Source organism: Roseovarius dicentrarchi, assembly GCF_003316635.1.
Lineage (GTDB): Bacteria > Pseudomonadota > Alphaproteobacteria > Rhodobacterales > Rhodobacteraceae > Roseovarius > Roseovarius dicentrarchi.
Map to the genome: position 1 here is coordinate 1 of NZ_QNQP01000016.1, position 56,087 is coordinate 56,087.

Consider the following 56,087-nt stretch of genomic DNA (forward strand, 5'->3'; position numbering starts at 1 on the left):
CTCAGCTGGTCGGGCAACGTCCACGCCCGTGATTATGTCACCATCGTCCCGATGGGCGCAGACGAGGGCACGCATGGCGATTATATCCGTGTCGGGGACAAGACCGAGGGCCGCCTGACCGCCCCCGCCGAGGTCGGCCTTTACGAGCTGCGCTATGTGCTGAACGAGGGCAAGCGCACGCTGGCGACCGCGCAGGTCGAGGTGGTCGCAGCCGAGGTCGGCATTTCCGGCCCCGCCACCGTGACCACCGGCGCAGCGTTTGAGCTCAGCTGGTCGGGCAACGTCCATGCCCGTGATTATGTCACCATCGTCCCGATGGGCGCAGACGAGGGCACGCATGGCGATTATATCCGCGTCGGCGACAAGACCGAGGGCCGCCTGACCGCCCCCGCCGAGGTCGGCCTTTACGAGCTGCGCTATGTGCTGAACGAGGGCAAGCGCACGCTGGCCAGCGCCCCCGTTGAGGTGGTTGAGGCGCAAATCACCGTCACCGGCCCGTCCGTGATCCGCGCAGGGGAGCCTGTGCAAATCAGCTGGTCTGACGTCGTCAATCCGAACGATTACATCACCATCGTTCCCGCAGGCGCGCCCGAGGGCAGCCATGACGGCTATATCCGCACGCATACGACGACCGAAGGTAAACTGACCGCTCCAGCCGAACAGGGCCTGTTCGAGATCCGCTATGTTCTGAACGTGGGCGGCAAAACGCTTGCCACGGCGGGTCTGGAGGTGGTCGCACCTGATGCGCCGCTTGACGATGGTGCCGGTCTGTCCGTTCCCGAGACCGCCAGCCCCGGCGCAACCATCACCGTCACATGGACCGGCGGAACCGACAGCACGGATCAGCGGATTTCCGTCGCCCGCAAGGATCAGCCGGATTTTGGCTGGGTCAGCGCCCAGAAGGTGGGGGACGGCAAAACCATGGATCTGGTCATGCCGGATGCGCCCGGCCTCTACGAAATCCGCTTTCTCGACATCGCCGGGCGCAGCCTGCTCGGGCGGTCAGTGATCGAGGTGAAGTGATGCGGGGACATGCGTTCATTGCCGCCGCTTTTGCACTGGTGCTTGGCGCGTTGCCGGCGCGCGCCGAAATTGACGGCCACGGACCGGACGCATGGCGCGTGACCGGGGTGGCCGCCGATGACGTGCTGAACATCCGGATGGGGCCGGGGACGGACTATCTGGTGATCGGCCAGTTCGCCCCCGATGCGCGCGGGCTGGAGCAGATCACATGCGTTCCGCTGCTGATCCCGGCCATCGCCCACCAGCTGAGCGATGCGCAGCGCGCCAACCTGCCGCCGCGCTGGTGCCTGATGCGCAGCCGCGATTTCAGCAAGGCCGGCTGGGTGGCCCAGCGGTTTTTGATGGAGGACGCGCTGGAGCCGGTCAGCGCACCCGATATCGGCCCCACATCGGACGTCGTTCAGACCATCGGCGATCCGCTGATCGACGATGCCGCCTATCTGGTCAGCGATCTTTACTCCGCGTTCGCGTCGCAGCGCGGCGCAGGGCAGAACCCGTTCGCCGCACCGCTGGCATCCCGGTATTTCTTTGCCGACCTCGTGCCGGCGCTTGCGGGGCGCGGCGCGGACCTGCTCTATGACGCGCAGGATTTTCAGGGCAGCATCCTGCGCATCGTCCCCGACGCCGATCAGCCCATGCTGCGCGGCATGATCACGGTGAACGTCGATTTCACCAATTTCGGAATGCGCCAGCGCGCCATCTACCGGCTGCGCGCAGACACGGCGCAAACCGGCGCACCGGTTCGCATATTCCGGATCGATCACGACGGTTGGAGCTTTCCGGGCTGAGCCATTCCTCGCGCGCCGGCGGTTTAGGCTGGTCCTAAGCAATGATGATGCAATTTGTAATTTCCCACGCATCGCACCGTGCCTATGAAGGCCGAAATGCAATGCCTGCGGGCAGCGCGCAGGCAATCGGATCGAAAGGGGCGCTGGCATGCCGAGGGAAAGAACGGACACGTTGATTGTCGGCGGCGGACAGGCCGGCATCGCGATGAGCGAGCATCTGGGCCGCGCGGGCGTCCCGCATATCGTGATCGAAAAGAACCGCACAGCCGAGGCATGGCGCACCGGACGTTGGGACAATCTGGTTGCCAACGGCCCGGCCTGGCATGACCGCTTTCCGGGTATGGCATTCGATGACTGCCACCCCGATGCCTTTGTGTCAAAGGACCGGATGGCGCAGTATCTGGTGGATTATGCCGCGATGATCGGCGCGCCGATCCGCGAAGGGGTCGAGGTGCTGTCTGCGGCGCGGCTGGACGGTCCCGGCGGGTTTCTGGTCACCACCAGCGATGGCCAGATCGAGGCGCAGCGCATCGTTGCCGCAACCGGCGCGTTTCAGCACCCGGTCATCCCGCCGATCCTGCCCGAAACGGCGCCGGTCCAGCATCTGCATTCCTTCCACTACAAAAGCCCCGATCAGCTGCCCGACGGGGCGGTCATGGTGGTCGGCGCCGGCTCCTCCGGCGCGCAGATCGCGGACGAGCTGAACCGGGCAGGGCGCAAGGTGTTCCTGTCAGTCGGCCCGCATGACCGCCCGCCGCGCCGCTACCGGGGGCGCGACAATGTGTGGTGGCTGGGTGTTCTGGGCCTGTGGGACATGGCCGCGCCGCAGCCGGGCACCGAACATGTGACCATTTCGGTCAGCGGCGCGCGCGGCGGTCAGACGATGGATTTCCGACGTCTGACGGGCGAGGGGGTGATCCTGACCGGACGCACCAGCGGCTACGCGGACGGCATCCTGCAATTTGACGACGACCTGCCGCGCAATATCGCCGCGGGCGATGCCAATTATACCAGCGTGCTGGACATGGCCGATGCCTATGTCGCGCGCACCGGGATCGACCTGCCCGAAGACCCCGCAGCGCGGGCGGTGTATCCCGATCCGGCCTGCCTGACCGACCCTGTCCGCGCGCTCGATCTGGCCGCCGAGGGCGTCAGCGCGATCATCTGGGCAACCGGGTTTCGGCAGGATTTCAGCTGGCTCAAGCTGGATGCGTTCGACGCGCAGGGCGCGCCGATCCATCAGCGCGGATCGTCGGTGGAACCCGATGTCTACTTCCTTGGCCTGCCATGGCAATCGCGACGCGGCTCGTCCTTCCTATGGGGCGTGTGGCACGATGCCAGACATATCGCGGATCAGATCGAAATTCAGCGCGCCTATCAGCGCTACGAGGGCGAGGCTGCCGTCGTGCAACCTGCCGCCGAATAACCCAAGGAACATCACAATGGCCCATACCCGCATTCGCAAGTTCAACACCGGCGATACCTACCCCGAGCAGAGACTGGACAATGACCTGTGCCAGGCGGTCGTCACCCAAGGCGGCAAAACCGTCTGGCTGCGTGGCCAATGCCCGCAGAACCTGGACGATGCCGCCAATATCGACAGCCACGATCCGGCCGAGCAGACCCACAAGGTGATGCAGAACATCAAACAGCTGATCGAGGAGGCCGGCGGCGAAATGGCCCATCTGGTCAAGGTGGTGGTCTACATCACCGATGTGCGCCACCGCGAGGCGGTCTATCGCACCATGGGCGAATATATCAAAGGGGTGCATCCGGTCTCGACCGGGCTGGTGGTGCAGGCGCTGGCGCGGCCCGAATGGCTGGTGGAAATCGACGGCACGGCGGTCATTCCCGAAGGGTATGGCGCATGACCTTTTCGCTTGTTGCGCGCTGCGCCGATACCGGCATGTTCGGCGTCGCCATATCCTCGTCCTCGCCGGCGGTCGCGGCGCGCTGCGCCTTCACGCGCGCGGGCGTCGGCGCGGTCGCGTCGCAGAATGTCACGGATCCGGCGCTGGGGCCGCTTGTGCTGACCCTGATGCAGGGCGGGCTGGGCGCCGGGGACGCGATTGCCAAAATGGTGTCCGAGGCCAGATTTGCCGAATACCGGCAGGTGCTGGCCGTCGATGACGCGGGCGGCACGGCCATTCATTCGGGGCCAAATTCGCTGGGGATCTGGACGCAGGCGCAAGGCGAAAATGTCGCCTCGGGCGGCAACCTTCTGGCCAATGACGGCGTGCCGCAGGCGATTGTGGATGGCTACCTGTCGGCCACCGGTCATATCGGCGACCGCCTGATTGCCGCGATGCGCGCGGGCCTTGCGGCGGGGGGCGAGGCCGGTCCGGTCCATTCCGCCGGGATGCAGATCGCGGACCGGGTGGCATGGCCCGTTGCCGACCTGCGCTGCGACTGGACCCAAGACTGCCCGATCGAGGCGATCGCGACCGCGTGGGACATCTACAAGCCGCAGCTGGAGGCCTATGTCCAGCGGGCGCTGGACCCGCGCGCGGCGCCCTCCTACGGTGTGCCGGGCGACGATTGAAACGCGGCGCGTGGCCGGGATACGCCGACAGATCGCCGCAACATCACGGAGCCGGCCGCAGAATGACCGCCTACACAGCGACCACAGACATCCTTGAACGGCTGATCGCGTTCCCGACAGTCAGCGCCGAGAGCAATCTGGCGCTGGTTGACTACTCAGAGGGGCTGCTGAACGCCGCCGGTTTCACGACGCAGCGCATCCCCGATCCGGTGCAGGCCAAATCCGGTCTGGTCGCGCGCATCGGGCCGGTTGGCGCGGGCGGCGTGTTGCTGTCGGCCCATAGTGATGTGGTGCCGGTCTGCGGGCAGGCATGGGCGCGCCCGCCGTTTCAGATGACGCGCGCCGATGGACGGCTTTACGGGCGCGGCAGCACCGATATGAAGGGGTTTCTGGCCTCCATGCTGTCGCTGGCGCAGCGGGTCGATGCGGCGGCGCTGGCCGCGCCCCTGATGATGGTGATATCCTACGACGAAGAGATCGGCTGCCAGGGCATTCGCAAGATGATGCCGGCGCTGGAGCGTCTGAATTGGGCGCCCGATCTGTGCATCGTCGGAGAGCCGACAATGATGCGGCCCGCCACCGGGCACAAGGGCAAGGCGGCGCTGCGCGCCACGTGCCACGGCGTTGCGGGCCATTCGGCGCTGGCGCCGAGCTATGTCAACGCGCTGCATCTGGCGGCCGATTTCATCACTGCGCTGCGCGATATTCAGGCCGATTATCAGGCGTCAGGCCATCGCGATGCCGCTTATGACGTGCCGTATTCCACCGTGCATGCCGGGACCGTTCAGGGCGGCACGGCGCTGAATATCGTGGCAGATAGCGCTGTCATCACGTTCGAGCTGCGCCACCTGCCCGAGGATACCTTGGAGCAGTTTCAGACCCGGCTGGCCTGCGCGGCGGATCGCATCTGTGCGCCGTACCGCGCCCGCCATTCCGAGGTCCGGATTGAGATTGAAACCACCAACACCTATCCCGGTCTGGAAATCGCGCCCGATCACCCGGCGGTGCAGCGCGCCGCGCGGCTGGCCGGCGCGGATGATCTGACCGCGGATGATCCGGCCAAGGTGGCGTTCGGCACCGAGGCGGGGTTTCTTGCCGCGCTGGACATTCCCACCATTGTTTGCGGCCCCGGCAGCATGGCGGGGCAGGGTCACAAGGCGGATGAGTACCTTGACCTGGCGCAGCTGGGTCTGTGCGATGCCATGATGGACCGCCTGCATGCCGATCTGGCCTGCCCGTCAACCGGGCGGTGACACCCGCCCCAGAAGGTCAGGCGCATGGCGTTCGATCCAGCCATGCGCGTGGCGGGCGAAGGCCTGTTGCAGCTGGGTGGGGCCCGCGCCGCCGCTGGTCAGGATACCCAGCCGCATGGCGCGCAACTGGCCGGCCAGCGGCACAAAGCGGATCGGCTTGCCATCCGGGGCCAGATCGCCGCGCGGGCGCACATTGACGATTGCGTAGCCAAAGCCATTGGCGACCAGCCCGCGCATCACCGCCATATCGCGCGTGCGTTCGGCAATGTTGGGGCGCAGGCCGCTATCGGTGAACAGCGACAGGAAATAATCGGCGCTGTGGGGCAGATCGAGCAGGATCATCGGATGCGGCGCCAGCTGGTCGATTGAAATCGCAGGCAGGTCTGCCAAGGGATGCGCCGCGTGCAGCGCCGCCATGGGCGGCAGCTGAACGATCGGGTCAAACGCCAGATCGCGCGGCAGGTCCAGATCATATGTCAGGGCAAGATCGATCTTGGCCTGCCGCTGAAGGCTGAACAGTCCCGATTGATCCGCCTCGATCTGGGATATGCGCACATCGGCGTGCAGATCCACAAAGCTGCGCCGCAATCCGGGCAGAACGATCTGCGCAAAGGTGTTCAGGCATCCGATGGCCAGCGGCCCGCGCACGCTGCCCGACAGATCGCCGGCCATATCGCGCAGCGCGCCGGCCTGTTGCAGCACCGATCGCGCATGCGCCAGCAGCTGGCGGCCGGCGGCTGTGGGGGTCAGCCCTTGGGCATGGTGGCGGATAAACAGCCGGACGCCCAGCTCCTCCTCCAGCTGCGACACGCCGGCCGATACCGACGGGGGCGACACGTTCACCTGCTGCGACGCACCCGCGATGCTGCCGGTATCGCCAACGGCGACGAAATACTCCAGTTGTCTGAGCGTGTAGCGTAGCGGCATTTCTGGCATCACTCTGGCAAGGGGGCATGGGACGGGGCTGCGCAAGGGCTGCCCCCCCCCCCGTGCTACGTCCCTATCATGCCGGCGGCAAGCGCGCCGTTCCAGCCCGGCGCCTTTTCGGCTGGCCCGGCACGGCAAATGTTATATTACTGGCCGCATGACGCATTTACCTGACCGAAGCGAGACGACCGGGCGCTGTTTTGGCTATGGCGGCCTTGGCCCGCGCGATGATGACGCGCGGCGCTGGGTGCGCGATGCGATTGCGCTGCTGAACCGTGATGCGCATCGCTCGGCCGATACGCACCTGATCCGGCTGTCACTGCCCGCGCTGGCGGGGCTTGAGATCTACCTCAAGGACGAAAGCACCCATCCCACCGGCAGTCTGAAACATCGGCTGGCGCGGTCGCTGATCCTTTACGGGCTGTGCAACGGCCATATCGGCCCGCGCACCACGCTGGTCGAGGCGTCGTCAGGCTCCACCGCCGTATCCGAGGCATATTTCGCGCGCCAGCTTGGGCTGGATTTCGTCGCCGTCATGCCCCGCTCGACCTCCGCCAGCAAGATCGAGGCGGTGGCGCGCTATGGCGGGCGCTCGCATCTGGTGGAGCATCCGGCGCAGGTCTATGACGCCGCCCGCCAGATCGCCGCAGAAACCGGCGGCTATTATCTGGACCAGTTCACCTATGCCGAGCGCGCAACAGACTGGCGCAGCAACAACAACATCGCTGAAAGCATCTATTCCCAGATGGCGCAGGAGCCTTATCCGGTGCCGTGCTGGATCGTGATGAGCGCCGGAACCGGCGGCACATCGGCCACGCTGGGGCGGTTGATCCGCTATCAGGGGCATGACACGCGGCTATGCGTGGTGGACCCCGAAAACTCGGTTTTCTACGACAATTACCTGAGCGACGATTGCGCCCTGACGGGCGAACATGGCTCGGCCATCGAGGGAATCGGCCGCCCGCGGGTGGAGCCATCTTTCCTGCCTTGCGTGATCGATCACATGCTGAAAGTGCCCGATGCGGCCAGCGTCGGCGCGATGATGGCGCTGTCGGACCATCTGTTTCGCCGGGTCGGCGCCTCGACCGGCACGAACTTTTACGGGCTGTGCTGGATCGCGGCGCAGATGCAGGCGCGCGGGGAGACGGGCGCGATCGTGTCGGTGATCTGCGACGATGGCAACCGCTACGGCACCAGCTATTATGACGCGGGCTGGCTGGCAGACCGGGGCATTGCGCCCGAACCCTACCGCGATCAGATCGCCCGCTTCTTGGACAGCGGCGTCTGGCAACCGCTGGGCTGAGGCAGTTTCAGGTGGCGGGGGCGGGCGGCGTATCTGTGTCCGCGCTTTCGGTCCGGCGGACCAGATGGCGCAAGTAACGCCGCTCGAACCAGCGGAACGCCCATGTGATGCACAAAACGATCAGGAAATACAGCGCCGCCGCCGTGATGAACCCCTCATAGGCCAGATAATAGCGCCCGTTCAGCCAGCGCCCGACGCCCAGGATATCCTGTAGCGTGATCGTGCTGGCAATGACCGACCCGTGCAGCATGAAGATAACCTCGTTCGAATAGGCCGGGATGGCGCGCCGAAAGGCCGAGGGCAGGATGATCCGCCGCATGCGGCTGCGATAGGAATGGCCGGTGGCGATGGCGGCCTCGACCTCGCCGGTCGGGGTGTCGGCGATGGCGCCGCGCAGCAGCTCGGTCGTGTAGGCGGCGGTGTTCAGGGTGAACGCGATCAGCGCGCACCACCACGCCGAGGACAGGATCGGATCCCACAACCAGCTGTTGCGGATCACGTCGAACTGTCCCACCCCGTAGTAAATCAGGTAGGTCTGCACCAGCAGCGGCGTGCCGCGAAAAACATAGGTGTAGGTCTGCACCAGAGGGTTGAATATGGGATGCTTTGACGCGCGGGCAATCGCCATGGGAATGGCCAGCAGCCCGCCCAGCAGCAGCGCCAGAAATGTCAGGTTCAGCGTGATCCACACGCCATACATGAAGCGGTCGAAATTCTCCGCGATCAGCGCGATGTCCAACGGGATCCAGGCCAGTATCGTTTCCATCATCGCGCCCTCACCACACCGCGGCTGTAGTGCCGCTCAAGCGCGCGCAGCGCCAGATCCGATATGCCGGTCAGCGCCAGATAGATCACGAATGCCGCCGCCATGAAGGTAAACAGCTGCCCGGTGGACCGGCCCGCCGTGAAGGCGTTATAGACCAGATCCTGTAGCCCGATCACCGACACCAGCGCCGTTGTCTTCAGCTGCACCAGCCAGTTGTTGGTAAATCCGGGCAGCGCATAGCGCACCATTTGCGGCCAGATGATGTGGCGGAAAATCAGCGATCTGGACATGCCGCAGCTGATGCCCGCCTCGATCTGGCCGGGGGGGATGGCCATGATGGCACCGCGAAAAGTTTCGGTGAAATAGGCGCCGAAGATCACGCCGATGGTGCAGGCGCCGGCGGCAAACTGGCTGACCTCGACATAGCCCCAGAGGCCGGTCATCACGCCGATATTGTTCAGCGTCACCTGACCGCCATAGAACACCAGCAGGATCAGCACCAGATCGGGAATGCCGCGCACGATGGTCGTGTAGGCCCCCGCCACACGCCGCGCCAGCCGGCTGGAGGACAGTTTTGCCCACGCGCCCAGGAGGCCGAACAGCAGCGCGATGACCAGCGACGTCAGCGCCAGCTTGATCGTCATCAGCGTTCCGTCGATCAACTGGGATTGGTATTCCAGTATCAGGTCCATTCAGCGCCCCTTTGCAAAACGTCGGGGCGGCGGTGCGCCGCCCCGACTGCGTGGTTCAGATCATTGGCCGGCGGGGCGACCGCCATAGATGTCAAATTCAAAGAATTTGTCGTTGATTTCGGCATAGGTGCCGTCCTCGCGGATGGCCAGGATCGCCGCGCTGAACGCATCGCGCAGCTCTTCGTCGCCCTTGCGCACGGCAATGCCGACGCCTTCGCCATAGCATTCGATATCCAGATGATCGCCGCCGAGGAACGCGTAGTCAGCGCCCGCGTCGGTATCAAGGAAGCCTTCCTTGGCAATCAGGCTGTCGGACAGCTGCGCGTCGATGCGGCCCAGCGCCAGATCGCGGAACACCTCATCTTGCGTGCCGTAAAGCACGATTTCAGCATCCGGAAACGCCTTTTCCGCATAGCACTGGTGCGTCGCGCCGCGCTGCACGCCGATACGCTTGCCGGCCAGACCTTCGGCGGTGCCTTCAAAATCGGCGCTCTTGGGCGCGACAACGCGGGCAGGGGTCTGGTAATACTTTTCGGAAAAATCGATCTGGCGCTTGCGCTCTTCGGTGATCGACATGGAGGCGACGATGGCATCGAATTTCTGTGCCTTGAGCGCGGGAATCATACCGTCCCATTCCTGCTGGACCAGCTCGCATTCGCGCTGCATTTCGGCGCAGAGCGCCTGGGCGATTTCGATGTCAAAGCCGACCAGCGACCCGTCCGATGTGGTGGACGAAAACGGGGGGTAGGCGCCCTCGACCCCGATGCGCAACGTGTCCTGCGCAGTGGCAGGCAGGGTAAATGCGGCCAGTGCGGCAGCGGCGGCTGTTGTCAAAATGGTTCTGCGGATCATTGTTTTTACTTCTCCTGTTGGTGGTTCGTTAATTCATGCGCGATAGAAACGCCTGAAATTCGGGGGTTTGCGGGTTGGCAAACAGCTGCGCGGGCGGGCCTTCTTCGCACACCTCGCCCTTGTGCAGAAAAACGGTCTTGGTGGATATATCGCGGGCAAAGCCCATCTCGTGGGTGACGACCAGCATGGTGCGGCCCTCGTCGGCCAGATCGCGCATGACGCCCAGCACCTCGCCCACCAGTTCGGGGTCCAGCGCGCTGGTCGGCTCGTCGAACAGCATCACGTCGGGGTCCATCGCCAATGCCCGCGCGATGGCAACGCGCTGCTGCTGGCCGCCGGACAGATGCGCCGGGTAGTAATCGGCGCGGTCCGACAGACCCACCTTGGCCAAAAGCGCCTTTGCCTTCTCGCGCGCCTCCGCCTTGGGGGTTTTCTGCACGTAAAGCGGGCCTTCCAGCACGTTTTCCATCACCGTCATGTGCGACCACAGGTTAAAGCCCTGAAACACCATCGCCAGCCGGGCGCGCATCCGCTCGACCTGTCGGATGTCCTCGGGCACCGTATCGCCGTGGCGGTTTTTGGTCATGCGCATCTTTTCCCCGGCCAGATAAATGTCGCCGGAATTGGGCGTCTCCAGCAGGTTGATGCAGCGCAGGAATGTGCTTTTGCCGGATCCCGAGGCGCCCAGAATGGCGATGACCTCGCCCTTTTGCGCCTCCATCGACACGCCCTTGATAACCTTGTGACTGCCAAAGCTTTTGTGCAGATCGTCGATCTTCAGTGCTGCGGGCTCGCTCATGCTGTCTCCTTGCAGTCGTTGGTCAGCGCGGCCAATTCACCCAAGGTGATCGGCTTGATCGGTGTGCGCGCCCGTGGTGGGGCAATCCGGCCCATACAGGCCGATTTGCCGTCGCAAAGGACACCGCGCACCGTCGCATCGCACATGAGACCTTGGCACGCGCCCATGCCAACGCGCAACGATGTTTTGATCTGGCGGTGGCCTTGCGCGCCTTCTTTGACGCTTTGGCGCACGGCGCCGGCGGTGATTTCCTCGCAGCGGCAGATGATTGTCTCGTCCGGGGGGGACAGGGTTTCGGCGCTGGGCGCGTAGGCGGCATCCAGAAACGGGCGGATGGCGCGGGCGCGGAACAGCGTGGCGCGGGGCAGCGCCGCGCGCTGATTTCGGGCGTCGGCGCTGATGCGCCCGGCGCTGCGCAGAATATCAAGCGCGGCCAGTTGCCCGGCGGCGGTGGCGGCATCCGCGCCGCCGATGCCCGCACCGTCGCCAGCCACATAGAGACCGGGCCGGTCTGTGGCGCCCCAGATGTCATGTACGGGCTTAAACGCCACCTGCGCCGCGTTCCACGTGTGCGCGATGCCCGCCGCGCGGCTGATATGGGTGGAGGGGATCACGCCCTGATGCGTCAGCACCAGCGCGCAGGTCAGGCTGTGCTGCGCCCCGCCCGAGCGAAAGGAAAACCGGATCGTGCCGTCTGTCTCGGTATCGGCGGCAAGGTCTGTGGCGGCTGTATAGCGCCGCACGCCGGCCTTGCGTATCCTGGCCATCAGGCCCAGCCCTTTCAGCAACGTGCGCGCCGCAAACAGCGCCTTTGGCAGATGGGGCAGGGCGCGCAGCATCATCCGGGGCGTCTGCGTTTCAACCAGCGCCTTGGGCGGCGCGCCTGCGTCGATCATCTGCGCCGCCACCAGATAAAGCAGCGGGCCAGAGCCTGCCAGCACCGCATCGCGCGGCAGCATCCCGGCGGTTTTCATCAATATCTGCGCGGCGCCTGCTGTCATCACGCCGGGCTGGGTCCAGCCGGGGAAGGGCACGGGCCGCTCCTGCGCGCCGCCCGCCAGCAAGATATGCGGCGCGCGGGCGCTGTGGCTGGCGCCGCCCTCGGACCAGACCACGCGCGGCCCTGCGTCCAGACGCCAGACCGTTGCGCCGAACCGGGCGGTGATGCCGGGATGCTCCAGCGCATCGACCAGCCGCGCGCCTGCGGCATACTCCGCCCCCAGCCATGCGCGCGCATCGCGGGTCTGGCCGGCGTTGCGGTAAATCTGTCCGCCGGGCCGGGCCTGCTCGTCCAGCAGCAGGACACGCAGGCCGCCCTCTGCCGCGACGCGCGCCGCCGACATGCCGGCAGGTCCCGCGCCGATGGTGATCAGATCAAAGTCAGACATCGCTGCCCCCTTTCAGCCGCCGCAGGCCGATCTGGCGGCGCACCACCATGCCGCCGCGCACCGGTGTCATGCAGGCCTGGGTATTCGGGATGCCGTCCACCTCGACCAGACAGTCAAAGCAGACACCCATCATGCAAAACGCCGTGCGGTCATGGCCGCCTGCGGTCTGCCGCGAGAAGCCGCCCGAATGCGCCAACAGCGCCGCAGCCAGCGGGATGCCGGCCGGGGCGGTCAGCGTCTCGCCGTCGTATTGAAATTGGACGGCGCCCGATTCAGGCGACGCTTGAAAGCGCGAAGCGATTTTCATCGAATGCCTCCAGATCAGGGGCCGCAGCCGTTTCGTCTATCCAATCGGCCAGAACAGAGGCATGCAGGGAGGCCAGCGTCACGCCGCTGTGGCATGTGACCAGACAGGCGCCCGGATGCCGGGACGAGCGGGCATAGACCGGATAGCCATCGGGCGACATGACGCGCAGCGCGCCCCATGCCCGCACCACGCGCACATTCGCCAGCGCCGGAAATACCGTGACCGCATGGCGCGCGAGGCCGGCCATCACGTCCAGCGTTTCGCTGTCATCCATACCTGCATCCGCCTTGGTGCCGCCGATCTGAACGCCGCCCTCATCCACCTGCCGAATGGTACTGGACAGGAAAGGCAAGCGGTCTGCCAGTTTCTCGGTGATCAGCAGCTCGCCGCGCTGGGGCCGGATCTGCGTGATGAATCCCAGATCCGCCGCCAATGATGCGGCGCCAAGCCCCGCGCACAGCACCACCCGCTCGGCCCCCATGCTGCGCCCATCCTTCAAGGCCAGATCAAAGCCGCCGCCGTGTGCGGGCGCGATACGGTCCACCTGCGCGCCCATGCTGACGCGCCCGCCAGCCGCCGCGACCGCGCGGCGCAGCGCGCGCAGAACGCGCAGCGGATTCACATGCCCATCACGCTGCGAAAAGCTGGCCCCGACAACGTCGCGCCCGATGCCCGGCATCTGGCTGCGCAGCTCGTCCCCGGTCAGCAGCTCATGGCTGAACCGGGTGCCCAGGTGCCGCTGCTGCTGTGCCAGCATATCGGCGAACTCGTCCATCTCGTCCATGTCGGTGAAAAATTCGTAGCCGCCGGATTGGTCCAGCGCCACGTCAATGCCGGACAGGTCTGACAATTTTCGCGCAAATTCCGGCCATGCGGCCAGCGCGTCGGCGGTCCAGCTGGCGTAGGGCGCAAAGTTCCAGCCCTTGCCCTGACCCCAGACCAACCCGAAATTACCCTGCGAAGCGCGCGCATCACTGTCGGCGCCGTCCAGCACATGCACGCGGCGCCCCGCCAGTAACAGACCCAGCGCCACGGACAGTCCGACAATGCCGCCGCCGATGATGGTGATATCCGCGTCCGTCTGCGCCATTTTGGTCCTCCCTGCCTCCATATCGCAGATCTGTCTTTATATGAATAATCGTGATATTTGTGAAAATCATTCGTTTTGGATATGTATTTACCATGTTGTCGCGCCTGACCCATCGCCAGATCGAAGCCTTCCGCGCCGTGATCGACACCGGCAAGATTACGGCGGCGGCCGGTGTCTTGGGCACCACGCAGCCGTCGATCAGCAAGCTGATTGCCGATCTGGAATATGCCGCCGGGTTCGATCTGTTCGAGCGGCGCGGCAGGCAGGTGGTGCCAACCCCCGAGGCGTTGGCGCTGTACGAGGAGGTTGAGCGATCCTTTGTCGGCATGGCCGAAATCTCGCGCGTGATCAAAGACATCCGGGACTTTCGCAAGGGCAGTCTGATGATCGCGGGCATGCCGGCGCTGGCGCTGAAATTCCTGCCCGATGTCATGGCCGAGTTTATCGCGGCCGAGCCGGGCATCACCGTATCGCTGCGCGCGCGCAGCTCGCCCGCCGTGCTGCGGCATCTCAGCTCGCAGCAGTTCGATCTGGGCTTTGCCGCGCTGGACACCGATCACCCGGCGGTTCTGCGCAGGCCGATCTTTACCGCGCCGATGCTGGCGGTTCTGCCGCCCGGCCATCCGCTGGAGCAGCGCGACGTGCTGGAGCCGGCGGATTTCGACGGCGCGCCATTCATTGCGCTGGGCGCTGAAATCGGCACGCGCAGCGAAACCGATCTGTTCCTGTCAGCAGGCGGCACACGCCCGCGCATCGTGGCCGAGGCGCAGCTGTCCGCCTCGATTTGCGAGCTGGTCGCGGCGGGCGCCGGCCTGTCGATCATCGAGCCTGTGACGGCACTGCATTTTGCCGCTGCCGGCCGGGTCACCGTGCGCCCGCTATCGCCCGAACAGCCGTTTCGCTATGATCTGCTGCTGCCCGCGCTGCGCCGCCCCTCGCGCATTGCCAGCCGGTTTCTGGACCTGGTCGAGGCGCGCTTTGCCAGTTTCGTGCGGCGCTGACACCCCGCCCGGCGCGCGGGCGCGTGGCTATCGTTGCCAAGCCGGGCCAATTCATTGCATGATCGCGCAAAAAGGACGCAATGTTGAAGATCGCAGTCTGGCAGACCACGCCGCATCACGACCCGCATCAGGCGCTGGCCGCGCTCAAGGATGCGGCGCGCCGTGCGCGGGCCAATGGCGCCGATCTAATCATCACGCCCGAAATGGCGCTGGGCGGCTATAACATAGGCCCGGCGCAGTGCCGCGCGCTGGCCGCATCGGCGGATGCGCTGGTGGAGGGGATGAAATCCATTGCCATAGACCACGATATTGCGATCATCGCCGGGCTTGCGCTGCCGGGGCCGGGCGCGCCTTATAACGCTGCCATCGCGCTGGATGCGGCGGGGGCCGAGCTGGGCCGCTATCACAAAACCCACCTTTACGGCGATGTGGACCGCAGCCAGTTTAGCCCCGGCGCCGCGCTGCCGGCGGTGTTCACGCTGAACGGCTGGACCGTCGGCCTTGCCATTTGTTACGACATCGAATTTCCCGAAGTTGCCCGCGCGCTGGCGCTGCAAGGGGCGGATATGATCCTTGTCCCGACCGCGAATATGAGCCCGTTTGACAGTGTGGCAACCCGGCTGGTCCCGGCCCGCGCCGAGGAAAACGCCGTATTCGTGGCCTATGCCAACTATACCGGCGTCGAGGGCGCGTTCGATTATGGCGGTCTGTCCTGCATATGCGGCCCCGATGGCAACGATCTGGCCCGCGCGGCGCAAGGCGCGCCCGATCTGGAACCGGAGCTGATTTTTGCCGATCTCAGCCGGGGCGCGCTTGCGGCCTGCCGCACACGCCAAACCCATCTGAACGACCGCCGTCCGGCGCTGTATGGCGGCCCCAATGCAAAAGGTATGCTCGATGAATAAAGTATCGGTCTTTGGCCCTGATTTTCCGTTCGCCTATGATGACTGGATCACCCACCCAAAGGGGTTGGGCCATTTGCCAGACACCGCGCACGGCGCCCGCGTGGCGATCATCGGATCGGGCGCGGCAGGCATCATCGCGGCCTACGAGCTGATGAAGCTGGGCGCGCGGCCGGTGGTGTTCGAGGCCGGTCAATTCGGCGGGCGCCTGCGCTCGCAACGCTTCGAGGGGTCGAATGGCGTGATTGCCGAACTGGGCGGCATGCGCTTTCCCGTCTCGTCGACGGGGTTCTATCATTACGTTGACATGCTGGGGATCGACAGCAAGCCCTTTCCCAACCCGCTGACGCCTGCCGCCGGATCGACGGTGATCGACCTCTTGGGCAAGACGCATTACGCCGAAACCCTGGCCGATCTGCCGCCGCTGTTTCACGAGGTCGCACAGGCCTATGACAAGGCGCTGGAGGATGGCGCGAACTTTACCGCGCTGAAACAGGCGATCCGCGACCGCGACAATGCCCGCATCAAGGAGATCTGGAACCCGATTGTCCAGCAGTGGGACGAGCGCACCTTTTATGATTTCGTCGCGTCGTCGGATGCCTTTCAGGCGCTGTCCTGGCATCACCGCGAGGTGTTCGGCCAGGTCGGTTTTGGCACCGGCGGGTGGGATTCGGATTTTCCGAATTCGATGCTGGAAATCCTGCGCGTCAATGTTACCGAATGCGACGATCATCAACGTTATATGGTGGGCGGCGTGGGGCAGGTGCCGCACAAGCTGTGGAACCACGCGCCCGAAACCATCGCCCACTGGCCGCGCGGCACCACGCTGTCGTCGCTGCATGGCGGCGCGGCGCGTTCGGGCGTCACGCGCATCCGGCGGCAGGGCGACAGCTTCGAGGTGACGGACCAGTGGAAGCGCCCCGAGATGTTTGACGCCGTGCTGGTCACCTGCCAGAGCCACATGCTGTCCACCGTGATCGACACCGAAGAATCGCTGTTCGCGCAGGATCTGTGGATGGCGCTGGACCGCACGCGCTACATGCAATCGGCCAAGACATTCGTGATGGTCGACCGTCCGTTCTGGAAGGACAAGGACCCGGAAACAGGCCGCGACGTGATGTCGATGACCCTGACGGACCGGATGACGCGCGGCACCTATCTGTTCGATAACGGCCCGGACAAGCCTTCGGTCATTTGCCTGAGCTATTCGTGGATGACCGACGCGCTGAAGGTGCTGCCGCTGCCGGTGGAGCGGCGGGTGGAGCTGGCGCTGTCCTCGCTGGCCAATATCTACCCGAATGTCGATATCCGCGCGCATATCGTCGGCGATCCGATCACCGTCAGTTGGGAGGATGATCCGAATTTCCTGGGCGCCTTCAAGGGCGCGCTGCCGGGGCATTATCGCTATAATCACCGCATGTTCGGCCATTTCATGCAGGACGCGCTGCCACCGCAGGAGCGGGGCATCTTCATGGCCGGCGACGGGGTCAGCTGGACGCCTGCATGGGTGGAGGGGGCGGTTCAAACCTCGCTGAACGCGGTGGCGGGCATCATCCGCCATCTGGGCGGCGGGTTTCACCCTGAGAACCCGTCGCCCTGTGACGCCTATGCCGAATGGGGTCCGATCAGGCTGTCGGACTGAACCGCGCACGGCTGGGCGCGGTCTTTGCCATGCAGGTGATCTTGCGCCAGTGGCGGCGCCGGGGTACAGGCTGCGCCCATGATTATAGACAAACATCCATCGGGCGCGCCCTGGCGCAATTTCTACGGTCGGTTCAAGGGCAAGGCCCTGCGCAAGTCGCAGGAGCGGCTGCTGGACGAGGATCTGCAAGGGCTGTCGCCGGGCCCGGTGGGATGGGACGTCAACCCCGAGCGGACAGAGCTGGATCTGAAGGCGCTGTTCGGGGACCGCGATCTGTGGCTTGAGATCGGCTTTGGCGGGGGCGAGCATCTGGCGCATATGGCCGTGGCCGAGCCGGACGTGGGCCTTATCGGGTGCGAGCCGTACCTGAACGGCGTTGCCATGCTGCTGGCCAAGCTGCGCAAAATCGACGAGCCGCATGTGCGGGTGCATCCGGGCGACGCGCGCGATCTGTTCGATGTGCTGCCAGAGGCATCGGTGGGCCGGGCCTATCTGCTCTATCCCGACCCGTGGCCAAAGGCACGGCATCATCGCCGGCGGTTCGTCACCGCCGAACATCTGGAGCCGCTGGCGCGCGTGATGCGCCCCGGCGCGGAGTTGCGCATTGCCACCGATATCGAAGATTACGTGCGCCAGACGCTGGAAGAGGTGCCGCCCTGCGGTTTTGAATGGCTGGCCGAAGGGCCGGACGACTGGCGAAAGCCATGGGATGGCTGGATTGCCACCCGCTACGAGCAAAAGGCACTGCGCGAGGGGCGCGTGCCGCATTACCTGCGGTTCCGCCGGGTCTGATCAGGCAGGTGTGATCACGTTGCGGCCAGCTTCAGGCTGAGCCGGTCCAGCATTTCCAGACACTGCGTCATCTGGTCGATGGTCACAAACTCATCCGCCTTGTGCGCCTGCTCGATCGAGCCGGGACCGCAGAGAATGGCGGACATGCCCATGGATTGAAAAATGCCGGCCTCGGTCCCGAAGGGCACCACGTCCGCGCCGTTGGCGCCGGTCAGTTCCATCATGATGTCGCGCGCCTCGGACACTTCGGCGGGGATCAGGCCCTCGACCTCGCCGATGGTTTCGGTGCGGATATCCGCCTCGGGATAGACGGCGCGCATGGCGGGCAGCAGGATGTCGGTGCAGTAGTGGTGCAGATCCTCCTTTACCAGCGTGAAATCCGAATGCTGCACGGGGCGCATTTCCCAATCGACCTGCGCGGTTGAGGGGATCACGTTATGCGCCACGCCGCCAATCAGCGCGCCGGTGTTGATGGTGGTCCATGGCGGATCAAACCGGCTGCCCTGCGGCGCGCGCATGCGTAGCGTGTCCTTCAGCTCCAGCAGCCGCGCGACAAAGCGTGTGGCATATTCCACCGCGTTCACACCGCGATCAGGCCCGGACCCATGGCCGGCCAGCCCGGTAAAATGGGTGGAGTATTCGCAACAGCCCTTGTGACCCTCGATCACGCGCATCATCGTCGGCTCGCCGATCAGCGCGACCGACGGCTTCAGCCCGCGCGCCGTCAGCACCTGCGCCAGATCGCGCGCTCCGATGCAGCCGGTTTCCTCGTCATAGGTGAATGAGAAATGCAGCGGTCGATTGGTGATCCGCTGGGCAAAGGCGGGCGCCATGGCGATGGTGGCGGCAATGAACCCCTTCATGTCGCAGGCACCGCGACCATACAGGCGCCCATCTTCTTCGTGCATCAGAAACGGATCGGTCGCCCACTCCTGATCGGCCACCGGCACCACATCGCTGTGACCTGACAGGATGATGCCGCCGTCGCCTTCGGGGCCGAGCGTGGCAAACAGGTTTGCCTTTTTGCCGTCCGCGTCCTGCATGATTTCGACCCGCGCGCCCGACGCCTCCAGCCGGGTGGCAAGGTAGCCGATCATGTCAAGGTTGCTGTCCTGGGACACGGTCGGAAAGCCGATCAGCGAGCGCATCAACAGCAATGTATCATCGAGGGGAAGTGACACTGGCAATCGTCCTTTGGCGGAAAACCCTTGGCTGGTTTGCGGTGAAAAACGCGACCCGGTGGCGGCCTGTCGCGCTGTAATCCATGGCATGGCCGCGCGCCTGTGCCAAGTCCCGCAGGCCCCGCCGGATCAAAGTTTTGATCCGCCAAGGTGCGCGCCTTTTGCCACAATCGGGCCAAAACGTGGCCAGGATGCGGCGAAAAACTCTGGAGATCACGGCCATCCTCGCGTAGCTATTGATGCAATTATAAGCGGCGCAGAAAGTGCCGCATTTTGAGGAAGAGCGGTGTTTAAATGAAAGCGATTAAGTTCGTTGTCCGTACCCGTACGGGCGAGTCAACCCATGGCGAAGTGTCGATTGACGGCAATAATTCCATCATCAATGTCAGCGGTTCGCATGAGGTTTCCCTGAACCTGACGCAGGACGATATCGGTGGATATACCCGCGTCGGGAATGACCTGGAAATCACCCTGGCCGATGGCCGCGTTATCGAGCTGACCAACTATTTTGCCGATGCTGGCGGCGAGACGCGCCTGTTCATCAGCGCGGATGGCTACCTGAACGAGGTCGTGCTGGTCGACGGCGGAGATGGCGCGCTTTATGCACAATACGGACCCACCGCCGAGTGGAGCAAGTGGAGCCCGTCGGACGAGCTGATCTTTCTGGGCGGCACAGAAGTGGCCAGCGATTCCACCGGCGAGGATGAGACTGTGTCGATGCTGGGCGCAGGCATCCTGGGCGGCAGCAGTCTGCTGGGGCTGGGCGCGGCGGGGGCTGCGGCGGTTGTTGGCGGCGCCGCTATCATGGGCGGCGATGGCGGCGATGGCAACCATGCGCGCCCCTCCGGCCCGACAAAGATCCAGTCAAGCGTGGACCAGGATGCGCCGATCATTGTTGGCGGTGACGGCGTGGACGGCTCGAACACCTCCGTGGATATTTCCGGCGATGCCGAGCCCGGCTCGACCGTCGAAGTGACGGTGGGCGACAAGACACAAGAGACGACCGCCGATGATGACGGCTACTGGGACGTCTCCTTTGGCGGGGATGATTTACCCGAGGATGGAACGCACGACGTGGTCGTGGACGTGCGCGAACCCGACGGCACCGAAACCACGCTGACCGGCCCCGAGGTTCAGGTTGACACAACGCCGCCCGATGCGGCGCTGACAGGCGGCACGGTCGGCACCGATGATCTGTTCAACGCCGAGGCGTATGAAAACGGCGTCGATATCGCCGGAACGGGCGAGCCGGGCTCCAGCATCACCGTCACGGTTGACGATATCGTGCGCGAGACTGTCGTGGACGGCGATGGCAACTGGACCGTGACCTATGAGCCCGGCGCTTTGCCAAAGGGCGAGGTTGTTCTGGACCTGACCGTCGTTGCGAAAGACGCTGTCGGCAATACCACTACCGTGACCGATAGCGTTCAGATTGATACGGTCTTCAACGACCTGGCCATCGATCTGGACGAAATCGAAGGCGATGGCACCGTCAACGGGAATGAGGCCAGCGGCGGCATCGACATTACCGGGACCGCAACGGCGGGCGCCACGGTTGTCGTGACCTTCAACGATGAAGACAAGACAGTGACCGCCGGGACGGATGGCAAATGGACCGCGCAGTTTGACGGCAGCGGGCTGGGCGATATCAAGACGGACATGGACGTCAGCGCCACGACAACCGACGCGGCGGGCAACGTCACCACGACGTCGGGCCAGATCCATGTCGACACCTTTCTGAATGACTTCACCCAGACCAGCACCACAGGCGGCGATGACGGCGTGATCAACGCGGCCGAGGCGACCGAGGGCCTGACCGTCACCGGCACGGGCGAGCCGGGTATGCAGATCGAGGTGACGCTGGCCGGTGTTCCGGGCGTGGTCGAAGTGGCGGGTGACGGCAGCTGGACCGCCAGCTTTGACGCAAGCCAGATCCCGGCAGGCACCCGGACCGAAACGATGATCGCCACCGCAACAGACGCGGCCGGCAACAGCGAGACGATTACGTCGCAGGTTCAGATTGATACCGAAGCGGGCCTTCTGACGCTGGAGACGGATGCGATCGGCGGCGCCGACGGTGTCATCAACTACGCCGAGGCCGAGGCCGGTGTGATCGTGAGCGGAGACGCGCCGGAGGGGATGCTGGTCACGGTATTGCTGGACGGCGTCAGGCATGAGGTGACGGCAGGGCTGGGCAATGTCTGGCAGACTACCTATCAGCAGCACGAAATCGTGCAAGGCACCCACACGCCGGATGTCTCCGCCTCGATCACCGATGCGGCGGGCAACAGCGCGCGCGTCGACGCCACAGTACGCGTCGACACTGTGGTTGACGATCTGAGCATGGCAACCCCGCCGCTGGTGACGGCAACGGACCAGACCTCGGTTATCAACGGCGATCTGTACCGTGCGGGCTTTGACGTGAACGGCACAGTCGAGCCGGGATCGACCGTCGAAGTGTCGATTGGCCGGGTGGGCGACAGCGCGCGCGTTCAGGGCCAGGTCGAATATGACGGTAACGGCAACTGGACGGCGACATTCCCGGCCAATGCGCTGCCCGAGGGGCAGTATGATGCCGCGATCAAAGTCGATGCCCGCGATGCCGCCGGCAACGTCGACAGCGTCACCCAGACCTTCCAGGTCGATACGCAAGTCGATGCGCTGAGCCACGCGCGCGATCTGTTCGGCGATGACCGGGTGGTGAACCTGGCCGAAGCCGAGGCAGGCATCACCCTGACCGGTCAGGTCGAGCCGGGCTCGACCGTGCAGGTGAACGTGCTGGGCAAAACCTATGATGCGGTGGTCTCCGCAGCCGGGGCGTGGACGCTGGACATCCCGGACGCCGATATTCCGCAGGTCGAAGGGGCTGCGGGTATGTTCGACATGACCATCACCGCGACCGATAACGCGCTGAACGTCAGCACCATCAGCGAGACGCTGACCATCGACACAATCGCGCCGGATACACCGGATGTTGTCGGGTATTTCCGGCAGGGCGGCGGGTATCGCTATGTCACGCTGGACACACCGGATGATCCGGTGGCTATTCACAAGGTGGCCGGTGACGGCAGCGTCAGTGAAATGGACCTTTACGAAAGCGCGGACGCCTTCCTGGGCGAAACATCCTATCATTTTCTGGATGGCGCAGGCAGGCCGGCGCCCATCGCGGACGGCTCGCAACTGGTTGTGACCAGCAATGACGCGGCGGGCAACGCCTCCAGCACGTATCTGGTTCTGGACGAGACGAACACGAATGTCGTCAATCTGGGCAACAGCAATCTGGGCGATTTCCAGATCGAAACCATCGACCTCAGCTTTGGCGATCAAAGCCAGTTGGTCCTGACCAAGGAACTGGTCGAAAGCCTGTCCGATGCGACCGATACGGTCGTCGTGCGGGGCGGCGCCGATGATACTGTCACCATGCTCGGCGCCGCTCGCGGCGATAGCATTGTGGTCGATGGGGATGCGCATACGGTTTATACGCTGGGCGATGCGACGCAAATTCTGGTGGACGACCAGATCACCAATATCGTGATCTGATACAGCGCGCGGCGCCCCGGTTCGGGGCGCTGCGCACCATTTGATTTATAACAAAAATAATAAGCTACCGGATTCAGGGGCGTCAGACATGGGGATAGCAGGCAAGGCAGGCAGCGCGGCGTTGGTCGCGGCATCGGCGTTTTTTGTCGCCGGCTGCATGGGCGGGGGCGAGGCCAGCTCGCGCTTTGCCATGCCGTCGCCCGGCGCCGAGGCCGCCAGCCCGGCGCAGGCCGAGGCCGCAGCATCGCCCATCATCGCCGCGCTGCAAACCCGGCAGAGCGTTCTGCCGCCGGGCAGCCCCTATGCGCGTGTCAGCGACGCGGTTCTTGCCGCCAACAGCCGCACTGCCGAGGCCGAGCTGCGCGCCGCCCGTCTGCGCGCCGAAGCCGCCTCAAAGAACTGGCTGCCCAAGATCGGCCCCAGCATCAGCCTGACCAGCCTGAGCGATGTGGTCGCCAATCTGGTGCTGGAGCAGGTGCTGTTCGATCATGGCCGCCTGAAGGCCGAGCGCGCCTTTGCCAAGGCCGATGTCGAGGTGGCCGCAGTGGGCCTTGCCGATGACACGAACGAGCGGATTTTCACCGCGCTGTCGCTCTACCTTGATGTGGCCGAGGCGCGCGAGCGCGCGGCGCTGGATGCGCGCACGCTGAAAGACATGCAGCGGTTCGAGTGGATCATGTCCGAGCGGGTGCGCGGCGGCGTCTCGGACCGGTCGGACCTGAGCGTTCTGGATCAGAAGCTGGGCGAGATTCGCCTCAGCCTCAGCTCCGCCACCGAGGCGGCCGGCACGGCACTGGCCGAGCTGAACGCAATGGCCGCAATGCCGCTGGACGACGTGACCGGGCTGGCCGATCTTCCGCCCTTGCCGGACGCGCGCGCGCTGTCCGTGCTGCGCGCCATGGCCGAGCAGGACCGCGCCGTGGCCGAGGCCCGCGTGCAGCGCGCCGGCCTGTTGCCGGGGCTCACGGCCAATGGCACGGTGGGCGATGTGACGGACGGGGCGATCAATGTCGGCGGCGGCCTTCTGGGGCTGGGAACCGGCGACAGCCTGAAGGCAATCGAGATGGAAAAGGACGCCGCCGCCCGCCGCACCGCGCAGGCCGAAGAGGACGCCGCGCGCGTCCTGCGCCGGCTGGAGCAGCGCAGCGCCGCCTTGTCGCGGCAGGTGGGCGAGGCGGCGGCGCTGACCGCGCAGGCCCGCGCCAATCTGGACCTGTTTCAGGAACAATACGATGGCGGCCAGCGGCAGGTGATGGACGTCGTCGGCGTGTACGAGACGTTTGCCGCGCGCGAGACTTCGCGCCTTGATCTGAAATACGAACTGGCCCGCGCGCGGCTGACATCGGCCCGCCTGACCGGGCTTTTGGCGGACGGGAGCCGGATTTGACCGATGCACCCGCCACATTATCCATCACCAGCGGCAAGGTGCGGCGGCTGACAGCGGTTGTCGGCGGCGCCGCTGCGCCTGACACGGCGCCGCCCCAAGCGCCCGCAGAGCCGCCGCAGCCAAGCCGCGCCGAAACGCGCGCCAGCCTTGCCGCCACGTATGCGGGGTATCTGGGCGTCGATATCCCCGTTCGCGATCTGCTGGAGGCTGCGGCAACGCGGGCCGGCACCGGGGCAGAGGGCACGCTGGAGCCGCGCGCGCTGGCCGATGCGCTGATTGCCTGCGGCATGCGCGCAGAGGTGTCCGTGGTGGCAGGCGTGGCGGGCGACGACTGGCCGGCGCTGGCGCAGATGACCAGCGGGCAGCTTATCCTTGTGCTGTCGCAGTCGAGCGGCACGCTGACCATCTTTGACCCCACCCGCGCGGACCGCCGGGCCGAGGTCCGGCTGGGGGAATTCGATCCCTACTTTACCGGCGTGGTCGTGCGCGCCGAGGCGCGGATCGAGGCATTGTCGCGCGCCCATATCGCGCCGGAACAGGCGCCCCACTGGTTCTGGGGCGAGTTCCGCAAATTTCGCCGCCACTTTGCCGAGGTGGCGCTGGGGTCGTTCGTGGCCAATATTCTGGCGGTCGCGGTCGCGCTGTTCAGCTTGCAGGTGTATGACCGCGTGATCCCGCATCAGTCGGTCGCGACGCTGTGGGTGCTGGCCATCGGCGCGGGGCTGGCGCTGCTGATGGAGAGTTTTCTGAAAATCGCCCGCGCACGTCTGCTGGACGGGGCCGGCCGCCAGATCGAGGTCAGCGTTCAGGCGCTTTTGATGGAGCGCATTCTGGGCATGCGCTCGGACAAGGCCAGCCGCGCGCCTTCGGCGCTGTTTTCCTCCATGCGTGAATTTGGATCGGTGCGCGAATTTTTCACCGCATCAACCGTGGGTACGATTGCCGATATCCCGTTTTTGTTCGTATTCATCTTTCTGGTGGCATCCATCGCCGGCAATGTCGTCTGGGTTCTGATCGCGGGCGGCATCATCATGGTGGTGCCGGGGTTCTTCCTGCAAAGGAAAATGATCCGCCTGACGCAGGAAACCCAAGGGGCAGGGGCCAAATCCTCGCGCCTGCTGCACGAGGCGGTGTTTGAGCTGGACACGCTGAAAACCCAGCGCGCCGAGGATCGGTTTCGCCGCCTCTGGGCCGAGCTGACGACGCTCAGCGCCCTCAAATCCAGCGAGCAGCGCAAGCTGGCGTCGGTCCTGACATTCTGGAGCCAGGGGGTGCAGCAGGCCACCTATATCGCGGCCATCATCACCTGCACCTATCTGGTCTTTGCCGGGCAGTTCACCGTCGGCTCCATTATCGCGGTCAGCATCCTGACGTCGCGCACGCTGGCGCCGTTGACGCAGATTGCCGGCACAATGGCGCGTTGGGGCAACGTCAAATCCGCCCTCGACGGGCTGGAGGCAATCGCCGACGCCGAGCAGGACCGCGAGGCCGGCCGCAGCTATCTGCGCCGCGACCGGCTGGAGGGCGCGTTCGAGCTGCGCGAGGTGCAGTTTGCCTATGCCGAAGGCGAGCCGCCGACGCTAAATATTCCCGCGATTCACCTGAAGGCCGGGCAGGCGGTTGCGGTTCTGGGCACGAACGGATCGGGCAAATCCACCCTGCTCAAGCTTCTGTCGGGTCTTTACGCACCGACCAGGGGCCGGATTTTGCTGGACGGCACCGATATGGCGCAGATCGACCCGCGCGACATCCGGCGCAGCGTTGGATATCTGGGGCAGGACGTGCGCCTGTTTACCGGCACCTTGCGCGAGAACCTGAACCTGAACCTGCTGGAGCGCGACGATGCGCGCCTGATGCAGGCGCTGGAATTTTCCGGTCTGGGCCCGTTTGTGCGCGGCCATTCCAAGGGGCTGGATCTGGAAATTCTGGACGGTGGCGGCGGGCTGAGTCACGGCCAGCGCCAGTCAATCGGCTGGGCGCGGCTATGGCTGCAAGACCCGGCGGTTTGCCTGCTGGACGAGCCGACGGCGGCGCTGGACCAGACGCTGGAGCGCACGCTGGTCAGCCGGCTGGAGACCTGGCTGCAAGGGCGCACTGCGGTGATCGCCACGCACCGGATGCCGATCCTGACGCTGACCAGCCGGACCTTGATCCTGCAAAACGGCCGCATGGCAGTGGACGGCCCGCGCGATCAGGTGCTGGCGCATATCGCCGCAAATCAGGGGGGCGGCTGATATGGCCATGGCGGGCGCATCGCTGAGCGCGCAAATGAACCGGCGCCTGAAAGGGTCATCGCTGACCATCTGGCTGTGTGCGGCATCGCTGGCGGTGTTCGTCCTGTGGTCCGCTTTTGCGTGGCTGGACGAAATTGTGCGCGCCAATGGCGAATTCATCTCGTCCAGCCGCCCGCAGATCATCCAGAATCTCGAGGGGGGCATCCTGTCCGAATTGCTGGTGCAGGAGGGCGATATCGTGCAGCGCGGCGACGTGCTGGCGCGGCTGCATGGCACGCAATTCAAATCATCGGTGGCGGATTTGCGCGACCAGATCAACGCGCTGGAAATCCGGCGCCTGCGCCTGAACGCCGAACTTGCGGGCCAGTCCGAGTTTGACGTTCCCGCAGAGATGGCCGCGCGCACGCCCGATATCGTCGCCTCCGAGCGGGTCTTGCTGGCGGCGCGGCAGGATGATTTCGTCAAAAGCAGCGACGGCGCCCGCGCGGTGATGGAGCAATCGGCCGAGGAACTGGACCTGATGGAAAACATGTTGACGCGCAAGATCGTGTCGCTGATCGAGGTGACGCGCGCGCGCAAGGCACATGCCGACGCGGTCAAACGCTATGACGAGATTGTCACGCAGACCGAACTGGACCGCGCCACCGTATTTTCCGAAACGCTGAAAGAGCTGGCGACGTTGAAGCAAAACCTGAAGTCAAGTCAGGACCAACTGACCCGCACAACGCTGGTCAGTCCGATGCGGGGCATCGTGAACAATCTGAACGTCACCACAATCGGCGGCGTGGTACGCCCCGGCGAGGAGATTTTGTCAATCACGCCGCTGGAGGGCGAGCTGTTTGTCGAGGCGCGCGTGCCACCCGAAAGTATCGCCGGCCTGCGCAAAGGGCAGGAGGCGACGATCAAACTGACCGCGTATGATTATACGATCTACGGCACATTGAAGGGCGTGGTCGATTACATCTCGTCCGATACATTCAAGGACGAGCGCGCGCGCGCAGCGGATGGCGATCCCCATTACAAGGTGACCTTGCGGGTGGATATGACCGATCTGACACCAAGGCAGGCCAGCGTTGAAATCCGTCCCGGCATGCAGGCGGAAGTGGAACTGCATACAGGCGAAAAGACGGTTCTTCAGTACCTTTTGAAGCCGCTTTACAAATCGCGCGAGGCGTTTCGCGAGCCGTGACACGATTTTCGCGAAAATCGTGTGCAAGATTTTTCTGCGAAAAATCTGGGCTAGACGTCAAGCCAGAGTGTTACCGGACCGTCGTTGATCAGCGCGACCTGCATTGACGCGCCAAAGCGACCCGTTTCGCAAGCAACGCCCTGCGCGCGCAGGGAGGCTGTGAAATGGTCATAGAGCGCGCGCCCCTCGGCGGGCGGCGCGGCGGCGGAAAAGCCGGGCCTGTTGCCGCTGCGCGTGTCGGCGGCCAGTGTGAACTGGCTGACCACAAGGGCGCTGCCGCCGATATCCTTCAGGCTCAGGTTCATCTTGCCTGCGCTGTCCTGAAAGATGCGCAGCTTGGCGATTTTGGCGGCCATGGCATCGGCCCTGGCGGTGTCATCCCCTTGCATGGCGCAGATCAGGATCAGCAGGCCCGGCCCGGTCTGGCCGATGATTTCGCCGTCGACGCTGACGCGCGCCTCGGTCACGCGCTGGACAAGGGCGCGCATCACAGCGCCCCTTGTTGCAGCGCGTAGGCATAGCCCAGCGCGCCTGCCAGTATGAGGCCCACAAGGACGGCAAAGCCGATTTTCCAGGCCGACCATGGGCGTTCGCCCTGCACGCGGCCTGTCAGCCCATTCACGACAAAGCGGAAACTGCGCCCCCGATATTTATAGGCGGCCATCCATACCGGCAGCAGGATATGTTTGAACGACGCGTTGCTGATATCGGTGTCGACGGCGTGGATGCGCTGCCGGTCGCCGCCGATGTCAAAGCGGATGTCGCGCGCGATGACCGCATCCATATGCGCGCGCGCCTCGTCATAGCCGTCCTCCAGCGGGACAGTATAAGCCTCGGCTGCGAAACCGGCCAGAAAGGCCGGGCTGTAGGGCTGAAGCCCCGACAGATCCCATGGCTGAAGCGCGTCGGTGTAGTGTTTCGGCAGGGCGTGCGAGGCCAGCACCAGAATATCGTCAAACGCGCGCGACACCCTGCCCGAAACGGGGTGCCACCGGATTTTGGCCACCTGCACCGTTTCGCGTTTGCCATCGCGCATGACGGTTCGGGTCTCGTAATACACCGTGCCACGTTCGCCGCGATAGGACGAGCGGGTGGCGGCGTCATAGGTCCAGTAGGGGACGTAGATCCCCTGGAGTTTGCGGCCCTTGCGCGCGTAGTCCTTGAGGCCCGACGGGGCGAACCACAATCCGCCCAGCCACTGGGTCATGGCCGCGCGCGCGGTGCGTTCGTCCAGCGCAAAGGGCAGCACGCCGCGCGGTTTGAAGCGGCGCTGCGCGCCTGTTCCGGTGACCATCGGCGTGGCGCAGAATGGGCATTTGCCCGCATGCGCGTCGCCTTCCAGCACCACTTCGGCGCCGCAGTTGGGACATTTCAGCGGTGCGCGCTGCTCGGTTTCCTCGATCGGGAGCTGGGCAGAGAGGGCGGCGGCCAGATCCAGCTCTTTCAGCGCGTTGCTCCAGGGGCCGGGGGCCGCGATTTCCTGCCGGTTGCCGCAATGATCGCAGATCAGCGCGCCGCCGCCGGGCGCAAAGCGCATTTCGGCGCCGCATGCGTCACAAGGATAGCTTTGATGCGCGGGGGCGGCGCTGTCTGTTAAGGCGTTGGGCATGAGGCGGGCCGGGGTGAGTTGAGTATTTTCGGGAAGATGAAAGCAGGGGCGCGGCGGACCGGCGGCGCTGCCCGATCAGGCGGGCGGCGGCGGGGGCGGCAGAACGGTGAAAAGCTGCGCAAGTTCGGTGACATCGCCCGCCGGCATCCAGCCATCCTGCCCTGCGGTCCAGACCTGGGTCTGGCGCGTCAGCTCGCCCGCGCTGGCCATACGGCCCATGGCGGCGCGGCTGTAGGGCCCGCGTGTTTCGCCGTTTTCGGCGATGTGCCAGACATGTTCGGCCGGGGGCGGCGGAGGCGGGGTGTGCTGCGCCTGCGCCGGGCGCGCGCCCCATGGGCCGGGCTGGCCGGCGTTCTGCTGGGCCATTTGCTGCGCCATTGCCATGCCCATCCCCATGCCAAGCCCGGCGCCCATGCCGCCGCCTGCCGGGTTGCTGGCCGCATCGGTCATCGCCTCGGCGGCGGAGTATTGCGTATAGGCGCCCAGATCGCCGGCAAGCCCCATGGACGTGCGTTTATCCAGCGCCTTTTCCACCGCCGGAGGCAGCGAGATGTTTTCGATATAAAGCTCGGGGATGGACAGGCCGTAGCCTGCGACCGTCTGGCTGATTGCGCCTGCCACCAGCTTGCCCAGATCGGCGGTATTTGCGGCCATGTCGAGCACCGGGATGCCCGAGGAGGCAATCGCGCGGCTGAATTCCTGCACGATGATGTTTCGGATCTGGTAGCTGATTTCGTCCATGGTGAATTCGCCGTCCGTGCCGACGATTTCCTGAAGGAACAGGCCCGGATCGGTGACGCGCACCGTATAGGTGCCGAACGCGCGGATGCGGGTGGGGCCGAATTCGGGATCGCGCAGCATGATCGGGTTTTTCGTGCCCCATTTGAGGTTGGTGAAGCGGGTGGTCGAGACGTAGTAGATTTCGGATTTGAACGGGCTTTTGAAGCCGTGATCCCAGTGCTGAAGCGTTGTCATCACCGGCATGTTGTTCGTCTCAAGCATGTAGAGGCCGGGGGTAAACACGTCCGCCAGCTGCCCCTCGTGGACGAAAACAGCGGCCTGACCTTCGCGCACGGTCAGTTTGGCGCCGTATTTTATTTCGTGGCCGTGCCGCTCGAACCGCCAGACCATGGTGTCGCGGGTGTCGTCTGTCCAATGAATGACGTCGATGAATTCGCCGGTGAGAAAATCGAAGATACCCATGAGATTGATCCTAAGCCGCTGTTTCAGGCACGAAGTGAAGCATGTTTGCCCCGCGGTGCCAAGCATCTGGCGCCCCGCCGGGCAAGGCTGACAGATATATCGGGTGCGGGGCGCGGGTCAGCTGGATCCGCCCCGGCGTTCGGCGATCAGTTGCACCAGAATCGGGCGCGCCGTCTCGAAGCGCATTCCGGGTTTCAGGCGCGGCGAATAAAGCAGGCTCAGCAGCTCTTCGTCATGGGTGGTGAGCAGTGCAAATTCGTCGTCGTCGTTGAAGATGGACGGGCGCGCACGGGGGCTGTCATTGGCCAGGCCCAGACCTTGGGCCAGTTCTTCGTGCACGCAGGATTTGCGCAACAGCGGAGGGTGTTCGGCGCGGATCAGCGCAATGGCGCGGCGGTAGGTGTGATCGTCGTTATTGTCCGAGAACGCCACCACAAGGCAATGGATCGAGCGTGGCAGGGCTTCGAACAGATCAATAGAGGATTGGTTGATATTGGGCACCAGATGCCGGATGCGGGCAATCGCCTGGGCGCGGTCATCCTCGCCCATGAAAAGGACGTTGAAATTGGCGTCCGCGCCGGCGCCCGCGCTGATCGGGTGGCCGGTGACGCGCGCCAGCCGGTCTGCGTAACCGCTCACCACGCGGCGATCAATATCGCGCTGATCGGCCGGAACCGAGGCGCCGAATTCGACCGACATGCGCACCGGGCCGGTCCATTTGCGCAGGCCGCCGGGGCGGCCATCCGATTGCGCCAGCCCGCGGTTGCGCGCGTATTCGTCGTGAAAGGCGATACGCTCGAAATTGCGCAGGACATCGGTGTCGGTGTAGGGGGTGTCCGGCCCGCCGCCATCGGTGCGCATCAGCCCCTGACCGACAAGGCTGGCCTCGACGCGGGTGTAGTATGCGGCCAGTGCCACGCTGCGATCCGAAGGCGCCACCTCCGCGCGTGGCGAAGGCGGGCGTTTTGCCGAAGGGGCGGCGGGCGCGGGCGGCGCCGTGTCGGGCGCGGGCAGATCGGTGCAGGCAGCCATCGCCGCAAGCAAAGCTGCGCTGGTTGCCGTTTTGACCCATTCGTGCGCGCCCATGTCCTCAGCCCTTTGTTGCGGTGGCGACGGTATCGCCCAGCCCGGTCTTGCGCGCCTTGGCCGAGGCGAGCGTATCGCGCAGATCGGCCTCCATCTGCTTGAGATCCTTTTCGGCGGCGGCGCGGCGGGCCTTGCCCTCATCCGCGATTTGCAGGCTTTCCTGAATGGTGCCGATCAGATCGGCGTTGGCCTTTTTCACCGCTTCGATATCGAACACGCCGCGCTCCATTTCGGTGCGGATCACCTTGTTGCTTTCGCGCAGGTTGGCGGCGTTGGCGGTCAGCAATTCGTTGGTCAGGTCATTGGCGCCGCGCACCGCATCGGCCGCCTCGCGGCTACGCTGGATGGTGACCGCCTGCGCCAGCTGCGTTTCCCACAAGGGGACCGTGTTGACGAGGGTCGAGTTGATCTTGGTCACCAGCGACTTGTCGTTTTCCTGAACCAGACGGATCGAGGGCAGCGATTGCATGGTGACCTGACGGGTCAGTTTCAAATCATGCACCCGGCGTTCCAGATCGTCGCGGGCGGCGCGCAGGTCGCGCAACTCCTGCGCTTTCATCACCTTGTCATTCTCGGCGGCCTTTTCGACCTCGGCCTCCTTGGCGGGGATGTCATTTTCGTCCAGCAGGCGGATCTTCTCCTCGCCCGCCGCGATATAAAGCGCCAGTTCGTCATAGAAGGTCAGCGTGCGGTCATATAGCATATCGAGCGATTTGATATCCTTCAGCAGCACATGTTCATGGCGCAGCAGATCATCGGTCACGCGGTCGATCTGGGCCTGCACCTCCTCATATTTGGCTGTGAATTTGGCGAAGGGCGCGGCGCGGCCCAGCAGCTTTTCCCACCATGACCGCTCGCGGCGCACGTCCAGTTCGGACACCGAAAAGCCGCGGATCGTGGTGACGATGCCGCGCAGGGAATCGCCCGCCGGGCCAACATCCTTGTTGCGCACGCCGGCCAGCATGGATTGCGAGATTTCCTGCAATTCGGCCTGCGCGGAGGATCCGAACGATACGATGGATTGCGTATCGGACATATCAATCTGCGCCATGCGGCGCTGGATTTCGGCGGTGCCCGTCTTGCCCGCGTCCTGGAGCGATACGATGGCGTTCGCGTCCTGCGGCATCGGCAGAATGCGCTGGCTGACTTCGGTGATTTCGGCAAGGCTGGCTTCGGCCTTTTGGCGCACGGATTCGGGCATTATCGGTCCTCTTGAAGGGGGGGTGGTGTCTGGGGCAGGGCGACGCCTTCGCGCTCCAGCCGGTCGCGCAGGACGCTGATTTCGATCGCCAGATCGCCTTGGTCGTCCTGCAACAATGTTTGTGTCTTGGCGGCGAAATTCGCCTCCAGATCGTCAAGCAGCGCCATGTATTTCGTGCGCGCCGCATCATCGCCCGAGCGGGCGTAGATATCGGCAAACTTGATCGTCGCGTCGCGCGCACCCATCAGGTAAACGCCGGTGTAGCGGCGTGCAGATGTCAGATCGCGCGGATCCTCCTCAATCGTGCGCAGCATGTCGCGCACGGTGGCCTGAAACCGCTCGACCCGCGCTTCTGCCCGGCGGTCGCCGGCGCGGCGGATCGCATCGGCCATTTGCGCCAGCAGGCCCTCGGCCTTGTCAACGGTGCGGCGGGCGCGGTCTTGCTGGAAGGTGTCGATCCCCTCCATTCCCTTGTCGCGCATCGGATCAAAGCCGAACGACATCATATGCAGCCCGGTTGTGACCGCGCCGTAGAGGGCCGCCGCGATCAGCCCGCCATCGCCCGATAGCGACGCCAGCGCGATGCCTGCGCCCGCGAGGACGGAGGAAAACAGCTTGCGCGGGATGCCGGGCCTGCGCGCAACCTTGCGTTCGTTGTAGGCCGCCTCGGCGCGCAGGCCGTCGCGCAGCAGCCACGCGGACAGCGCCAGTATCGCAGCCGATGACGCCCCCAGTGCCAGCCCGGCAGCGCCCGAGGCCAGTGACGTAAACAGCACGATTGCGGCCGGCGCGAACATCAGGTTCGCGCGCGCACCCACCGGGTCCACGCGCGGGCGCAGGGCGGGCGCGCCTGTCTGCGGCGATCCGTTTTTGTCCGGGCTGAATTTGCCACCGAAACGCTGCGCCATGGCGGTCAGAGCCCGCCCAGAAGGCCGCTGGTCACGCCCAGCATCAACAGGATCAGTGCGGTATAGCTAATGCGTTCCATCAATATCCCTTTACCCGGCGCGGCAATGTCGCGGGCCAGCGCCCTGCCGTCCTGCGCCGCGCGTGTCAGCGCCGATATGGCAGCGCCGACCAGTGCCAGCAGGACGCAGATCAGACATATCAGCAGTACCAGCCGTGCCATGTGTCGCCTTCGTCCCAAGTTGTGCCTGCATCCCCACAAAGGTAGGGGATGCGCCGCGCCGTTACCAGAGGCAACCGTCAAGGATCGGCTTGCCTGACTGCCAGACTGCCTAACGCGCGGGGCCGAGTTTTGGATCCGCCGTCAGGGCGTGCGGCGGCGATGGGGTGCGGCGGGGCGGGCGGTGCGATCGCCGGCGGGGCCGGATCTGGCCCCCGGTTTGCCGCCCGGTTTGAAGTTCGGCTTGTTACCGGGTTTGTCCGGGGATTCTCCAGATTTAGGCCCGGATTTAGGCCCGGGTTTTGCGCCGGGTCTGGGGCCGGATTTCTGCCCCGGCTTGGCGGCGGGTTTTGGTCCCCCGCGGCCACCCGGTTTGGCGGCGCGGCCTTCTTGTGGCTGGGCGGGGCCGGGCTTGCCCGCGAGCGAGACTTTGCGATGCGGCGCGCCCTTGCTTTGCGGTCTGGGCTTGGCGGGCGGTTCTGGAACCTCTGCCGGCTCCAGCCCCAGCTGGTCGCGCAGCACGCGCGGCTTGATCTCCTCCACCGCGCCGGGCGCCAGATCACTTAGCTGGAAGGGGCCATAGCTGACGCGGATCAGGCGGTTGACCGTCAGGCCCACAGCCTCCATCGCGCGGCGCACCTCGCGGTTGCGGCCCTCGCGGATGGCGACGGTGACCCACGCATTCGCGCCCTGCTGGCGGTCCAGCGACACGGCCATCGGCTGAAACCGCTCGCCGTCCAGCACCAGACCCGCGCGCAGCGGCGCAAAGGTGGCGTCGGTCGGGCGGCCATTGACGCGGGCGCGGTATTTGCGCAGCCAGCCGGTGCTGGGCAGCTCCAGCTTGCGCTTGATGCCGCCGTCATTGGTCAGCAGAAGCAGCCCCTCTGACGTGATGTCGAGGCGTCCGACGGTCATCACGCGGGGCAGATCCTCGGGCAGTTCGTCGAAAATCGTGCGGCGGCCCTGTTCGTCGCTGTTGGTGGTCACCAGCCCCGAGGGCTTGTGATACAGCCACAGACGCGCCGGTTCCGGTGTGCCGACCGGCTTGCCGCCCACGGTGATGCGGTCCTGCGGCGTCACGTTCAGCGCGGCGCTGGAAATGACGGAACCGTTGACGGTGACCTGGCCGCTGTCAATCAGACGTTCGGCCTCGCGGCGGCTGGCGATACCGGCGCGCGCGATGACCTTGGCGATACGCTCGCCGGGGGGAGGGGGCTGTGTGCTCATGCGCGTTGGCATAGCGCATACGCCGCCCTTGCGAAAGCAGCTATCGACAGGCAAACAAGGGCAATGCGCTTTATCAGCCATATGGATGCGGCCCTGGCCGAGGCGCGCGCTGCCGCGCAGCGCGGCGAGGTGCCCGTTGGCGCCGTGCTGCTGGATGCGGCGGGCCGGATCGTGGCGCGGGCCGGCAACCGCACCCGCGAGCTGCATGATCCCACGGCCCATGCCGAAATTCTGGCGATCCGCGCCGCCTGCGCCGCGGCCGGATCGCAGCGGCTGGGGGGCCATGTCCTATACGTCACGCTGGAGCCGTGCGCGATGTGCGCCGCCGCGATCGCCGCCGCGCGGCTGAAGGCGGTCTATTTCGGCGCCGCCGATCCCAAATCGGGCGGCGTGTTGCATGGCGCGCGCGTATTCAGCCACCCGCAGGCGCACCATGCCCCGGACGTGTATGACGGCATCAACGCAGATGCGTGTGAAAACCTGCTGACTGATTTCTTTGCGGCAAGGCGCAGATAGGGAAACTCACCGCCCGATCACCCGCTCAAGATGGCTGATGTCGGGGATGATCACATCCGCCAAGGGCCTCAGCTTGTCCTCGGTCCCGGTTCCGCTCAGCACCCCGACGGCCAGCCCTGCGCCGCCGGAGCGGGCAAGTTGCAGATCCTGGATGTTGTCGCCCACCATCGCCGCGGCTGCGGGGGCGGTGCGGGTTTCATGGCAAAAGGCGTAAAGCGCGCCGGGGTCAGGTTTGTGCCCGTAGCCCGAATCGTAGCCGGCGATGAACTGGAAATAGGGCGTCAGCCCCGCGGATTGCAGGAAAACGCGGATCGCCTCTGCGCTGTCGCTGCTGGCCACGCCCATTTTATACCCTTGCGCATGCAGCGCGCGGATCGCGTCATACCCGCCTTGGATGGGGACGGCTGTGCGCATGGCGTGTGTGAATATGCTGTCTATGCCCGCAGTCAGGTCGGCACGTGTCAGCGCCTCGCATTCGGCCAGCCACGCATCGGCAATCTCGGCCGAATTTCCAGCCGCAAACAGCCCGCCCGCATCGGCGCGGCCGGTGTCAGGGTCGGCATCGGCAAGCGCCAGCAGCCGCCGGGCCAGCGCCGGATCGCCGCCGGCGGCAAATTCCGCCGCCTGCAAATTGATCGACGTCCAGGTCGCATGATAGTCCAGCAGCGTCCCGTCCTTGTCAAAAAGGATAGTTTTGATTGTCATATTTACACCAGATTACCGGATCAGGGTGACGCCGCGCGCGCCAGCCAGCCACAGGATGCCGCGCACGATCAGCAGCATGGCCATCACGATTGCCATGATGCAGACCGAAAACGCCGCCGCCTGATTGGTCGCGCCGCGATCGGCCAGTTGCAGCACCGACACGGCGGCCACCTGCGTCTGCGGCGTGATCAGGAAGATCACTGCCGACAGTGACACCATCGCGCGCATGAAGAAAAACACGCCGACCCCCAGCAAGGTGGGCCAGAGCAGCGGCAGCGTCACCTTGAACAGGGTGCGCAGCGCGCCGGCGCCCAGCATGGTCGACGCCTCGTCAAAGGTCGCGCTGACCTGCTTGAGGCTGGTTGTAGTGATCAAAAATCCCTGCGCATGATTGTAGTAGATGTAAAGCAGCACGATCAGCGGGAACGTCCCGTAGAGAAAGTTCAGCGGGTTCGCCAGGCTGTTGAAAGCCAGCACATAGCCAAGCCCCAGCACCATGCCGGGGATCGAGGCGGGCAGTGTCGACAGGAACGATATCGGCCCGCTCAGCGGCGTGCGGAATTTCATCGTGACGATGGACGCGCTGAATACGGCGACCACGCCCAGTGTCGCGGTGGCCAGCGCCACGCCAATGGAATTCCACAATGGCTCGGTCCCGTTCTGCACGTCGAAGGCGTAATGCTCCAGTGTCAGGGTCATGTTGTAGGGCCACAGCTTGACCAGGCTGGCAAAGAACACGATCAGCGGAATCGACAGGAACAGAATGGCAATGAGGGTGGCATAGATGCCGTAGGCCAGATCGCGCCGCAGATTTGGCCGCACGTCAAGGGCGACAGATTTGTCCGTCACCTGCGAATGCTGGCGTTTGGAGATATAGCCGACGATCAGCTTGGACAGGGCCGCCGGCACCAGCAGAACAACACCGATCACGGCGCCCAAATGGAACTGCGCCTGACCGATCACCTTGTTGTAGATTTCGGTCGCCAGAACGCTGAAATCGCCGCCGATCACGATGGCATTGCCGAAATCGGTGATAGACAGCGAGAACGCCACGAAGACCGCCGCCGCAATGCCGTAACGTGTCGAGGGCAGGGTAACGGTGCGGAAAATCTTCCACGGTTTCGCCCCCATGACGATGGCCCCCTCATAAAGCCGCGCATCGGCCACCGCCAGCGCCGCCGACAGGATCAGGAACGCGTAGGGAAAGGTGTAGAGCGTATTGGCAATGGTCACGCCCCAGAACCCGTAGATATCCAGCTCGAACCCCAGGAACCTGTTGAAAACGCCATTGCGCCCCAGCAGAAAAATTAGCCCCTGCGCCTGTATCAGCGACGGCGCGAAAAGCGGTGCCATCACCACCATCCGCAGCACGGATTTCAACACAACATTCGTGCGTTGCAGCGCGTAGGCATAAAAATAGGACAGTGTCACCGCACCGATCGCCGACAGGCCGGCCATGCCCAGACTGTTGCGCACCAGCTCCCAAATGCGCGGATCGCCGAGAGTGGCGACATAGTTGCCAAGCCCCGCGCCACCCCCCACATCGAAGCTGCGCCAGAGGATGGCAAAAACCGGCACAAGGAAGAACACCGCAAGACCGGCAATGACGCAGATCGACAGGATCAGCGATACGGCCCCGTCGCCCAGCTTGGGCAACCGGCGGCGCTGCGGGCGGGCGGATGCGCCGGCCATCAGCGCAGCACCTGCAATGCCTGCGCGGGGAACCGGGCGGTCACCTTTTCGCCAATGCCGGGCGCCTGAACCAATCCGTTCATTTCCACCTCAAGCGTTTGGTCCGGCGCGCAGTCAGGCCGCAGCGCGATATGCTGCAAATTGCCCATGTAGCGCGTTCCTGTCACCGTGCAGGGCAGGGCGTTGTCGCCTGCATCCGCATTGCCGAGCAATGTGATCGCTTCGGGCCGCAGGCCCAGCGTGGTGGCCCCGTCCAGCGGGCCGGGCAGGGACAAAGCGGCCTCCCCGTATCGCGCAGTGCCATCCGGGCCCGCGCTGACCGGAAGCAGGTTGATCGCGCCGATAAAATCGGCAACGAACTGCGTCTTGGGCCGTGCATAGAGATCGCGCGCCGTGCCGACCTGCTCGATCTCGCCGTCGCGCAGGACAACGATCTGATCGGCCATTTCCAGCGCCTCGTTCTGGTCATGGGTGACCATCACCGTCGTGATGCCGAATTGCTGCTGGATATTGCGGATCTCGCCGCGCAGCCCCGCGCGCACCTTGGCATCGAGCGCCGACAGCGGCTCGTCCAGCAGCAGAAGCGACGGCTCGGGCGCAAGGGCGCGGGCAATGGCGACGCGCTGCTGCTGCCCGCCCGACATCTGCTCGGGCAGTTTGTCCGCCTGATCGCCCAGATGCACAAGGTCCAGCATCTCGCGCGCCCGCTCGCGCCGGCGCGCACGGCCCCAACCGCGGCATTCCAGCCCGTATTGCACGTTGCGGATCGCCGTGAGGTTGGGAAACAGCGAATAGGATTGAAAGACGACGCCAAAATTACGCTCGGACGGGGGCGTGTCCGACAGATCCTCGGACCCCAGCATGATCTGCCCCGAATCCGGCGTCTCCAGCCCGGCGATGACGCGCAGCAGCGTGGTCTTGCCACAGCCGGACGGTCCCAGAAAACAGGTCAGACTGCCTGCCGGAATGGTCAGCGACAGGTTGTTCAGCGCCCTGACCGGGCCGTAGGTCTTGGTGATATTCCGGACATCGAGATCCATGAGGCGCCTTCAATTCTTTGGAAAAAAGCGCCCCGCACCGCAGGGGCGCGAGGCACTGACAGGCCGGGGAGAATCCCCCTCAGCCGGTACGCAGCATTCAGCGCTCGTAGCGCTTTTCCCACTCCGAAATGATCGCGGTGCGGTCTTCGGCAGCGGCGGCAAAATCGGTGGGATGCAGCACGTCCGAGGTGTCCTGCGGCAGGCCGGCATCAAGGAACTCCTGCGGCTTCTCGCCGCCCGGCATGGTCACGATCGCCTTCCACTTGCCATAGGCGGTCGCCGCCTCGGGTGTCACTGTCCAGTCGAGGAAACGCTTGGCGTCTTCCTTGTTGTCCGAGGATGCCACCAGCGCGTTCGCCTCCAGCTCGTTGCCGGAGCCTTCGGAGGGGATGACCATGGTGATCGGATATCCCTCGTTGATGTTCTTGATCGCGCGCATGTCGTAGGACGCACCGACCACATATTCACCGGCGGACGCCGCATGGCAGGGCTTGGAGCCGGACTTGATATATTGCGCGACGTTCTTGTCCAGCTTGTCGAGGAAGGCCCAGCCATCCTCTTCGCCCATCATCTGCAAGAGCGAGCTGATCTGGATGTAGCCCGTACCGGACGATGCGGGGTTCGGCATCACGACCTCGCCCTTGAACGCCGGATCGGTCAGGTCCGCCCAGGATGTCGGCATCTCCAGGCCCTTGTCCTTCAGCCGCTCGTTGTTGACGCAAAAGGCGGCCATGTATCCCGACACGGCAAACCATTTGTCCTCGGGCGACCGGAACTGCGCCGGGATCTGCTTGACGCCATCGGGGGCGTAGGGCTCCAGCGTTTTTTCGATCTGCGGGTTGACGATCGCCGACGCGGCAAAGCCCCACAGAACGTCATGCTGGGGGTTGCCCTGCTCGGCGATGATGCGCGCGACCAGATCGCCCTGCGACAGGCGCAGCATGTTCATTTCGACATCCGGCATCGCCTCGCGTGCCAGATCGAGGAACGCCGCCGCCTCGTCCTCCTCGTAGGATGTGTAGATGGTCAATTCGCCCGCCGTGGCGGCGGTGCTCATCATCAATGCAGATATCAGGGTGACTGTCTTGAAAGTCATATTGGTCCTCGTCGCTTGGGATTTCGGAGTTTCGCTGAAAGGTAGCCTACAAATTGTAAGGAATATGACAAGCGAAATGTAAAATTTCTTCCAAAAGCGTGCAAGTCACCATATTTTGAGTATATCATGACGACACATTCTACCCCAGCCCGCTGGCCGCGCCCCGGCAAAGACGAATCGGACAACCGCCAATGAAGATCGCCCCCGATAAAAAGGAAATGCGCCGCCGCGCCCTGTCACAGATTGTCGAAGAGTACGGCCATATCAGCCTGACCGAGGCGGCGAAAAACCTCGGCGTGTCTGTGCAGACCGTGCGCCGCGACGCGCTTGAACTGGAACAGCAGGGATGCGCGCGGCGCACCCACGGCGGCATCGCCTTTACCGGCGCGCTGGACCGCGGTGCCTACCAGCAACGTCGCCGCACCCAAACTGCTGAAAAGAAACGGATCGCGGGCCGTATCGCCGATCTGGTGCCGGACGGGGCCACGGTGTTTCTGGATATCGGAACCACCTGCGAGGCGGTTGCACTGGCCCTGCTTGAACGCCGCAACCTCAAGATCGTCACCTACAGCATCCGCAGCGCGATGCTGTTTGACGGGCGCGAGGATTTCACCGTTGTCATACCCGGCGGCGTCGTGCGCCACATCGACGGCGCAATCATCGGCACCGGCGCCGCAGATTTCATCGCGCAATTCAATTTCGACTACGCCATCATCGCTGTCAGCGGCATGGATATGCAAGGATGCCTGCGCGACGACGACGATTTCGAAGTGCAGCGCGTCCGCATCGCCATGGCCCAATCGCGCAAGATCGTGCTGGCCTTGACCTCGAACAAAATCGGCACGGGCGGGCTGGTCAAGCTTTGCGATCTGCGCGAAATCGACATTCTTGTAACCAACGACCAACTGCCGCCACCGCTTTGCGATCTGGTCATCCAGACCGATATCGACATCGTACCCCTCTGAGCGCCTGCTGCCGAAGCAAATTTCGACACAGCCCTATTGCGAGCAAATCGCCGGTCCCCCCAGTCCGAGCCGCACAGGGAACGGTGCCAGCCCACGGGTGTCACCGCGAAAGATACCGGTTGGAACCGTCTGCCTGCTATCGAATTTCGCCGCTGCTTGCCCCCTTCCTTATCCCTGCTCAGTGTACTCTATGAACCACCGACCGTTAAGAAAGCGCTAAAACCGGCAAGAAAACCCAAAACCACACTGAGAACTGTTTTTTCCTTGAAAGGGGCGATCCTTGGTGCCCCTCCCATGTTTTTTCTTGGTAAAAATACCCAAATTCCGCGGTCAGAGGTCAATCGCCTCCATCACCTGTGGCTCGATGACGTTGACGCCGGGCAGGGCCGCAACCATGGCGTCGGCGTTTTGCTCCAGCGCATCAAAGGTGCGGTAATGGCAGGGGATGACGGTCTTGAAATCGAAAAATGTCCTGGCCGCATAGGCCGCGCGGCGCATGTCCATGGTGAAATGTCCGCCAGCACAAAGGATGCCGATCTCGGGCGCGTGCAGCGCCTGAAACACGCCCATATCGGCCATCACATCGGTATCGCCGCTCAGATAAATGGTGCGGCCGTCGTGCTTGATCATGTAGCCGCACTCGCTGCCTGCCGCCTGCGGGCCGTCCTTGCCGGCAAAACTGCTGGAATGGGTGGCGTGGACCATGGTCACGCGCACGCCGCCCAGATCGACGGTGCCGCCCTTGTTGAAACCGATTGTCTCGATTCCCTCATTCTCGGCCCAGTGGTTCATCAGGTCGAACTGGCCAACCACCGGGATCGCCAGATCGCGCGCCAGATCCAGCGTGTCGCTGGCGTGGTCGAAATGGGCATGGGTCAGCAGGATATGCGTCGCGCCTTGGGTCGCGGCATCGTGCTGCGCCTCGGGTAGCATCGGATTGCCGGTCAGCCACGGATCAATCAGCAGCGTCTGCCCGCCCCATTCGATCCGGAAAGAACTGTGTCCAAGCCAGATGATCTTCATAGTCTTGCCTCCGTCATTGTTTTGCCAACGCTAGCACAGCGCGCGCCGCGTGCCACCGGTTCCGCCCCGGATTGGCCCGGAATACTTGCACCCGCTCCGGGGCGGCGCTAAACGCAGGGCTGACGCTCAATTCCAGAGGATCGCCCATGTCCATCGACACCAAGATCGCCGCGCGGGTGGCCAAACTGGCCCGCATCCGCGTCGAAGATGACGCGCTGCCCGCGCTGGCCGCTGAATTCAACACCATCCTCGGCTTTATCGAGCAGCTGGGCGAAGTGGATGTGGACGGGGTCGAGCCGATGACATCCGTCACCCCCATGCGCCTGCCGCGCCGCGCCGACGCGGTGACCGATGGCAGCCAGCAGGCGGCGGTTCTGTCGAATGCGCCCGATGCGCGCGAAGGGTTTTTTGCTGTGCCGAAGGTGGTGGAATAATGTCCGATCTGAACAAACTGACCATCGCGGATGCACGCGACAGCCTGCGCCGCGGCGACATCACCAGCGCCGAACTGACCGAGGCATGCCTGACCGCCATTAGCGGCGCCGGCGCTCTGAACGCGTTCGTCCACGACACCGCGCAAATCGCGCGTGACATGGCTGCTGCTGCCGACAAACGCCTGCAAGCGGGCGATGCGCCCGCCCTGTGCGGCATCCCGTTGGGCATCAAGGATCTGTTCTGCACCAAGGGCGTGGCCAGTCAGGCCGCCAGCGGCATCCTCGACGGGTTCGTGCCGGAATACGAATCGACCGTCACCGCGAAACTGTTCGAGGCGGGCAGCGTCATGCTGGGCAAGCTGAACATGGACGAATTCGCCATGGGATCATCGAATGAGACCAGCGTTTATGGCAATGCGGTCAATCCGTGGCGCCGCGCGGGCGACGATGCGGCGCTGACGCCGGGCGGCTCGTCCGGTGGCTCTGCTGCCGCTGTCGCGGCTGATCTGTGCCTTGGCGCGACCGGCACCGATACGGGCGGCTCCATTCGCCAGCCTGCCGCCTTTACCGGCATCACCGGGATCAAGCCGACCTACGGGCGCTGCTCGCGCTGGGGGGTGGTGGCGTTCGCCTCGTCCCTGGATCAGGCCGGGCCGATGACGAAAACCGTGCGCGATTCGGCGATCATGCTGGGCGCGATGTGCGGCCACGATCCCAAGGACAGCACCAGCGCCGACATGGCCGTGCCGGATTTCGAGGCGATGCTGTCGGGCGACATATCCGGCAAGGTGATCGGCATCCCCAAGGAATACCGCATGGACGGCATGCCGTCCGAGATCGAAAAGCTGTGGGCAGACGGCACCGCGATGCTGAAGGATGCAGGCGCCGAAATCCGCGACATTTCCCTGCCGCACACCAAATACGCGCTGCCCGCCTATTACGTCATCGCCCCGGCCGAGGCGTCCAGCAACCTCGCGCGCTATGACGGCGTGCGCTATGGCCACCGGGCCAAACTGGCGCCGGGCGACGGCATCACCGAGATGTACGAGAAAACCCGCGCCGAAGGCTTCGGCGCGGAGGTGCAGCGCCGCGTCATGATCGGCACCTATGTGCTGTCGGCGGGCTTCTATGACGCCTATTACAATCGCGCGCGCAAGGTGCGCACCCTGATCAAGCGCGATTTCGAGCAGGTGTTCGAGGCCGGCGTTGATGCGATCCTGACCCCCGCCACCCCCAGCGCCGCCTTCGGTCTGGGCGAGATGGCCAGCGCCGATCCGGTGCAGATGTATCTGAACGACGTCTTTACCGTGACGGTCAATCTGGCGGGCCTGCCCGGCATCACCGTGCCGGCCGGGCAGAACGCCGAAGGGTTGCCCTTGGGGCTGCAACTGATCGGGCGGCCGTGGGAAGAGGGCGATCTGCTGAATTGCGCCTACGCGCTGGAGCAGGCGGCCGGTTTTGTAGCCAAGCCTGATAAATGGTGGTAAATGCGCGAGTCTCATGCAAGCGAGGCGAATGTGACTAAGCGAATTCTTATGGCAGGTGCGGCCCTTGTGGCATTGGGCGCCTGCGCACCCACCATTCCCGAAAGCGGCCCCGACAGCGGCGCCGGTGTCGGATTTGGCAGCTATAGCGAATATGAGGCCCGGCAGGCGGCGCGCGAGGCGCAGCTGACGGGTGCGGCGCTGCCCGCGCCGGACGCGGTCAGCAGCCAGCCGCTCGGCGGGCCTGCCAGCGGCAGCAATGAGGCCGACGATATCGCGGCCCAGACCCGCGCGGCACTGGGCACCGACCCGGAGGATCTGGCGGCCAATTCGGGCAAGCCGATCGTTCAGGCCGGCCCAAATAACCCTGCGCCGCAGATTGCCGATGCGCCGGGCATTTCGGATGAAAACAGCTTTGACGCGGTCAGCGCGAACCGCTCGATCGAGGATGACGCGGCCCGCGTGGCGGCGCAGCGCCAGCAGTATCAAATCGCATCGGTTCAGTCCGTCCCCAGCCGCGATGGCAGCGAGGGGCCGAACATCGTCGCCTATGCGCTTAGCAGCAAACATGCGCCCGGCACGCAGATCTACCAGCGCATCGGGCTGAACAAACAGTCGAAATTTGAACGCAACTGCGCGGTCTATCCCGGCCCGGATATGGCGCAGATCGCCTTTTTGGAAAAGGGCGGGCCAGAGCGGGACCGTCTGGGGCTGGATCCTGATGGCGACGGGTTTGCCTGTTCGTGGGATCCGCGCCCGTTCCGCAAGGCCGCTGGCGGCTAAATCATGCAGCCCGGTGGCTCCACCGCGGACGGGCCTGACGCGATCTGGCAACCATCACCCAATTTCAGCGCGCGCCGGGATGGCGCGCGGCCTGACATCCTTTTGCTGCACTACACCAACATGGCGACAGCCGGCGCAGCGGCGGCGCGTCTGTGCGACCCTGCGGCGGGCGTGTCCTGTCATTATCTGATCGCCGAAGATGGCAGGCTATGGCAATTCGTGGACGAGGCGCAGCGCGCCTGGCATGCGGGGCAGGGGTGCTGGGGGGATGCGGGCGATGTCAATTCGCGGTCCATCGGGATTGAGCTGGCAAATCGCGGCGACCATCCGTTTCCCGAACCGCAGATGCGCGTGCTGGAACGGCTGATGCGCTGCATCATGGCGCGCTGGCAGATCACGCCCGCCCGCGTCCTGGGCCACTCGGACATTGCCCCTGACCGCAAGGACGATCCCGGCCCGCATTTTGACTGGCGGCGGCTGGCGCTTTGCGGCCTGGCGATCTGGCCTGAGCCGGCACCGGCGGCAGATACGACCGACTTTCGCGCGCTTGCCGGCCAGGTTGGCTATGGTGCAGAATTTTCCGATGCGGATATACTTGCGGCGCTGCGCCTGCGCTGGCGCCCGTGGGCCTGCGGGCGCGCGGACGGTCTGCCGGAAGCGGAGGATATGGCGATACTATCGGATATCGCCGCGCGCTTTGCCGTTGACCGGGACAGGCGGGGCGCTTAACTGAGGTTTGCGCGGAGGGCCGGATGGCCGCTTGAGCGGAGCGCGCTCTGTTTGGGAGGAAAGTCCGGACTCCACAAGGCAACGGTGCCGGGTAACGCCCGGCCGGGGTAACCCGAGGGAAAGCGCCACAGAAAACAGACCGCGTTCGTTGATCGGGCGTAAGGGTGAAACGGTGGGGTAAGAGCCCACCGCGGGGCTGGCAACAGCGCCGGCACGGCAAGCCCCACCGGGAGCAATGCCAAATAGGGACCGCGCGCGGGGCAGGTCGGCAGTGCCGATACCGCCCGCAGGCACGTCTTGGCCCGGCGGTCCGGGTTGGCAGCCAAAGGGGCGGTGGTAACACCGTCTTTAGATGAATGGCCATCCAGGGGCGGGTTTCGGCCCGCTCTGGACAGAATCCGGCTTACAGGCCCTCCGCGCATTAATGGGACCGAAGATTCGAAAATTCTGCGAATTTTCGGGCAGCGCCCGATTATTTACGGTGCGATTGCATGTGCTGACGGTATTTGGGTATTTGGGCCAAGAAAAAACCGGGGCGCCGGGGCGCCTATATGGGCAAATGCGGTTGACTCGGAGGCTGGCGGGGTTAAAAGGCAGACAAATGTATTCACCGGCAGCGCCGCTGCCCGGCGCAGGAGATAAAAAATGGCGAAGCCGACCACAATCAAGATCCGCCTGAACTCGACCGCGGGCACCGGCCACTTTTACGTGACCAAGAAGAACGCGCGCACGATGACCGAGAAGATGGCGATCAAGAAGTATGATCCCGTTGTGCGCAAGCATGTCGAGTATAAGGAAGGCAAGATCAAGTAAGGTCTGCCGGATCCTGCAAGTCATGAAAGCCGTGCTTGATAGCGCGGCTTTTTGTTTTTCAGCCGTCTTTGCGTGCCGGGCAGCGATTGAGAATGAGGTAATGCAATGCCAACTGGCAAACCCCAGCCGGCCTTTGTGCTGGTGCGTCCGCAGATGGGCGAAAATATCGGCGCGGCTGCGCGCGCCATGTGGAACTTTGGCCTCGACCGGATGCGCGTCGTTGCACCGCGCGATGGCTGGCCCAGTGCCAGCGCCGTGGCGATGGCCAGCGGCGCGGGGCGCCTGTTGGACGAGGCGCTGCTGGTCGCCGATGTGCCGGGGGCGCTGGACGGTTGCCACTATGTTTATGCCACGACAGCGCGGGGGCGCGAGCTGACCAAGCCGATTTTCAGCCCCGAGGATGCGATGCGCGACGCCGCGCGCCGGATTGCAGGCGGCCAGAAGGTAGCGGTCATGTTCGGGCCGGAGCGGTCGGGGCTGGAGAATGACGACGTGGTGCGCGCGAATGCGATCATCACGGTCCCGGTCAATCCTGAGTTTCCCAGCCTGAACCTGGCGCAATGTGTGCTGCTGACGGCCTATGAGTGGCGCCGCGCCGCCGATGCGCTGCCTGCCAGCCACGTGCATATGCACAACACGCAATGGGCCGATCAGGTCGAGGTGGAGGCGCTTGCGGCGCATTACGACGCGCGGATGGACGAGGCCGGGTTTTTCTACCCCGACCACAAGTCCGCGATCATGCGCCAGACCTTGCGCAACTTCTGGTCGCGCATGCCGCTGACGCAGGCCGATACGCGGCTGCTGCATGGTATTCTGCGGCAGATGGTCCGCTGGAAGGATCGTGGGGGCGGCGGCGCTTGATGGGGCGGCACGTGCGCACTAATGTCTGCGGGGAGCGATCCGAGGAGCAGTGACAGTGGCAGAGAAACGCAGCATTTTTCAGGAAGTGGACACCAAAGGGGATGTTCGCGTTCAGCCAAGGGGAGGCATGATCGACAAGGGGCGGCGCGGTGCGCGGCGCGGGATCCGGCTGTGGATGATGGTGCTGTTTGCGTTGGTCGTGGTGATGATTGCGGTTGGCGGTCTGACACGGCTGACCGATAGCGGCCTGTCGATCACGGAATGGCGGCCGCTGACAGGTGCGCTGCCGCCTTTGAGCCTGGCCGAATGGCAGGCCGAATTCGCGCTGTATCAGGCGATCCCGGAGTTTCAGGTTGTAAACAGCTGGATGAGCCTTGAGGATTTCAAGGTGATCTATTGGTGGGAATGGGGCCACCGGCAACTGGGCCGGGTGATTGGCCTGGTCTGGGCGGTGGGTTTCTTTGGCTTTCTGGTGGCGCGGCAGATCCCTGCGGGCTGGACCGGGCGGCTGTTGCTCTTGGGCGCGCTTGGCGGGTTGCAAGGTGCGGTCGGCTGGTGGATGGTCTATTCCGGGCTGGGCGGCGACCGGACGGATGTGGCGTCCTACCGGCTTGCCACGCATCTGGGGCTGGCATTTGTCATCCTGGGCTTTATCGCGTGGTACATGCTGCTGCTGGGACGGCCTGAGCGGGACATCCTGCAGGCCCGGCGCGGCCGCGAAGCGCGTCTGTTCGGGCTTGGCACCGGCTGGCTGCATTTCACCTTTGTTCAAATACTCATTGGTGCGCTGGTCGCGGGTATAGATGCCGGGCGCAGTTATACAGAATGGCCGCTGATGGGCGGGGGCTTGTGGCCGCCGCAGATGATGGTGTTCGAGCCGTGGTGGCGCAATTTCTTTGAAAATCCCGGCACTGTGCAGTTCATCCACCGCATGACCGGCTACGTGTTGCTGGCGTTTTCGGTGGTCGTGCTTTTGCGCGGACGGCGCAGCGCCTATACCGCGACGCGCAGTGCGTTTACGCTGGCGTTCTGCGCGATACTCGCGCAGGTTGTTCTGGGCATTGTGACGGTGCTTTTGGCGGCGCCGTGGCACGTTGCAATCCTGCATCAGTTTCTGGCGGTCATCGTCTGGGTGCTGATCCTGCGGGCCCGGTTTCATGCCGGATATCCGCTGGCGCAATCGGTAAGGGGCACGTGATATGAGCGCGTTCGATGATCTGATGGCCCATCAGCGCCAGACCGAGGCGTTGGCCCAGATCGCCGGGCGGCTGTCATGGGACCGCGAGACGGTGATGCCGTGCGGCGCCGCCGCGCAGCGGTCCGAGGAGACGGGCGCGCTGCATGCGGTGCTGCATGCGCGCCGCACCGATCCGCGCATCGGCGACTGGCTGGAGACAGCAGAGGATGCGCCGCTGGGGCAGGTGGCGGCGGCACAGCTGCGCCATATCCGCCGCAGTTTTGAGCGCACGCAGCGCGTGCCCGAGCATCTGGCGACGGCCCTTGCGCGCACGGCGGCGCTGAGCCAAGGCAAATGGGCCGAGGCGCGCGCGACTGATGACTACGCCGCCTTTGCACCTGTGTTGGCTGAAATTCTGGCCCTGAAGCGCGAGGAGGGGGCGGCGCTGGCCGAGGGCGGCGACGTCTATGACGCCATGCTGGACGATTACGAGCCGGAGGCAAAGGCGGCGGACCTTGATGCGATGTTCGGCGCGCTGCGCCCCGGACTGATCGCGCTGCGCGAATCGGCGCTGGCTGGCACGCCGGCGCCGCAGCTGTCGGGGCGGTTCGACGTGACCGCGCAGATGCAACTGGCGCAGCAACTGGCCGCTCTTTGCGGTTATGACATGACGCGCGGGCGGCTGGACAAGGCTGTGCATCCCTTCTCCAGCGGGTCGGGCGACGATGTGCGCATCACCACCCGCACCGCGGAAGACGATCCGTTCAACTGCCTTTATTCAACGATGCACGAGGCTGGCCATGCCGTGTACGAGCAATCGATCGATCCCGCCTATGCGCTGACCCCGCTGGGGGCGGGGGTGTCGATGGGTGTGCATGAAAGCCAGAGCCGGATCGTCGAAAATCAGCTGGGCCGCAGCCGCGCCTTTACCGGCTGGCTATATGGCCGGATGCGCGATGTGTTCGGCGATTTTGGCATCGACGGGGAGGATGCGTTTTACGCGGCGGTCAACAGTCTGCATCGCGGATTTATCCGGGCGGAGGCAGATGAGGTGCAGTATAATCTGCACATCCTCATGCGGTTTGATCTGGAGCGGGCGCTGGTGGCCGGTGATCTGTTGCCGGCGGATCTGGAAGCGGCGTGGAATGACCGGTTCGAGGCTGATTTCGGCTATCAGGTGCCGCGCGCATCGCTGGGATGTTTGCAGGACGTGCATTGGTCCGTCGGGTTGTTCGGGTATTTCCCGACCTACAGTCTGGGCAATGTCTATGCCGGCTGTCTTGCCGTCGCGCTGCGCCGTGCGGTGCCGGATCTGGACGCCGAATTGGCGCAGGGCAACATGGCGTCGGCCATGGCGTGGCTGCGCGAGACTGTGCAGCAGCATGGCGGGCTTTATCCCCCGCGCGAATTGATCACGCGGGCCTGCGGCACTGCGCCAAGCGAGGCGCCGCTGATGGCGTATCTGCAAGAGAAATTCGGCGCGCTCTACCCGGCGCAGTGATCGCAGGCGCCGCGCGTTATCCGCCGCTGCGGTAGGCGGCCTGAGTGCGGTCCAGTTGCGCCGTGGCTGCGGCGATATCAGCGGCTGAATTGCCCAATGTATAGTCAATATCGCTGGCCAGCGCCGCCACTGGCGCGCCTTTGGCGGCGGCATCCTGCACCAGGTCGTGGATCAGATCGAAATCATCGCCCTGCATTTCATAAACGCTCAGCAGTGATCCGGCGGCGTCCAGGAATTCGGCCTTCGCAGGCGAATCGTCGGGGCCGGTGGCGGCGTCCAGCGCGCTGTATCCGCTGGCGGCCAGGCGCCGCGCCTCGGTGCCGCAGGGCTTGATATCGGGGGCTGCTGCGCCGGGCGCGCCGCGTGTCAGGGCGGCGATGCGGCCGGCGCAGGCGTGGGAATGGCTGGCAGAGGCGGCGACGGCCTCGCGCACCGGGGCGATCACCGCGCTGCGTTTGGCCGGTGCATCGCCGCCGCTGCCACCAAGGTAATTCCACAGCGCGAAAATCGCCACGCCCGCCACCGCCAGACTGGAGACCAGCGCGATCAGTTTCGACATCGGGCGCGGGGGCGCGGCGTTCATGCGCCCTCCGAAGATGTCCCGCCCGATGTGTCGGTTGAAACCTCTATCGGTGCCTCGCCCTCGACCATATCCTCGTCCGGCTGTTCGGCAATCCAGGCAACGCTGACCACGGTTTCGTTTTTACCGGTGTTGAACACTGTCACGCCGCCGGCACTGCGCGAGCGGAAGGAAATGCCCCTGACCGGGACGCGGATCGACTGCCCGCGCGAGGTGGCCAGCATGATCTGATCCTCCAGCGTCACCGGGAACGATGCCACCAGCGGCCCGCCGCGCATTGCCTTGTCCATCGCCGCGACGCCCATGCCGCCGCGCCCGCGCACCGGATAATCGTGGCTGGAGCTGAGCTTGCCGCTGCCTTGGGCGGTGATGGTCAGGATCAGCGCCTCGGCGGCTTGCATTTCAAGGAAACGCTCCTGCGGCAGGGCGGCGTTTGCGTCGCCCTCATCCTCTGCGGCGTCCAGCTCTTCCTCGGTCAGACCGGCCTGCTGTCGGCGCATTTTGAGATAGGCGGCGCGTTCGTCCGACGTGGCATCGAAATGCGGGATGATCGACATGGAAACGACGCTGTCACCGCCGGTCAGGCGGATGCCCCGCACGCCCAGGCTGGCGCGGCTGTTGAAGACGCGCACATCCGTTGCGGGGAACCGGATGGCCCGGCCCGAAGACGTGACCAGCATCACGTGATCGTCGTTGGAGGCGATCCGCGCATTGATCAGCGTGATCCCGGCGTTTTCCTCTTCGAACCGCATGGCGATCTTGCCGTTGGCGCGCACATTGGTGAAATCGGACAGCTTGTTGCGGCGCACCGTCCCGGCAGAGGTGGCAAAGACGACCTGAAGATCGTCCCATTCGGATTCGTCGCGGTCAACCGGCATCACGGCGGCAATGGACACCCCCGTGGGGATCGGCAGGATATTGACGATCGCCTTGCCCTTGGACGTGCGGCCGCCCTGTGGCAGGCGCCATGTCTTCAGCTTGTAGACCATGCCATCGGTGGTGAAGAACAGCAGCTGCGTATGGGTGTTGGCCACGAAAAGGGTAGTGACGACATCCTCATCCTTGGTGGACATGCCCGACAGCCCCTTGCCGCCCCGCTTCTGGGCGCGGAAATCGGTCAGGGCGGTGCGTTTGATATACCCGCCCGAGGTGATGGTGACGACCATATCCTCACGCTCGATCAGGTCCTCGTCATCCATATCACCGGACCAGTCGACGATCTGGGTACGGCGCGGCACGGCGAACAGCTCGCGCACTTCGGTCAATTCGTTGCTGATGATTTCCATGATCCGATCGCGCGAGGCGAGAATGGCAAGGTAGTCCTTGATCTTGCCCGCCAGGTCGCGCAGCTCGTCGGTGACTTCCTTGACGCCAAGTTGGGTCAGGCGTTGCAGGCGCAGCTCCAGAATGGCGCGGGCCTGAATTTCCGACAGGTTATAGGTGCCGTCCTCGTTGGCGGTGTGGGTGGGATCGTCGATCAGCGCGATATATTCCAGAATATCGCCCGCGGGCCAGCGCCGCTCCATCAGGCGGACGCGCGCGTCGGCAGCATCGGCAGAGGCGCGGATGGTTGCCACCACCTCGTCCACGTTGCTGACGGCGACGGCCAGACCGCACAGGATATGACTGCGCTCGCGCGCCTTGCGCAGCAGATAGGCGGTGCGGCGGGCAACCACATCCTCGCGGAAGTCGATGAAGCAGCTCAGGAACCGAAGCAGGGTCAGCTGCTCGGGGCGGCCGCCATTGAGGGCCAGCATGTTGCAGCCGAAATAGGTCTGCATCGGGGTGAAGCGGAACAGCTGATTCAGCACCACCTCGGCCGTTGCGTCACGCTTCAGCTCGATTACCACACGCACGCCGTCGCGGTCGGATTCGTCCTGCACGTGGGCGATTCCCTCGATCCGCTTTTCACGGGCGGATTCGGCGATACGCTCGATCATGGTGGATTTGTTCACCTGATAGGGAATTTCGTCGATGATGATTGCCCAGCGGTCCTTGCGGATCTCCTCGACCCGCGTTTTGGCGCGCACGATGACGCTGCCGCGCCCCTCAAGATACGCCTTGCGCGCGCCGGACCGGCCCAGCATCATGCCGCCGGTGGGAAAATCGGGGCCGGGGATGTATTCAATCAGGTCTTCGGAAGTCAGATCGGGGTTCTCGATCAGCGCCAGCGTCGCGTCGATCACCTCGCCCAGGTTATGGGGCGGGATGTTGGTGGCCATGCCGACGGCAATGCCGCCCGCGCCGTTGACCAGCATGTTGGGGAAGCGCGCGGGCAAAACGGTAGGCTCGCGGTCCTTGCCATCATAGTTATCCTGAAAATCGACGGTTTCCTTGTCGATATCGGCCAGCAGATAGGCGGCGGGTTTGTCCATCCGCACTTCGGTATAACGCATGGCGGCGGCGTTATCGCCGTCCATGGAGCCAAAGTTTCCCTGACCATCGAGCAGCGGCAGCGACATGGAAAAATCCTGCGCCATGCGCACCAGCGCGTCATAGATCGCGCTGTCCCCGTGGGGGTGGTATTTACCCATCACGTCGCCCACGGCGCGCGCCGATTTGCGATAGGGTTTGTCGTGCGTATTGCCACCCTCGAACATCGCATAGAGGATGCGGCGATGCACCGGCTTCAGCCCGTCGCGCAGATCGGGGATCGCGCGGCTGACGATCACCGACATCGCGTAGTCCAGATAGGACGTCTTCATCTCTTCTTCGATGGACACGGACGGGCCGTCGAATACGGGCCGCTCGGGCATCATTTCGTCCATGTCTTCGGGGGGTTGCGGCGTATCGGTCAAAACTGGGCCTACCTTGTCGCGTCATTCCACATTTGGTGTATGAAACCTATACCACCGCCATGATATGGGGTGCAATGGCCCAGTTCTGCGCGCCTTGGCAGCCATGAGGTATGCCTGCTAACAAATTGTTTTCATTGAAAATTAATTTCCCTGTGGCACGATTGATCTGTCGGGCAGCAAAGGAGGATGTGACATGCCGATGAGCGAGACGGAAATGATGCTGAAAGGGTACGGGTTGACCACTGCCGAATTCTTCTACGGGATGCCTGATTATGTCCATGTTCTGAACAGTTACATCTGGCAGGAATACGATACGGCGCCGGATCATCCCAACCTGTTCAAATTCGTGGAATTCTGGCAGCGGGAACTGGACGGCCCGCTGCATTCGGTCCGGTTCAGCCACCGCAAGATGATCGCGCCGGGTGAATGGCGTAATGTGACGGGGGAATTTACGCTGCACTGACCGGCGTGGCGGGGCAGGGATGTCCTGCCCCATGCGCGGCACAATCCCCGGTCAGGGGATGATGCGGCTGTATTTCATACCTTCAAGCGACGCGCCCGCCATCAGGCCGGCCTGCCCGAACACGACCGCGATGACCGGGGAGGTCGATGTCGTCGTCTCGGCGCGCAGGTTTTCTGCGGTGTCCTTGAACACATATTCCAGATCGGCGCCCGCCGCCCAGCCCGAAGATCTGCGGAAATTGGCCAGCGCGCTTTCGGTCATGAAAAACAGAACATGCGCAAACTGCTGCGCGCCGATCTGAAGGCCGATACTGCCCTTGGTGGCGGAATAATAATCGACCGTCTGGTTGTTGATGCGCAGCGCGCCGCGCCCGTATCCACCGCCAAGGCCAAGCCCGGCCTCGGTGATCAGGGGCATCACCAGCATGCCGGTGGATTTTTCATACAGCGCGCGTGTGCCGGGGTATCTGTCGTACAGATATCGCAAGGTTGTATCGACCCGCGCGTCGATCTGCTGGGGCGCCGCGCTGCCGACGCCGTTGCCGCAACCGGCCAGTGCCGTACCGCCCAGCCCGAGGGCGCCCAGCGTGAATCCGCGTCTGGAAATAATGCTCATGTCAATATGCCTGTTCGTTGCCTGATGCGCCGCCGACCGTTGTATCGGTCGATCCATGGAAAACTATAGGCAAACCGCCGCGCATTGTCACGCATGGGGCGGCCGCTGGGCAAATTACCGCCCGCAGGGGCGAGGCTTACGCCAGCAGGCGCGCCATGGCGGGGGCAAAATACGTCAGGATGCCGTCGCAGCCGGCGCGCTTGAACGCCATCAGGCTTTCGCTCATGGCGCGCTCCCCGTCGATCCAGCCATTTTGCGCAGCGGCGGCGATCATCGCGTATTCGCCGCTGACCTGATAGGCGTAGGTCGGCACGCCGAAGCTGTCCTTGGCGCGGCGGCAGATATCCAGATAGGGCAGGCCGGGCTTGACCATCACCGCATCGGCGCCTTCGGCCAGATCGCGTGCGATCATCCGCATCGCCTCGTCCGAATTGGCCGGGTCCATCTGGTAGGTGCGCTTGTCCCCCTTCAGCGCGCCGGACGCCCCCACGGCATCACGGAACGGGCCATAGAACGCGCTGGCATATTTCGCGGCATAGCTGAGCAGCATCACGTCCTGGTGGCCGCTGCGCTCCAGCGCGGTGCGGATCGCGCCGATGCGCCCGTCCATCATGTCTGATGGTCCGACGATATCGACCCCGGCGTCGGCCTGTGCCATCGCCTGCTTTACCAGCGCCTCGACCGTTTCGTCATTGACGATGATGCCATCCCTCACGAACCCGTCATGGCCGGTGTCCGAATACGGATCCAGCGCCACGTCCGTCATCACCAGCATTTCCGGCACGGCAGCCTTGATCGCGCGGGTCGCGCGATTGCTGAGGTTGTCTGGATTCCACGCCTCGGCGCAGTCGGCGGTACGCATTGCGGCGCCGGTATAGGGAAACAGGCAGATCGCCGGGATGCCCAGATCGGCCGCCTCGCGCGCCGCCGCAACCACGCGGTCCACGCTCAGGCGGTTGACGCCGGGCATGGAGGCGACAGGCTCTTCCACATTCTCGCCATCGCGCACGAAAACGGGCCAGATCAGATCGCCCACGTTCAGCGAATTTTCAGCAGCCAGCGCGCGCAGGCCGGGTGTGCGGCGCAGGCGGCGGGGGCGATTGGCGGGGAAGGGCGGCAGGACAGAATGCATAAGGCGTCTTTCAAGGGCGGCGATGGCCCTTAGGTGCCACGGAAATTCCCGCATCTCAAGGGTGGGAATTGTCGTGACGCGGCGCTAAGACGGGCGCAGCCACGCGAATGGCGGCCTTTTCATGACGGAACGGGGCGCTAACTGCGGGGAACACAAACGCGGCAAGACACGATTCGGGCGCCCGGCCATCCGGCCCCGGCATCGCGCAGAAGGCAGGCTGGAGCCATCGTGGACTGGTACTCAACCGTATTCGAACTGATCGACATGCGCAGTTTCAGCAACCTGTGGTTCTGGATCGCGCTGGCCGTGCTGTGGTCCTCCACCAGCCACTACATTCTGGGCGTCCCCTGGGATATGGTCCTGCGCGCCCGAAAAGAGGCCGAAGGCTCTGCCGCGATGGACGATATGACCGCCATGGTGGGTATCAATGTGCGCCGCATCCTGTATATCGCGCAGGAAAGCGGGGTCATGCTGACCGGCATCATCTGTTTTGCGCTGACCACTGCGGCCCTTCTGGGCTGGGTCTACGAGCGCGAATTTGCGCAGGCGCTGATCCTTTTGGGCGTGCCGCTGTCGCTGGTCTGGCTTCTGTCCCTGCGCACGGCCCGGCAGATCGACGCCGCCGGGCTT

Annotated in this window: 53 protein-coding genes and 1 other RNA gene (1 of these 54 running past the window's edge); 28 read left to right on the plus strand and 26 right to left on the minus strand. The window is 64.5% G+C overall.

All coding sequences use genetic code 11. The features are described from left to right. From DQ230_RS11835 to argE (DQ230_RS11860), 6 genes are all read left to right on the plus strand, one after another. A partial coding sequence (locus tag DQ230_RS11835) for a hypothetical protein (protein ID WP_203228058.1) occupies positions 1–1,023 on the plus strand: 1,023 nt, incomplete at its 5' end. Further along, positions 1,023–1,811 carry an SH3 domain-containing protein gene (locus DQ230_RS11840; RefSeq protein WP_113912839.1) on the plus strand — a complete coding sequence of 263 codons (789 nt, stop codon included), beginning with the start codon at positions 1,023–1,025 and terminating at the stop codon, positions 1,809–1,811. The genes DQ230_RS11835 and DQ230_RS11840, both read left to right, overlap by 1 nt. Positions 1,812–1,959: 148 nt before the next feature. Next, positions 1,960–3,237 (plus strand): flavin-containing monooxygenase, encoded by a 1,278-nt coding sequence (locus DQ230_RS11845; protein ID WP_113912840.1) that lies wholly within the window; start codon positions 1,960–1,962, stop codon positions 3,235–3,237. A gap of 16 nt (positions 3,238–3,253) precedes the next feature. Then, entirely contained in the window at positions 3,254–3,682 is a 429-nt protein-coding gene (locus DQ230_RS11850; RefSeq protein ID WP_113912841.1) for a RidA family protein, read from the plus strand. Continuing rightward, entirely contained in the window at positions 3,679–4,353 is a 675-nt protein-coding gene (locus DQ230_RS11855; protein ID WP_113912842.1) for a DUF1028 domain-containing protein, read from the plus strand. The genes DQ230_RS11850 and DQ230_RS11855 overlap by 4 nt, the downstream gene beginning before the upstream one ends. A gap of 62 nt (positions 4,354–4,415) precedes the next feature. After that, positions 4,416–5,606 (plus strand): acetylornithine deacetylase, encoded by a 1,191-nt coding sequence (gene argE / locus DQ230_RS11860; RefSeq protein WP_113912843.1) that lies wholly within the window; start codon positions 4,416–4,418, stop codon positions 5,604–5,606. Here argE (DQ230_RS11860) and DQ230_RS11865 read toward each other — a convergent pair. After that, positions 5,592–6,533, minus strand: a complete 942-nt coding sequence (locus DQ230_RS11865) for a LysR family transcriptional regulator (RefSeq protein WP_113912844.1) — start codon at positions 6,531–6,533, stop codon at positions 5,592–5,594. The two genes, argE (DQ230_RS11860) and DQ230_RS11865, sit on opposite strands and share 15 nt — an antisense overlap. A gap of 157 nt (positions 6,534–6,690) precedes the next feature. On the opposite strand from DQ230_RS11865, the gene DQ230_RS11870 reads away from it, so the two are divergent. Then, positions 6,691–7,836: a PLP-dependent cysteine synthase family protein gene (locus DQ230_RS11870; RefSeq protein WP_113912845.1), complete on the plus strand. Its 1,146-nt coding sequence runs from the start codon at positions 6,691–6,693 to the stop codon at positions 7,834–7,836. 7 nt (positions 7,837–7,843) lie between these two features. Here the strand turns inward: DQ230_RS11870 and DQ230_RS11875 are convergent, their stop codons facing one another. The 7 genes from DQ230_RS11875 to DQ230_RS11905 are packed head-to-tail and all read right to left on the minus strand — an operon-like array spanning position 7,844 to position 13,730. Further along, entirely contained in the window at positions 7,844–8,605 is a 762-nt protein-coding gene (locus DQ230_RS11875; RefSeq protein WP_113912846.1) for an ABC transporter permease, read from the minus strand. Further along, entirely contained in the window at positions 8,602–9,294 is a 693-nt protein-coding gene (locus DQ230_RS11880) for an ABC transporter permease (RefSeq protein WP_203228059.1), read from the minus strand. The genes DQ230_RS11875 and DQ230_RS11880 overlap by 4 nt, the downstream gene beginning before the upstream one ends. A gap of 60 nt (positions 9,295–9,354) precedes the next feature. Continuing rightward, positions 9,355–10,146, minus strand: coding sequence for an ABC transporter substrate-binding protein (locus tag DQ230_RS11885; RefSeq protein ID WP_113912847.1), 792 nt, complete (start codon positions 10,144–10,146; stop codon positions 9,355–9,357). Positions 10,147–10,174: 28 nt separating this feature from the next. Next, on the minus strand, positions 10,175–10,945 hold the full coding sequence (locus DQ230_RS11890) for an ABC transporter ATP-binding protein (protein WP_113912848.1): 771 nt from the start codon (positions 10,943–10,945) through the stop codon (positions 10,175–10,177). Beyond that, complete coding sequence (locus tag DQ230_RS11895; RefSeq protein ID WP_113912849.1) at positions 10,942–12,333, minus strand: FAD/NAD(P)-dependent oxidoreductase; 1,392 nt, start codon at positions 12,331–12,333, stop codon at positions 10,942–10,944. The genes DQ230_RS11890 and DQ230_RS11895 overlap by 4 nt, the downstream gene beginning before the upstream one ends. Next, entirely contained in the window at positions 12,326–12,640 is a 315-nt protein-coding gene (locus tag DQ230_RS11900; RefSeq protein WP_113912850.1) for a (2Fe-2S)-binding protein, read from the minus strand. Before DQ230_RS11900 ends, DQ230_RS11895 begins: the two co-directional genes overlap by 8 nt. Further along, positions 12,606–13,730, minus strand: coding sequence for an NAD(P)/FAD-dependent oxidoreductase (locus DQ230_RS11905; protein WP_113912851.1), 1,125 nt, complete (start codon positions 13,728–13,730; stop codon positions 12,606–12,608). Before DQ230_RS11905 ends, DQ230_RS11900 begins: the two co-directional genes overlap by 35 nt. Positions 13,731–13,780: 50 nt before the next feature. On the opposite strand from DQ230_RS11905, the gene DQ230_RS11910 reads away from it, so the two are divergent. From DQ230_RS11910 to trmB, 4 genes are all read left to right on the plus strand, one after another. Then, positions 13,781–14,731, plus strand: coding sequence for a LysR substrate-binding domain-containing protein (locus tag DQ230_RS11910; protein ID WP_113912852.1), 951 nt, complete (start codon positions 13,781–13,783; stop codon positions 14,729–14,731). A gap of 80 nt (positions 14,732–14,811) precedes the next feature. After that, positions 14,812–15,636 carry a nitrilase-related carbon-nitrogen hydrolase gene (locus tag DQ230_RS11915; RefSeq protein ID WP_203228060.1) on the plus strand — a complete coding sequence of 275 codons (825 nt, stop codon included), beginning with the start codon at positions 14,812–14,814 and terminating at the stop codon, positions 15,634–15,636. Continuing rightward, complete coding sequence (locus DQ230_RS11920) at positions 15,629–17,275, plus strand: flavin monoamine oxidase family protein (protein WP_113912853.1); 1,647 nt, start codon at positions 15,629–15,631, stop codon at positions 17,273–17,275. The genes DQ230_RS11915 and DQ230_RS11920 overlap by 8 nt, the downstream gene beginning before the upstream one ends. A 78-nt stretch (positions 17,276–17,353) precedes the next feature. Continuing rightward, the gene (trmB, locus tag DQ230_RS11925) at positions 17,354–18,067 is read left to right on the plus strand and encodes a tRNA (guanine(46)-N(7))-methyltransferase TrmB (RefSeq protein ID WP_113912854.1); all 714 of its coding nucleotides are present in this window, start codon (positions 17,354–17,356) and stop codon (positions 18,065–18,067) included. A gap of 14 nt (positions 18,068–18,081) precedes the next feature. Here trmB and argE (DQ230_RS11930) read toward each other — a convergent pair whose 3' ends face one another. Continuing rightward, positions 18,082–19,215 carry an acetylornithine deacetylase gene (gene argE, locus DQ230_RS11930; protein WP_420820890.1) on the minus strand — a complete coding sequence of 378 codons (1,134 nt, stop codon included), beginning with the start codon at positions 19,213–19,215 and terminating at the stop codon, positions 18,082–18,084. Between the two features lie 327 nt (positions 19,216–19,542). Here argE (DQ230_RS11930) and DQ230_RS11935 point away from each other — a divergent pair, with 327 nt between their 5' ends. The 4 genes from DQ230_RS11935 (at position 19,543) to DQ230_RS11950 (ending at position 27,598) form a co-directional block, all read left to right on the plus strand. Beyond that, a complete protein-coding gene (locus DQ230_RS11935; protein WP_113912856.1) occupies positions 19,543–22,788 on the plus strand; it encodes an Ig-like domain-containing protein in 3,246 nt (1,081 codons plus the stop codon). An 88-nt stretch (positions 22,789–22,876) separates the two neighbouring features. After that, positions 22,877–24,175, plus strand: a complete 1,299-nt coding sequence (locus DQ230_RS11940) for a TolC family protein (RefSeq protein ID WP_238987511.1) — start codon at positions 22,877–22,879, stop codon at positions 24,173–24,175. After that, the gene (locus DQ230_RS11945) at positions 24,172–26,409 is read left to right on the plus strand and encodes an ATP-binding cassette domain-containing protein (RefSeq protein WP_238987512.1); all 2,238 of its coding nucleotides are present in this window, start codon (positions 24,172–24,174) and stop codon (positions 26,407–26,409) included. The genes DQ230_RS11940 and DQ230_RS11945 overlap by 4 nt, the downstream gene beginning before the upstream one ends. Before the next feature lies 1 nt (position 26,410). After that, on the plus strand, positions 26,411–27,598 hold the full coding sequence (locus DQ230_RS11950) for a beta-barrel domain-containing protein (RefSeq protein WP_113912857.1): 1,188 nt from the start codon (positions 26,411–26,413) through the stop codon (positions 27,596–27,598). 50 nt (positions 27,599–27,648) lie between these two features. Here DQ230_RS11950 and dtd read toward each other — a convergent pair whose 3' ends face one another. The 8 genes from dtd to DQ230_RS11990 all read right to left on the minus strand — a co-directional run bounded on the left by dtd (position 27,649) and on the right by DQ230_RS11990 (position 35,050). Then, a complete protein-coding gene (dtd, locus tag DQ230_RS11955; RefSeq protein WP_113912858.1) occupies positions 27,649–28,086 on the minus strand; it encodes a D-aminoacyl-tRNA deacylase in 438 nt (145 codons plus the stop codon). Next, positions 28,086–29,207 carry a TFIIB-type zinc ribbon-containing protein gene (locus DQ230_RS11960; RefSeq protein ID WP_113912859.1) on the minus strand — a complete coding sequence of 374 codons (1,122 nt, stop codon included), beginning with the start codon at positions 29,205–29,207 and terminating at the stop codon, positions 28,086–28,088. Before DQ230_RS11960 ends, dtd begins: the two co-directional genes overlap by 1 nt. Positions 29,208–29,282: 75 nt before the next feature. Beyond that, positions 29,283–30,410: an SPFH domain-containing protein gene (locus DQ230_RS11965; protein ID WP_113912860.1), complete on the minus strand. Its 1,128-nt coding sequence runs from the start codon at positions 30,408–30,410 to the stop codon at positions 29,283–29,285. Between the two features lie 117 nt (positions 30,411–30,527). Beyond that, positions 30,528–31,496, minus strand: coding sequence for a DUF2927 domain-containing protein (locus DQ230_RS11970; protein WP_113912861.1), 969 nt, complete (start codon positions 31,494–31,496; stop codon positions 30,528–30,530). 4 nt (positions 31,497–31,500) lie between these two features. Further along, on the minus strand, positions 31,501–32,697 hold the full coding sequence (locus DQ230_RS11975) for a toxic anion resistance protein (protein WP_113912862.1): 1,197 nt from the start codon (positions 32,695–32,697) through the stop codon (positions 31,501–31,503). Beyond that, complete coding sequence (locus DQ230_RS11980) at positions 32,697–33,605, minus strand: 5-bromo-4-chloroindolyl phosphate hydrolysis family protein (RefSeq protein ID WP_113912863.1); 909 nt, start codon at positions 33,603–33,605, stop codon at positions 32,697–32,699. The genes DQ230_RS11975 and DQ230_RS11980 overlap by 1 nt, the downstream gene beginning before the upstream one ends. Positions 33,606–33,610: 5 nt before the next feature. Continuing rightward, a complete protein-coding gene (locus DQ230_RS11985; protein WP_113912864.1) occupies positions 33,611–33,826 on the minus strand; it encodes a hypothetical protein in 216 nt (71 codons plus the stop codon). A 141-nt stretch (positions 33,827–33,967) separates the two neighbouring features. Next, positions 33,968–35,050: a pseudouridine synthase gene (locus DQ230_RS11990; RefSeq protein WP_203228061.1), complete on the minus strand. Its 1,083-nt coding sequence runs from the start codon at positions 35,048–35,050 to the stop codon at positions 33,968–33,970. 63 nt (positions 35,051–35,113) lie between these two features. Here DQ230_RS11990 and DQ230_RS11995 point away from each other — a divergent pair, with 63 nt between their 5' ends. Then, complete coding sequence (locus DQ230_RS11995; RefSeq protein ID WP_113912866.1) at positions 35,114–35,566, plus strand: nucleoside deaminase; 453 nt, start codon at positions 35,114–35,116, stop codon at positions 35,564–35,566. Positions 35,567–35,572: 6 nt separating this feature from the next. On the opposite strand, the gene DQ230_RS12000 is transcribed toward DQ230_RS11995, so the two are convergent. From DQ230_RS12000 to DQ230_RS12015, 4 genes are all read right to left on the minus strand, one after another. Further along, positions 35,573–36,271 carry an HAD family hydrolase gene (locus tag DQ230_RS12000; protein WP_113912867.1) on the minus strand — a complete coding sequence of 233 codons (699 nt, stop codon included), beginning with the start codon at positions 36,269–36,271 and terminating at the stop codon, positions 35,573–35,575. A 12-nt stretch (positions 36,272–36,283) separates the two neighbouring features. Then, on the minus strand, positions 36,284–37,963 hold the full coding sequence (locus tag DQ230_RS12005) for an ABC transporter permease subunit (protein WP_113912868.1): 1,680 nt from the start codon (positions 37,961–37,963) through the stop codon (positions 36,284–36,286). Next, positions 37,963–39,003, minus strand: a complete 1,041-nt coding sequence (locus tag DQ230_RS12010; RefSeq protein ID WP_113912869.1) for an ABC transporter ATP-binding protein — start codon at positions 39,001–39,003, stop codon at positions 37,963–37,965. Before DQ230_RS12010 ends, DQ230_RS12005 begins: the two co-directional genes overlap by 1 nt. A gap of 97 nt (positions 39,004–39,100) precedes the next feature. Continuing rightward, positions 39,101–40,099 (minus strand): ABC transporter substrate-binding protein, encoded by a 999-nt coding sequence (locus DQ230_RS12015; protein ID WP_113912870.1) that lies wholly within the window; start codon positions 40,097–40,099, stop codon positions 39,101–39,103. A gap of 191 nt (positions 40,100–40,290) precedes the next feature. Between DQ230_RS12015 and DQ230_RS12020 the strand changes: the two genes are divergently transcribed. Then, positions 40,291–41,064 (plus strand): DeoR/GlpR family DNA-binding transcription regulator, encoded by a 774-nt coding sequence (locus tag DQ230_RS12020; protein ID WP_113912871.1) that lies wholly within the window; start codon positions 40,291–40,293, stop codon positions 41,062–41,064. 330 nt (positions 41,065–41,394) lie between these two features. Here the strand turns inward: DQ230_RS12020 and DQ230_RS12025 are convergent, their stop codons facing one another. Next, on the minus strand, positions 41,395–42,087 hold the full coding sequence (locus DQ230_RS12025; RefSeq protein ID WP_113912872.1) for a metal-dependent hydrolase: 693 nt from the start codon (positions 42,085–42,087) through the stop codon (positions 41,395–41,397). A 146-nt stretch (positions 42,088–42,233) separates the two neighbouring features. Here DQ230_RS12025 and gatC point away from each other — a divergent pair, with 146 nt between their 5' ends. The 9 genes from gatC (at position 42,234) to DQ230_RS12070 (ending at position 49,869) form a co-directional block, all read left to right on the plus strand. Then, positions 42,234–42,521: an Asp-tRNA(Asn)/Glu-tRNA(Gln) amidotransferase subunit GatC gene (gatC, locus tag DQ230_RS12030; RefSeq protein ID WP_113912873.1), complete on the plus strand. Its 288-nt coding sequence runs from the start codon at positions 42,234–42,236 to the stop codon at positions 42,519–42,521. Then, a complete protein-coding gene (gatA, locus tag DQ230_RS12035; protein WP_113912874.1) occupies positions 42,521–44,008 on the plus strand; it encodes an Asp-tRNA(Asn)/Glu-tRNA(Gln) amidotransferase subunit GatA in 1,488 nt (495 codons plus the stop codon). Before gatC ends, gatA begins: the two co-directional genes overlap by 1 nt. Before the next feature lie 48 nt (positions 44,009–44,056). Then, entirely contained in the window at positions 44,057–44,788 is a 732-nt protein-coding gene (locus DQ230_RS12040) for a hypothetical protein (protein ID WP_113912907.1), read from the plus strand. A 3-nt stretch (positions 44,789–44,791) separates the two neighbouring features. Continuing rightward, a complete protein-coding gene (locus tag DQ230_RS12045; RefSeq protein WP_113912875.1) occupies positions 44,792–45,517 on the plus strand; it encodes an N-acetylmuramoyl-L-alanine amidase in 726 nt (241 codons plus the stop codon). Positions 45,518–45,528: 11 nt separating this feature from the next. Then, positions 45,529–45,939: RNase P RNA component class A (gene rnpB / locus DQ230_RS12050), an RNA gene on the plus strand. A 223-nt stretch (positions 45,940–46,162) separates the two neighbouring features. Continuing rightward, complete coding sequence (rpmG, locus tag DQ230_RS12055) at positions 46,163–46,330, plus strand: 50S ribosomal protein L33 (protein WP_007204264.1); 168 nt, start codon at positions 46,163–46,165, stop codon at positions 46,328–46,330. 105 nt (positions 46,331–46,435) lie between these two features. After that, positions 46,436–47,191 carry an RNA methyltransferase gene (locus DQ230_RS12060; RefSeq protein ID WP_113912876.1) on the plus strand — a complete coding sequence of 252 codons (756 nt, stop codon included), beginning with the start codon at positions 46,436–46,438 and terminating at the stop codon, positions 47,189–47,191. Positions 47,192–47,246: 55 nt separating this feature from the next. Then, positions 47,247–48,389 carry a heme A synthase gene (gene ctaA, locus DQ230_RS12065; protein ID WP_113912877.1) on the plus strand — a complete coding sequence of 381 codons (1,143 nt, stop codon included), beginning with the start codon at positions 47,247–47,249 and terminating at the stop codon, positions 48,387–48,389. 1 nt (position 48,390) lies between these two features. After that, complete coding sequence (locus DQ230_RS12070) at positions 48,391–49,869, plus strand: carboxypeptidase M32 (protein ID WP_113912878.1); 1,479 nt, start codon at positions 48,391–48,393, stop codon at positions 49,867–49,869. A 16-nt stretch (positions 49,870–49,885) separates the two neighbouring features. On the opposite strand, the gene DQ230_RS12075 is transcribed toward DQ230_RS12070, so the two are convergent. Both DQ230_RS12075 and gyrA read right to left on the minus strand, forming a co-directional pair. Continuing rightward, on the minus strand, positions 49,886–50,452 hold the full coding sequence (locus DQ230_RS12075) for a hypothetical protein (RefSeq protein WP_113912879.1): 567 nt from the start codon (positions 50,450–50,452) through the stop codon (positions 49,886–49,888). Next, on the minus strand, positions 50,449–53,217 hold the full coding sequence (gene gyrA / locus DQ230_RS12080) for a DNA gyrase subunit A (RefSeq protein WP_113912908.1): 2,769 nt from the start codon (positions 53,215–53,217) through the stop codon (positions 50,449–50,451). The genes DQ230_RS12075 and gyrA overlap by 4 nt, the downstream gene beginning before the upstream one ends. Positions 53,218–53,440: 223 nt before the next feature. Here gyrA and DQ230_RS12085 point away from each other — a divergent pair, with 223 nt between their 5' ends. Beyond that, on the plus strand, positions 53,441–53,710 hold the full coding sequence (locus tag DQ230_RS12085) for an usg protein (RefSeq protein WP_113912880.1): 270 nt from the start codon (positions 53,441–53,443) through the stop codon (positions 53,708–53,710). 51 nt (positions 53,711–53,761) lie between these two features. On the opposite strand, the gene DQ230_RS12090 is transcribed toward DQ230_RS12085, so the two are convergent. Beyond that, positions 53,762–54,325 (minus strand): lipid-binding SYLF domain-containing protein, encoded by a 564-nt coding sequence (locus DQ230_RS12090; RefSeq protein WP_113912881.1) that lies wholly within the window; start codon positions 54,323–54,325, stop codon positions 53,762–53,764. Positions 54,326–54,461: 136 nt separating this feature from the next. After that, a complete protein-coding gene (gene hemB / locus DQ230_RS12095; protein WP_113912882.1) occupies positions 54,462–55,457 on the minus strand; it encodes a porphobilinogen synthase in 996 nt (331 codons plus the stop codon). Between the two features lie 228 nt (positions 55,458–55,685). On the opposite strand from hemB, the gene DQ230_RS12100 reads away from it, so the two are divergent. Next, positions 55,686–56,087, plus strand: partial view of a component of SufBCD complex gene (locus tag DQ230_RS12100; protein ID WP_113912883.1) — the 5' portion only. The gene runs 132 nt beyond the window's last position; only the first 402 of its 534 coding nucleotides appear in the window; it begins with the start codon at positions 55,686–55,688; its stop codon lies beyond the right edge, outside the window.

Bases quoted from the DNA above. Each gene is read 5' to 3' on its own strand.
- DQ230_RS11840 (WP_113912839.1), top strand. From the start codon at position 1,023: ATGCGGGGACATGCGTTCATTGCCGCCGCTTTTGCACTGGTGCTTGGC.
- DQ230_RS11845 (WP_113912840.1), top strand. From the start codon at position 1,960: ATGCCGAGGGAAAGAACGGACACGTTGATTGTCGGCGGCGGACAGGCC.
- DQ230_RS11850 (WP_113912841.1), top strand. From the start codon at position 3,254: ATGGCCCATACCCGCATTCGCAAGTTCAACACCGGCGATACCTACCCC.
- DQ230_RS11855 (WP_113912842.1), top strand. From the start codon at position 3,679: ATGACCTTTTCGCTTGTTGCGCGCTGCGCCGATACCGGCATGTTCGGC.
- argE (WP_113912843.1), top strand. From the start codon at position 4,416: ATGACCGCCTACACAGCGACCACAGACATCCTTGAACGGCTGATCGCG.
- DQ230_RS11865 (WP_113912844.1), bottom strand. From the start codon at position 6,533: ATGCCGCTACGCTACACGCTCAGACAACTGGAGTATTTCGTCGCCGTT.
- DQ230_RS11870 (WP_113912845.1), top strand. From the start codon at position 6,691: ATGACGCATTTACCTGACCGAAGCGAGACGACCGGGCGCTGTTTTGGC.
- DQ230_RS11875 (WP_113912846.1), bottom strand. From the start codon at position 8,605: ATGATGGAAACGATACTGGCCTGGATCCCGTTGGACATCGCGCTGATC.
- DQ230_RS11880 (WP_203228059.1), bottom strand. From the start codon at position 9,294: ATGGACCTGATACTGGAATACCAATCCCAGTTGATCGACGGAACGCTG.
- DQ230_RS11885 (WP_113912847.1), bottom strand. From the start codon at position 10,146: ATGATCCGCAGAACCATTTTGACAACAGCCGCCGCTGCCGCACTGGCC.
- DQ230_RS11890 (WP_113912848.1), bottom strand. From the start codon at position 10,945: ATGAGCGAGCCCGCAGCACTGAAGATCGACGATCTGCACAAAAGCTTT.
- DQ230_RS11895 (WP_113912849.1), bottom strand. From the start codon at position 12,333: ATGTCTGACTTTGATCTGATCACCATCGGCGCGGGACCTGCCGGCATG.
- DQ230_RS11900 (WP_113912850.1), bottom strand. From the start codon at position 12,640: ATGAAAATCGCTTCGCGCTTTCAAGCGTCGCCTGAATCGGGCGCCGTC.
- DQ230_RS11905 (WP_113912851.1), bottom strand. From the start codon at position 13,730: ATGGCGCAGACGGACGCGGATATCACCATCATCGGCGGCGGCATTGTC.
- DQ230_RS11915 (WP_203228060.1), top strand. From the start codon at position 14,812: ATGTTGAAGATCGCAGTCTGGCAGACCACGCCGCATCACGACCCGCAT.
- DQ230_RS11920 (WP_113912853.1), top strand. From the start codon at position 15,629: ATGAATAAAGTATCGGTCTTTGGCCCTGATTTTCCGTTCGCCTATGAT.
- trmB (WP_113912854.1), top strand. From the start codon at position 17,354: ATGATTATAGACAAACATCCATCGGGCGCGCCCTGGCGCAATTTCTAC.
- argE (WP_420820890.1), bottom strand. From the start codon at position 19,215: ATGCGCTCGCTGATCGGCTTTCCGACCGTGTCCCAGGACAGCAACCTT.
- DQ230_RS11935 (WP_113912856.1), top strand. From the start codon at position 19,543: ATGAAAGCGATTAAGTTCGTTGTCCGTACCCGTACGGGCGAGTCAACC.
- DQ230_RS11940 (WP_238987511.1), top strand. From the start codon at position 22,877: ATGGGGATAGCAGGCAAGGCAGGCAGCGCGGCGTTGGTCGCGGCATCG.
- DQ230_RS11950 (WP_113912857.1), top strand. From the start codon at position 26,411: ATGGCCATGGCGGGCGCATCGCTGAGCGCGCAAATGAACCGGCGCCTG.
- dtd (WP_113912858.1), bottom strand. From the start codon at position 28,086: ATGCGCGCCCTTGTCCAGCGCGTGACCGAGGCGCGCGTCAGCGTCGAC.
- DQ230_RS11960 (WP_113912859.1), bottom strand. From the start codon at position 29,207: ATGCCCAACGCCTTAACAGACAGCGCCGCCCCCGCGCATCAAAGCTAT.
- DQ230_RS11965 (WP_113912860.1), bottom strand. From the start codon at position 30,410: ATGGGTATCTTCGATTTTCTCACCGGCGAATTCATCGACGTCATTCAT.
- DQ230_RS11970 (WP_113912861.1), bottom strand. From the start codon at position 31,496: ATGGGCGCGCACGAATGGGTCAAAACGGCAACCAGCGCAGCTTTGCTT.
- DQ230_RS11975 (WP_113912862.1), bottom strand. From the start codon at position 32,697: ATGCCCGAATCCGTGCGCCAAAAGGCCGAAGCCAGCCTTGCCGAAATC.
- DQ230_RS11980 (WP_113912863.1), bottom strand. From the start codon at position 33,605: ATGGCGCAGCGTTTCGGTGGCAAATTCAGCCCGGACAAAAACGGATCG.
- DQ230_RS11985 (WP_113912864.1), bottom strand. From the start codon at position 33,826: ATGGCACGGCTGGTACTGCTGATATGTCTGATCTGCGTCCTGCTGGCA.
- DQ230_RS11990 (WP_203228061.1), bottom strand. From the start codon at position 35,050: ATGAGCACACAGCCCCCTCCCCCCGGCGAGCGTATCGCCAAGGTCATC.
- DQ230_RS11995 (WP_113912866.1), top strand. From the start codon at position 35,114: ATGCGCTTTATCAGCCATATGGATGCGGCCCTGGCCGAGGCGCGCGCT.
- DQ230_RS12000 (WP_113912867.1), bottom strand. From the start codon at position 36,271: ATGACAATCAAAACTATCCTTTTTGACAAGGACGGGACGCTGCTGGAC.
- DQ230_RS12005 (WP_113912868.1), bottom strand. From the start codon at position 37,963: ATGGCCGGCGCATCCGCCCGCCCGCAGCGCCGCCGGTTGCCCAAGCTG.
- DQ230_RS12010 (WP_113912869.1), bottom strand. From the start codon at position 39,003: ATGGATCTCGATGTCCGGAATATCACCAAGACCTACGGCCCGGTCAGG.
- DQ230_RS12015 (WP_113912870.1), bottom strand. From the start codon at position 40,099: ATGACTTTCAAGACAGTCACCCTGATATCTGCATTGATGATGAGCACC.
- DQ230_RS12020 (WP_113912871.1), top strand. From the start codon at position 40,291: ATGAAGATCGCCCCCGATAAAAAGGAAATGCGCCGCCGCGCCCTGTCA.
- DQ230_RS12025 (WP_113912872.1), bottom strand. From the start codon at position 42,087: ATGAAGATCATCTGGCTTGGACACAGTTCTTTCCGGATCGAATGGGGC.
- gatC (WP_113912873.1), top strand. From the start codon at position 42,234: ATGTCCATCGACACCAAGATCGCCGCGCGGGTGGCCAAACTGGCCCGC.
- gatA (WP_113912874.1), top strand. From the start codon at position 42,521: ATGTCCGATCTGAACAAACTGACCATCGCGGATGCACGCGACAGCCTG.
- DQ230_RS12040 (WP_113912907.1), top strand. From the start codon at position 44,057: ATGGCAGGTGCGGCCCTTGTGGCATTGGGCGCCTGCGCACCCACCATT.
- DQ230_RS12045 (WP_113912875.1), top strand. From the start codon at position 44,792: ATGCAGCCCGGTGGCTCCACCGCGGACGGGCCTGACGCGATCTGGCAA.
- rpmG (WP_007204264.1), top strand. From the start codon at position 46,163: ATGGCGAAGCCGACCACAATCAAGATCCGCCTGAACTCGACCGCGGGC.
- DQ230_RS12060 (WP_113912876.1), top strand. From the start codon at position 46,436: ATGCCAACTGGCAAACCCCAGCCGGCCTTTGTGCTGGTGCGTCCGCAG.
- DQ230_RS12070 (WP_113912878.1), top strand. From the start codon at position 48,391: ATGAGCGCGTTCGATGATCTGATGGCCCATCAGCGCCAGACCGAGGCG.
- DQ230_RS12075 (WP_113912879.1), bottom strand. From the start codon at position 50,452: ATGAACGCCGCGCCCCCGCGCCCGATGTCGAAACTGATCGCGCTGGTC.
- gyrA (WP_113912908.1), bottom strand. From the start codon at position 53,217: ATGGACGAAATGATGCCCGAGCGGCCCGTATTCGACGGCCCGTCCGTG.
- DQ230_RS12085 (WP_113912880.1), top strand. From the start codon at position 53,441: ATGCCGATGAGCGAGACGGAAATGATGCTGAAAGGGTACGGGTTGACC.
- DQ230_RS12090 (WP_113912881.1), bottom strand. From the start codon at position 54,325: ATGAGCATTATTTCCAGACGCGGATTCACGCTGGGCGCCCTCGGGCTG.
- hemB (WP_113912882.1), bottom strand. From the start codon at position 55,457: ATGCATTCTGTCCTGCCGCCCTTCCCCGCCAATCGCCCCCGCCGCCTG.